The sequence below is a fragment of the Pseudomonas sp. MG-9 genome (assembly GCF_018729515.1).
GTDB classification, from domain to species: domain Bacteria; phylum Pseudomonadota; class Gammaproteobacteria; order Pseudomonadales; family Pseudomonadaceae; genus Aquipseudomonas; species Aquipseudomonas serboccidentalis.
This window is the reverse complement of sequence record NZ_JAHHZH010000014.1, coordinates 1-54,606: the sequence shown is the minus strand read 5'-3', so window position 1 is coordinate 54,606 and position 54,606 is coordinate 1. Positions and strand designations below refer to the sequence as shown.

Annotated in this window: 61 protein-coding genes and 1 tRNA gene (1 of these 62 only partly in view); 30 read left to right on the top strand and 32 right to left on the bottom strand. The window is 59.9% G+C overall.

Annotation, left to right across the window (positions count from 1 at the left end; all coding sequences use genetic code 11):
- From KKQ10_RS27660 to minC, 7 genes are all read right to left on the bottom strand, one after another.
- Positions 1-108: the 5' portion of a hypothetical protein gene (locus tag KKQ10_RS27660; RefSeq protein ID WP_164747902.1), read on the bottom strand. Its footprint begins 69 nt before the window's first position; 108 of the gene's 177 nt are visible here — the first part of the coding sequence; the start codon lies at positions 106-108; its stop codon lies off the left edge, out of view.
- A gap of 199 nt (positions 109-307) precedes the next feature.
- Positions 308-1,597 (bottom strand): M18 family aminopeptidase, encoded by a 1,290-nt coding sequence (locus KKQ10_RS27655; protein WP_127651710.1) that lies wholly within the window; start codon positions 1,595-1,597, stop codon positions 308-310.
- 193 nt (positions 1,598-1,790) lie between these two features.
- Positions 1,791-2,891, bottom strand: a complete 1,101-nt coding sequence (locus tag KKQ10_RS27650) for a hypothetical protein (RefSeq protein ID WP_215502915.1) — start codon at positions 2,889-2,891, stop codon at positions 1,791-1,793.
- 49 nt (positions 2,892-2,940) lie between these two features.
- Positions 2,941-3,576: an RluA family pseudouridine synthase gene (locus KKQ10_RS27645; RefSeq protein WP_007960625.1), complete on the bottom strand. Its 636-nt coding sequence runs from the start codon at positions 3,574-3,576 to the stop codon at positions 2,941-2,943.
- Positions 3,577-3,744: 168 nt separating this feature from the next.
- Positions 3,745-3,999, bottom strand: a complete 255-nt coding sequence (gene minE, locus KKQ10_RS27640; RefSeq protein ID WP_003223146.1) for a cell division topological specificity factor MinE — start codon at positions 3,997-3,999, stop codon at positions 3,745-3,747.
- Positions 3,999-4,811: a septum site-determining protein MinD gene (minD, locus tag KKQ10_RS27635; protein ID WP_007913953.1), complete on the bottom strand. Its 813-nt coding sequence runs from the start codon at positions 4,809-4,811 to the stop codon at positions 3,999-4,001. Before minD ends, minE begins: the two co-directional genes overlap by 1 nt.
- Positions 4,812-5,010: 199 nt before the next feature.
- Positions 5,011-5,748, bottom strand: coding sequence for a septum site-determining protein MinC (minC, locus tag KKQ10_RS27630; RefSeq protein ID WP_127651708.1), 738 nt, complete (start codon positions 5,746-5,748; stop codon positions 5,011-5,013).
- Positions 5,749-5,865: 117 nt separating this feature from the next.
- Between minC and KKQ10_RS27625 the strand changes: the two genes are divergently transcribed.
- Positions 5,866-6,801, top strand: a complete 936-nt coding sequence (locus tag KKQ10_RS27625; protein ID WP_064586700.1) for a lipid A biosynthesis lauroyl acyltransferase — start codon at positions 5,866-5,868, stop codon at positions 6,799-6,801.
- 35 nt (positions 6,802-6,836) lie between these two features.
- Complete coding sequence (locus KKQ10_RS27620; RefSeq protein ID WP_127651707.1) at positions 6,837-8,009, top strand: patatin-like phospholipase family protein; 1,173 nt, start codon at positions 6,837-6,839, stop codon at positions 8,007-8,009.
- A 138-nt stretch (positions 8,010-8,147) separates the two neighbouring features.
- Here the strand turns inward: KKQ10_RS27620 and KKQ10_RS27615 are convergent, their stop codons facing one another.
- The 8 genes from KKQ10_RS27615 to puuE all read right to left on the bottom strand — a co-directional run bounded on the left by KKQ10_RS27615 (position 8,148) and on the right by puuE (position 16,423).
- Complete coding sequence (locus KKQ10_RS27615) at positions 8,148-8,933, bottom strand: outer membrane protein OmpK (RefSeq protein WP_127651706.1); 786 nt, start codon at positions 8,931-8,933, stop codon at positions 8,148-8,150.
- A 374-nt stretch (positions 8,934-9,307) separates the two neighbouring features.
- Positions 9,308-10,093, bottom strand: a complete 786-nt coding sequence (locus tag KKQ10_RS27610; protein ID WP_215502914.1) for an outer membrane protein OmpK — start codon at positions 10,091-10,093, stop codon at positions 9,308-9,310.
- Between the two features lie 179 nt (positions 10,094-10,272).
- Entirely contained in the window at positions 10,273-11,631 is a 1,359-nt protein-coding gene (locus KKQ10_RS27605) for a nucleobase:cation symporter-2 family protein (protein ID WP_215502913.1), read from the bottom strand.
- 280 nt (positions 11,632-11,911) lie between these two features.
- Positions 11,912-13,195: a urate hydroxylase PuuD gene (locus KKQ10_RS27600; protein ID WP_215502912.1), complete on the bottom strand. Its 1,284-nt coding sequence runs from the start codon at positions 13,193-13,195 to the stop codon at positions 11,912-11,914.
- A 51-nt stretch (positions 13,196-13,246) separates the two neighbouring features.
- Entirely contained in the window at positions 13,247-13,750 is a 504-nt protein-coding gene (locus KKQ10_RS27595; protein WP_215502911.1) for an ureidoglycolate lyase, read from the bottom strand.
- A gap of 151 nt (positions 13,751-13,901) precedes the next feature.
- The gene (alc, locus tag KKQ10_RS27590; protein ID WP_007960036.1) at positions 13,902-14,897 is read right to left on the bottom strand and encodes an allantoicase; all 996 of its coding nucleotides are present in this window, start codon (positions 14,895-14,897) and stop codon (positions 13,902-13,904) included.
- 87 nt (positions 14,898-14,984) lie between these two features.
- Positions 14,985-15,500, bottom strand: a complete 516-nt coding sequence (gene uraD, locus KKQ10_RS27585) for a 2-oxo-4-hydroxy-4-carboxy-5-ureidoimidazoline decarboxylase (RefSeq protein ID WP_215502910.1) — start codon at positions 15,498-15,500, stop codon at positions 14,985-14,987.
- Positions 15,497-16,423: an allantoinase PuuE gene (gene puuE, locus KKQ10_RS27580; RefSeq protein WP_096797017.1), complete on the bottom strand. Its 927-nt coding sequence runs from the start codon at positions 16,421-16,423 to the stop codon at positions 15,497-15,499. Before puuE ends, uraD begins: the two co-directional genes overlap by 4 nt.
- 430 nt (positions 16,424-16,853) lie before the next feature.
- Here puuE and uraH point away from each other — a divergent pair, with 430 nt between their 5' ends.
- A complete protein-coding gene (gene uraH / locus KKQ10_RS27575; RefSeq protein ID WP_007913983.1) occupies positions 16,854-17,207 on the top strand; it encodes a hydroxyisourate hydrolase in 354 nt (117 codons plus the stop codon).
- Positions 17,208-17,404: 197 nt separating this feature from the next.
- Here the strand turns inward: uraH and KKQ10_RS27570 are convergent, their stop codons facing one another.
- The 3 genes from KKQ10_RS27570 to KKQ10_RS27560 all read right to left on the bottom strand — a co-directional run bounded on the left by KKQ10_RS27570 (position 17,405) and on the right by KKQ10_RS27560 (position 20,204).
- Entirely contained in the window at positions 17,405-18,031 is a 627-nt protein-coding gene (locus KKQ10_RS27570) for a LysE family translocator (protein ID WP_127651701.1), read from the bottom strand.
- Positions 18,032-18,120: 89 nt separating this feature from the next.
- Positions 18,121-19,470, bottom strand: coding sequence for an NCS2 family permease (locus KKQ10_RS27565; protein WP_215502909.1), 1,350 nt, complete (start codon positions 19,468-19,470; stop codon positions 18,121-18,123).
- 287 nt (positions 19,471-19,757) lie between these two features.
- Positions 19,758-20,204: a MarR family winged helix-turn-helix transcriptional regulator gene (locus KKQ10_RS27560; protein ID WP_215502908.1), complete on the bottom strand. Its 447-nt coding sequence runs from the start codon at positions 20,202-20,204 to the stop codon at positions 19,758-19,760.
- A gap of 82 nt (positions 20,205-20,286) precedes the next feature.
- Between KKQ10_RS27560 and KKQ10_RS27555 the strand changes: the two genes are divergently transcribed.
- Positions 20,287-21,453, top strand: coding sequence for an aminotransferase-like domain-containing protein (locus KKQ10_RS27555; RefSeq protein WP_215502907.1), 1,167 nt, complete (start codon positions 20,287-20,289; stop codon positions 21,451-21,453).
- Positions 21,454-21,598: 145 nt separating this feature from the next.
- On the opposite strand, the gene KKQ10_RS27550 is transcribed toward KKQ10_RS27555, so the two are convergent.
- The 5 genes from KKQ10_RS27550 to KKQ10_RS27530 all read right to left on the bottom strand — a co-directional run bounded on the left by KKQ10_RS27550 (position 21,599) and on the right by KKQ10_RS27530 (position 24,384).
- Positions 21,599-21,970, bottom strand: a complete 372-nt coding sequence (locus KKQ10_RS27550; protein WP_215502906.1) for a glutathione S-transferase N-terminal domain-containing protein — start codon at positions 21,968-21,970, stop codon at positions 21,599-21,601.
- 103 nt (positions 21,971-22,073) lie between these two features.
- Entirely contained in the window at positions 22,074-22,619 is a 546-nt protein-coding gene (folE, locus tag KKQ10_RS27545; protein WP_003442011.1) for a GTP cyclohydrolase I FolE, read from the bottom strand.
- Between the two features lie 77 nt (positions 22,620-22,696).
- On the bottom strand, positions 22,697-23,254 hold the full coding sequence (locus KKQ10_RS27540; RefSeq protein ID WP_127651697.1) for a Smr/MutS family protein: 558 nt from the start codon (positions 23,252-23,254) through the stop codon (positions 22,697-22,699).
- Between the two features lie 74 nt (positions 23,255-23,328).
- Positions 23,329-23,649, bottom strand: a complete 321-nt coding sequence (locus tag KKQ10_RS27535; RefSeq protein WP_064118638.1) for a hypothetical protein — start codon at positions 23,647-23,649, stop codon at positions 23,329-23,331.
- A gap of 144 nt (positions 23,650-23,793) precedes the next feature.
- Complete coding sequence (locus KKQ10_RS27530) at positions 23,794-24,384, bottom strand: cysteine hydrolase family protein (protein WP_003223193.1); 591 nt, start codon at positions 24,382-24,384, stop codon at positions 23,794-23,796.
- 239 nt (positions 24,385-24,623) lie between these two features.
- On the opposite strand from KKQ10_RS27530, the gene prmB reads away from it, so the two are divergent.
- Positions 24,624-25,532, top strand: coding sequence for a 50S ribosomal protein L3 N(5)-glutamine methyltransferase (gene prmB / locus KKQ10_RS27525; protein WP_097087565.1), 909 nt, complete (start codon positions 24,624-24,626; stop codon positions 25,530-25,532).
- 93 nt (positions 25,533-25,625) lie between these two features.
- On the opposite strand, the gene KKQ10_RS27520 is transcribed toward prmB, so the two are convergent.
- Positions 25,626-26,417, bottom strand: a complete 792-nt coding sequence (locus KKQ10_RS27520) for a hypothetical protein (protein WP_127651695.1) — start codon at positions 26,415-26,417, stop codon at positions 25,626-25,628.
- Positions 26,418-26,516: 99 nt separating this feature from the next.
- Positions 26,517-27,470, bottom strand: coding sequence for an alpha/beta hydrolase (locus KKQ10_RS27515; RefSeq protein WP_215502905.1), 954 nt, complete (start codon positions 27,468-27,470; stop codon positions 26,517-26,519).
- A gap of 130 nt (positions 27,471-27,600) precedes the next feature.
- On the opposite strand from KKQ10_RS27515, the gene aroC reads away from it, so the two are divergent.
- From aroC to mtnC, 5 genes are all read left to right on the top strand, one after another.
- Positions 27,601-28,692: a chorismate synthase gene (gene aroC, locus KKQ10_RS27510; protein ID WP_003223202.1), complete on the top strand. Its 1,092-nt coding sequence runs from the start codon at positions 27,601-27,603 to the stop codon at positions 28,690-28,692.
- 34 nt (positions 28,693-28,726) lie between these two features.
- On the top strand, positions 28,727-29,872 hold the full coding sequence (locus KKQ10_RS27505) for an MFS transporter (RefSeq protein ID WP_215502904.1): 1,146 nt from the start codon (positions 28,727-28,729) through the stop codon (positions 29,870-29,872).
- The gene (locus tag KKQ10_RS27500) at positions 29,869-30,495 is read left to right on the top strand and encodes a methylthioribulose 1-phosphate dehydratase (protein WP_215502903.1); all 627 of its coding nucleotides are present in this window, start codon (positions 29,869-29,871) and stop codon (positions 30,493-30,495) included. The genes KKQ10_RS27505 and KKQ10_RS27500 overlap by 4 nt, the downstream gene beginning before the upstream one ends.
- Positions 30,496-30,587: 92 nt before the next feature.
- A complete protein-coding gene (locus tag KKQ10_RS27495) occupies positions 30,588-31,133 on the top strand; it encodes a 1,2-dihydroxy-3-keto-5-methylthiopentene dioxygenase (RefSeq protein ID WP_127651691.1) in 546 nt (181 codons plus the stop codon).
- Between the two features lie 4 nt (positions 31,134-31,137).
- Positions 31,138-31,821, top strand: a complete 684-nt coding sequence (gene mtnC, locus KKQ10_RS27490; protein WP_127651690.1) for an acireductone synthase — start codon at positions 31,138-31,140, stop codon at positions 31,819-31,821.
- A 177-nt stretch (positions 31,822-31,998) separates the two neighbouring features.
- On the opposite strand, the gene KKQ10_RS27485 is transcribed toward mtnC, so the two are convergent.
- The gene (locus KKQ10_RS27485; RefSeq protein ID WP_027613327.1) at positions 31,999-32,277 is read right to left on the bottom strand and encodes a DUF3509 domain-containing protein; all 279 of its coding nucleotides are present in this window, start codon (positions 32,275-32,277) and stop codon (positions 31,999-32,001) included.
- Positions 32,278-32,657: 380 nt separating this feature from the next.
- On the opposite strand from KKQ10_RS27485, the gene KKQ10_RS27480 reads away from it, so the two are divergent.
- The 10 genes from KKQ10_RS27480 to KKQ10_RS27435 all read left to right on the top strand — a co-directional run bounded on the left by KKQ10_RS27480 (position 32,658) and on the right by KKQ10_RS27435 (position 41,867).
- Entirely contained in the window at positions 32,658-34,496 is a 1,839-nt protein-coding gene (locus tag KKQ10_RS27480; RefSeq protein ID WP_215502902.1) for a long-chain-acyl-CoA synthetase, read from the top strand.
- Positions 34,497-34,592: 96 nt separating this feature from the next.
- The gene (locus tag KKQ10_RS27475; protein WP_127651688.1) at positions 34,593-35,111 is read left to right on the top strand and encodes an ankyrin repeat domain-containing protein; all 519 of its coding nucleotides are present in this window, start codon (positions 34,593-34,595) and stop codon (positions 35,109-35,111) included.
- Between the two features lie 163 nt (positions 35,112-35,274).
- Positions 35,275-35,805: a hypothetical protein gene (locus tag KKQ10_RS27470; protein ID WP_003223219.1), complete on the top strand. Its 531-nt coding sequence runs from the start codon at positions 35,275-35,277 to the stop codon at positions 35,803-35,805.
- Between the two features lie 71 nt (positions 35,806-35,876).
- Complete coding sequence (locus KKQ10_RS27465) at positions 35,877-36,068, top strand: PLDc N-terminal domain-containing protein (protein WP_003223221.1); 192 nt, start codon at positions 35,877-35,879, stop codon at positions 36,066-36,068.
- A gap of 210 nt (positions 36,069-36,278) precedes the next feature.
- Positions 36,279-37,154: a polyamine aminopropyltransferase gene (gene speE, locus KKQ10_RS27460; RefSeq protein WP_041068886.1), complete on the top strand. Its 876-nt coding sequence runs from the start codon at positions 36,279-36,281 to the stop codon at positions 37,152-37,154.
- Positions 37,155-37,366: 212 nt separating this feature from the next.
- Positions 37,367-37,600, top strand: a complete 234-nt coding sequence (locus tag KKQ10_RS27455) for a hypothetical protein (protein WP_127651687.1) — start codon at positions 37,367-37,369, stop codon at positions 37,598-37,600.
- Positions 37,601-37,812: 212 nt separating this feature from the next.
- Positions 37,813-38,160, top strand: a complete 348-nt coding sequence (locus KKQ10_RS27450) for a ribonuclease E inhibitor RraB (RefSeq protein WP_042558460.1) — start codon at positions 37,813-37,815, stop codon at positions 38,158-38,160.
- Between the two features lie 534 nt (positions 38,161-38,694).
- Complete coding sequence (locus KKQ10_RS27445; protein ID WP_127651686.1) at positions 38,695-40,104, top strand: circularly permuted type 2 ATP-grasp protein; 1,410 nt, start codon at positions 38,695-38,697, stop codon at positions 40,102-40,104.
- Positions 40,105-40,116: 12 nt separating this feature from the next.
- A complete protein-coding gene (locus KKQ10_RS27440) occupies positions 40,117-41,067 on the top strand; it encodes an alpha-E domain-containing protein (RefSeq protein WP_007960702.1) in 951 nt (316 codons plus the stop codon).
- On the top strand, positions 41,064-41,867 hold the full coding sequence (locus KKQ10_RS27435) for a transglutaminase family protein (RefSeq protein WP_025113341.1): 804 nt from the start codon (positions 41,064-41,066) through the stop codon (positions 41,865-41,867). The genes KKQ10_RS27440 and KKQ10_RS27435 overlap by 4 nt, the downstream gene beginning before the upstream one ends.
- A gap of 130 nt (positions 41,868-41,997) precedes the next feature.
- Here KKQ10_RS27435 and KKQ10_RS27430 read toward each other — a convergent pair whose 3' ends face one another.
- Positions 41,998-42,819 (bottom strand): c-type cytochrome, encoded by an 822-nt coding sequence (locus KKQ10_RS27430; RefSeq protein WP_127651719.1) that lies wholly within the window; start codon positions 42,817-42,819, stop codon positions 41,998-42,000.
- Between KKQ10_RS27430 and KKQ10_RS27425 the strand changes: the two genes are divergently transcribed.
- The 4 genes from KKQ10_RS27425 to KKQ10_RS27410 all read left to right on the top strand — a co-directional run bounded on the left by KKQ10_RS27425 (position 42,805) and on the right by KKQ10_RS27410 (position 47,597).
- Positions 42,805-43,041, top strand: a complete 237-nt coding sequence (locus tag KKQ10_RS27425) for a hypothetical protein (protein WP_164747897.1) — start codon at positions 42,805-42,807, stop codon at positions 43,039-43,041. The two genes, KKQ10_RS27430 and KKQ10_RS27425, sit on opposite strands and share 15 nt — an antisense overlap.
- Positions 43,042-43,404: 363 nt before the next feature.
- Positions 43,405-44,610, top strand: coding sequence for an acetyl-CoA C-acetyltransferase (locus tag KKQ10_RS27420; protein ID WP_215502901.1), 1,206 nt, complete (start codon positions 43,405-43,407; stop codon positions 44,608-44,610).
- A 24-nt stretch (positions 44,611-44,634) separates the two neighbouring features.
- Positions 44,635-46,779, top strand: a complete 2,145-nt coding sequence (locus KKQ10_RS27415) for a 3-hydroxyacyl-CoA dehydrogenase NAD-binding domain-containing protein (protein ID WP_215502900.1) — start codon at positions 44,635-44,637, stop codon at positions 46,777-46,779.
- 95 nt (positions 46,780-46,874) lie between these two features.
- The gene (locus KKQ10_RS27410; protein WP_095139972.1) at positions 46,875-47,597 is read left to right on the top strand and encodes an amidotransferase; all 723 of its coding nucleotides are present in this window, start codon (positions 46,875-46,877) and stop codon (positions 47,595-47,597) included.
- Between the two features lie 110 nt (positions 47,598-47,707).
- On the opposite strand, the gene KKQ10_RS27405 is transcribed toward KKQ10_RS27410, so the two are convergent.
- The 3 genes from KKQ10_RS27405 to KKQ10_RS27395 all read right to left on the bottom strand — a co-directional run bounded on the left by KKQ10_RS27405 (position 47,708) and on the right by KKQ10_RS27395 (position 50,444).
- Entirely contained in the window at positions 47,708-48,679 is a 972-nt protein-coding gene (locus tag KKQ10_RS27405) for a magnesium and cobalt transport protein CorA (RefSeq protein WP_127651683.1), read from the bottom strand.
- Between the two features lie 135 nt (positions 48,680-48,814).
- Entirely contained in the window at positions 48,815-49,537 is a 723-nt protein-coding gene (locus KKQ10_RS27400; protein ID WP_215502899.1) for a 1-acylglycerol-3-phosphate O-acyltransferase, read from the bottom strand.
- Positions 49,538-49,754: 217 nt separating this feature from the next.
- Positions 49,755-50,444 carry a crotonase/enoyl-CoA hydratase family protein gene (locus tag KKQ10_RS27395; RefSeq protein ID WP_007960722.1) on the bottom strand — a complete coding sequence of 230 codons (690 nt, stop codon included), beginning with the start codon at positions 50,442-50,444 and terminating at the stop codon, positions 49,755-49,757.
- 295 nt (positions 50,445-50,739) lie between these two features.
- Between KKQ10_RS27395 and KKQ10_RS27390 the strand changes: the two genes are divergently transcribed.
- From KKQ10_RS27390 to KKQ10_RS27365, 6 genes are all read left to right on the top strand, one after another.
- Positions 50,740-50,829: transfer RNA gene (locus tag KKQ10_RS27390), tRNA-Ser, on the top strand.
- A gap of 164 nt (positions 50,830-50,993) precedes the next feature.
- Complete coding sequence (locus KKQ10_RS27385; RefSeq protein WP_027613311.1) at positions 50,994-51,314, top strand: YbjQ family protein; 321 nt, start codon at positions 50,994-50,996, stop codon at positions 51,312-51,314.
- Positions 51,315-51,582: 268 nt separating this feature from the next.
- The gene (locus KKQ10_RS27380; protein ID WP_127652673.1) at positions 51,583-51,771 is read left to right on the top strand and encodes a hypothetical protein; all 189 of its coding nucleotides are present in this window, start codon (positions 51,583-51,585) and stop codon (positions 51,769-51,771) included.
- 326 nt (positions 51,772-52,097) lie between these two features.
- Positions 52,098-52,466: a bacteriocin gene (locus KKQ10_RS27375; protein ID WP_127652674.1), complete on the top strand. Its 369-nt coding sequence runs from the start codon at positions 52,098-52,100 to the stop codon at positions 52,464-52,466.
- Positions 52,467-52,600: 134 nt separating this feature from the next.
- Positions 52,601-53,026 carry a glycine zipper domain-containing protein gene (locus KKQ10_RS27370; RefSeq protein WP_215502898.1) on the top strand — a complete coding sequence of 142 codons (426 nt, stop codon included), beginning with the start codon at positions 52,601-52,603 and terminating at the stop codon, positions 53,024-53,026.
- A 122-nt stretch (positions 53,027-53,148) separates the two neighbouring features.
- Complete coding sequence (locus KKQ10_RS27365; RefSeq protein ID WP_215502897.1) at positions 53,149-53,319, top strand: hypothetical protein; 171 nt, start codon at positions 53,149-53,151, stop codon at positions 53,317-53,319.
- A gap of 221 nt (positions 53,320-53,540) precedes the next feature.
- Here the strand turns inward: KKQ10_RS27365 and KKQ10_RS27360 are convergent, their stop codons facing one another.
- Both KKQ10_RS27360 and KKQ10_RS27355 read right to left on the bottom strand, forming a co-directional pair.
- On the bottom strand, positions 53,541-53,852 hold the full coding sequence (locus tag KKQ10_RS27360) for a contact-dependent growth inhibition system immunity protein (RefSeq protein WP_215502896.1): 312 nt from the start codon (positions 53,850-53,852) through the stop codon (positions 53,541-53,543).
- Positions 53,849-54,606: RHS repeat-associated core domain-containing protein (locus tag KKQ10_RS27355; protein ID WP_215502895.1), on the bottom strand; the 758-nt coding region annotated here is incomplete at its 5' end. The genes KKQ10_RS27355 and KKQ10_RS27360, both read right to left, overlap by 4 nt.

Sequence of the window (54,606 nt, the reverse complement as noted above, 5' to 3'; positions counted from 1 at the left end):
GGCGAACACTCCGGCGTTCTTGTCGCGGAAGTTGAAGCCGATGGCCAGCAGGATCATCCCGGTGAGGATGGGCACGAGCATGGCGTGGAATGAAGACATCGAGATCATGGTGACTGCCTTGTCGAAGGGAATGATTTGAGTCTAGGTCGGTTTTCGCTGACGGGTATTGATCTGTGTAGGCGTTGCCGAAGGCTGCGATCTTTTGATCTTGTGTTTTTGCAGTTCAAAAGCAAGATCAAAAGATCGCAGCCTGCGGCAGCTCCTACAGTGATTTGCGATCACCCCGAAAGAGATGATCGTTTAGAACTTACGGTAGTTCGCGGGAGGCGTAGAACGCGCTCAGCACTTTGACCAGGTGCGCCAGGTCGTGGCTGCCACACAGTTCGCGGATCGAGTGCATGGCGAAGGTCGGCAGGCCGATGTCGACGGTGCGCACGCCCAGATGGCTGGCGGTGATCGGGCCGATGGTCGAGCCGCAACCCATATCACTGCGGACTACGAAGCTCTGCACCGGTACTTCTTCGGCCATGCACAGGTGGCGGAAGAACCCGGCGGTTTCGCTGTTGGTGGCGTAGCGCTGGTTGCTGTTGACCTTGATCACCGGGCCGGCGTTGAGTTTCGGGCCGTGGTTGGCGTCGTGCTTCTCCGCATAGTTGGGGTGTACGCCGTGGGCGTTGTCGGCCGAGACCAGCAGCGATTTCTGGATGGTACGGACGAATTCATCACCTTCGGGCAGCAGGCGGCGCAGGGTCTGTTCGAGCATCGGGCCGTCGGCACCGCAGGCCGAGCAGGAACCGACTTCTTCGTGGTCGTTGCACACCAGCACGCAGGTTTCGTCGGTCTCGGCGGTGAGCAAGGCTTGCAGGCCGGCGTAGCACGACAGCAGGTTGTCCAGGCGCGCACCGGCAATGAAGTCGCCATTAAGGCCAATCACCGCAGCGCTTTGGGTGTCGTAGAAGCTCAGTTCGTAATCCAGCACCACGTCGGCGTTCAGACCGTGTTCGCGGGCCAGTTGATCGGTGAGCACGGCGCGGAAGTCGACGCGCTCGTCACCGGCGAATTGCGCGAGGATCGGCGGCAGCTCGGTCTGCGCGTTGATCGCCCAGCCCTGGTTGGCTTCCCGGTTGAGGTGAATCGCCAGGTTGGGAATGATCGCGATCGGTGCCTTGAAGTCGATCAACTGGCTTTCGACCTTGCCGTCGCGGCGGAAGGTGACGCGGCCGGCCAGCGACAGGTCGCGGTCGAACCACGGTGCGAGCAGTGCGCCGCCGTAGACTTCGACGCCCAGTTGCCAGAAGCCCTGGCGTTGCAGTTCCGGTTGCGGCTTGACCCGCAGGCACGGGCTGTCGGTGTGGGCGCCGACCAGACGGATACCGTCGTGCAGCGGCGAGTTGCGGCCCATTTTGATCGCGACAATCGAGGAGTCGTTGCGGGTGACGTAGTAGCGGCCGTTGGCCTCGGTGTTCCACGGCTCGCGCTCGTCGAGGCGCACGTAACCGGCGGCCTCCAGACGCTGAACGAGGCTGGCGGTGGCGTGGAACGGGGTAGGGGAGGCCTTGAGGAAGTCGATCAGGCCTTGGTTCAACTCTTCGCGCATAAGAAGCTCCAGACAGCAATGGGCGGGAGTTTAACGCATCGGCTTGGGGCTTGGGGCATGACAATGCGCAGTTCATTGTCTGCACAAAAACTGTAGGCGTGAGCCTGCTCGCGATTACGTCGTATCAGTAGCAGATTTGTTGACTGACATGACGTAATCGCGAGCAGGCTCACTCCTACAGGGGATGTGTGGCTTAGCGGGCGGCGGTCACGCGTTTTTTCAGGTAGCTCATGATGATTTTTTCATCTTCCGGCTTGTCCGGGCGCGGCAACTGTTGTGGCCAGGGCTTCTGGCTCAGCAGTTTTTTCTGCCGGCTCTCGTCCCAGCGGAGTATTTCCCGTGAGGCACATTCCCACCATTCGTGCCGGCAGGCGCTGTAGTACGGATCCTCCGGCGCAGCGCTGCCGTACAGCAGGTCGCGACCGACCTTGCGCAGCGCGCCGTTCTGGTGGCGCAGCTTCCATTTGATTTTCAGTCGGTGCCAGGCGGAGGGGAACGGTTTGACCCGCGGTACGTCGGTGCACAGGTCCACCAGGCGTTGACTGAACTGCTCGCCGTGCTGGGAGAAGAAGTACGTCTGCATTGCGTGGAAGAAGCGTTTTTCCGCGAAGTAGTGGTAGACGTGTTTGCGCGCCTCCACCACCTGACGCTCGCGCATGGCGTACGACAGGGCGATCTGTTCGATGGTGTGGATTTCGAAGCCGCCGAGTGTCCACTCATCGATCAGGCGGATCGACTCTTCGAACAGTGCCGAATCACGCTCGGTCACGCCACACAGGCCGCTGTTGTAGAGCTTGAAGCCGTTATCCGGGGTCACGCCGTGGCTGCGCAGGTCGCGGCCCAGTTTTTGATACTCGGCGCGCAGGTGCACGTCTTTCCAGTCGTACTCGAAGCGATCCATCACCGAGCGGTTCGGCTCAATGAATTTGAACAGTTGGCTCGGGTGGCGGGTGAACAGGGTGTCGGTGTCGACGAACAGGGTCTTTTCCGCCCACTGCATGCCGGCGGCAATGGCGCAGGCCTTGCGCCGGTGGTGATAGCCGTGAGTGCCTTGCCAGCGGGTCTGGGTTGCTTCGTCCAGCAACACCGTGTCGACCGGCCAGCCGGCATAGTCGTCGGGGCGGTCGGTGAGAATGCGGATGGCCGGACGCTCGCCGTTTTTGGCGTGGGACAACGCCGTCAGGATGCTGAACTTGGCTTCGCGCCGGTACACATCCTGATTGCCGTAAATCAGGTAAAGCAGTTGGTGACGAACTTTTTTGAGGGGGGGTACCAGGGAATCAATACAACTCATCCGAAAACAAAATCCTTGTCTGAAAACAGCGCTGCCTCTCAGGTAGCGCTTAAAACGGTGCCGGGCATTCGAAGCGCAGGCGCTCGCCGGTTTGCGGGTGGGTAAAGCTCAGCATGCTCGCGTGCAGGCACAGGCGCGGCCAGGCTGCCAGAGCTTGCTCGTGGGCGTAGAGCCCGTCACCCAGCAGCGGGTGGCCGATGGACAACATGTGTACGCGCAACTGGTGCGAGCGACCGGTGATCGGCGTCAGTTCGACACGGCACCAGTCGCCGCAACGCTCCAGTACGCGCCAGAAGGTCAGGGCATGCTTGCCGAATTCGTGGTCGACCACGTGCCGCGGTTTGGTCGGCGGATCGTAGCGCAGGGGCAGGTCGATGCTGCCGCTGTCCAGTTCCGGCTGACCCCAGGCCAGGGCGGTGTAGGCCTTTTCGGTTTCGCGGTCGTGAAACTGCCGCGACAGTTCGCGGTGGGTGTCGGCGTCACGGGCCAGCAGAATGATGCCGGAGGTTTCCCAGTCCAGGCGATGGACGATGCGCGCTTCCGGGTAGCCGTTTTCCTGCAGGCGGGTGATCAGGCAGTCCTTGTTGTCGTCGGCGCGACCGGGCACCGAGAGCAACAACGTCGGTTTGTCGACCACCAGTACGGCGGCGTCCTGATGGATGATGCGGATGTTGGACAACGGCATTAAAACAGCCTCGTAACAAATGCCAACGGCGGCTCAGACTGCCGATAACTCTGCAGGAGCCGCCGAAGGCTGCGATCTTTTGACGTTGGAGATCAAAAGATCGCAGCCTTCGGCAGCGCCTGCACGAGCATCAACAGCCCGAGCCGCCGTCGTTCCTGCCGGATCGACTCAGCGATCTGGCAGGGTGATGTTGAGTTCCAGAATCGAGCAACTGCCCTGGCTTTCCAGTGCAACATGTACGTCGTCGTTGCCGATGTTGACGTACTTGCGGATCACGTCGACCAGTTCCTTTTGCAAGGCTGGCAAGTAATCCGGCGTGCTGCGCTGGCCGCGCTCATGCGCCACGATGATCTGTAGACGCTCTTTCGCTACCGAGGCGGTACTTGGCTTTTTGTTGGCACGAAAGAAGTCAAAAAGGTTCATTACCTACCTCCAAACAGGCGCTCGAAGAATCCCTTCTTCTCGACATCGAGGAAACGGTGGGCTTTTTCTTTGCCCAGCAAACGGTCGACGGTATCGCTGTATGCCTGACCGGCGTCGCTCTGGTCGTCGAGAATCACCGGTACGCCCTGGTTGGATGCCTTGAGCACCGCCTGGGATTCCGGGATCACGCCGAGCAGGGTTACCGAGAGAATTTCCTTGACGTCTTCCACGCCAAGCATCTCGCCCTTTTCAACACGCTCCGGGTGGTAGCGGGTGATGAGCAGGTGTTCCTTGATTGGGTCTTCGCCACGTTCGGCACGACGCGACTTGCTCGCCAGCAGGCCGAGCATGCGGTCCGAATCTCGTACGGAAGACACTTCCGGGTTGGTCACGACGATCGCTTCGTCAGCGAAGTACATGGCCAGGTGTGCGCCTTTCTCGATGCCCGCCGGAGAGTCGCAGACGACGAACTCAAATTGTTCCTTGAGCTCCATCAGAACTTTTTCCACGCCTTCGACAGTCAGCGCGTCTTTGTCGCGGGTCTGGCTGGCGGCCAGCACGTAGAGGTTTTCCAGGCGCTTGTCTTTGATCAGGGCCTGCTGCAGGTTGGCTTCGCCGTTGACCACGTTGACGAAGTCATACACCACGCGACGCTCGCAACCCATGATCAGGTCGAGGTTACGCAGGCCCACGTCGAAGTCGACGATCACTGTTTTGTGGCCGCGCAGAGCGAGGCCGGTACCGATAGCGGCGCTGGTGGTGGTCTTACCCACACCACCCTTGCCGGATGTAACCACGAGAATCTTGGCCAAGGTGTTTCACCCCTAAGGAAGAAGGACTTTTTAGCCCCTGAAAAACATCTCTTGAAAACTACTGCAGTCGGACAGCCTTGGCTGGAATTCGGCGCAAGTCGCACTTGCCGGGGGCAAACACTCCTTGATCCTTTTTCCTACTTCGTTTGAGCCGTTTTCGCTACGTTTTAGAGATGCTTGGAAAATGCGGCAGTATCCGTTAAAGCCGAATGATGTTCAACACGTCGGCCGACAGGCTGACCTGTACGCCGGAGCCCCACAGCGGATCGCGACGCAAATCCTCGGAAACCTTGTAATGCCCGGCGATGGAGATTAGTTCAGCGCTCAATTGCTGACAGAAAATCCGGGCCTTGGTGTCGCCTTTGACGCCGGCCAGCGCGCGACCGCGCATCGGGCCGTATACATGGATGTTGCCATCGGCAAGAAGTTCCGCCCCCGGACTGACCGAAGAAACCACGACCAAATCGCCACCTTGGGCGTATATCTGTTGGCCACCACGTACTGGCGAAGTGATGACGCGGGTCGGCTTGATGGTCGGCTCTGGTGGTTTTTCCGGCTTCTTTTTGACTTCCGGTTCCGGGGTTTCCAGCGGCCGCTCACGGGCGCCGGAGGGCGGTAGCACCGGGATGTCGATGGCGATGGCGGCAGCGATGTCTTCGATACGGCTGGCGCGGATCGCCAGGGTGCGCAGGCCATGCTGGCGGCACACGCGCATCAGCCCGGGCAGGTCGACCGCGCCTTCACCCGGCGGCAGTTTGTCCAGCGCCAGGACCAACGGTGCATTGCTGAAGAAATTCGGCGCCTGGGCGACTTTGGCGGCCAGTTGCCGATCAAGGCTGTCGAGGTCGTTGCGGGACAACTCCAGCACCGTAATGGCCAGCATGCTGCCCTTCAACTGGAACACGGGATCTTGGTCTGGCGATTCGTTTTGGCTCATATCGGCATACAACGGCTTGTCACTAAAAGTGCCGAGACTTATAACGAGAACGCCCGCGAGCCGCAAGCCGGGTCGAACGATGTAGAATGCGCGGCCACTGTATTTACGGAAGCTTTAATGGATCGCCCGCGTTTTCGAAAAGCCTATCTTTCTCCCCGCTTCTGGCCGCTCTGGTGCGGTCTGGGGCTGTTGTGGCTGGTCGTGCAGTTGCCGTATCCGGTTTTACTGACGATCGGTCGTGTTCTGGGCGCGTTGATGTATCGCGTGGCCGGCGACCGGCGGCGCATTGCCAAGCGCAATCTTGAGCTGTGCTTCCCGGAAAAATCCGCCGCCGAACGCAAACGCCTGCTCAAGGAAAACTTCGCCTCCACCGGTATCGCCTTCTTTGAAATGGCGATGAGCTGGTGGTGGTCCCGTGAGCGCCTGGCGAAACTGGCCCACGTCGAAGGGCTGGAGCATTTGCAAAAAGCTCAGCGCGAAGGCAAGGGCGTGATCCTCATGGCCGCGCACTTCACCACGCTGGAAATCGGCGCAGCGCTGCTCGGCCAGCAACACACCATCGACGGCATGTACCGCGAGCACAAGAATGCGTTGTTCGACTTTGTTCAGCGTCGTGGTCGCGAGCGGCACAACCTCGACTCGCTGGCGGTGGAGCGTGACGACGTGCGCGGCATGCTCAAGTTGCTGCGTTCGGGCCGGGCGATCTGGTACGCACCGGATCAGGATTATGGCGCCAAGCAAAGCATCTTCGTGCCGCTGTTCGGCATTCAGGCGGCGACGGTGACCGCGACCACCAAGTTTGCCCGGTTGGGTAAAGCGTTGGTGGTGCCGTTCACTCAGGAGCGTCTGGCGGACGGCAGCGGTTACCGGTTGGTGATCCATCCGCCGCTGGAAGACTTCCCCGGTGAAACCGAAGAGGCCGACTGCATCCGCATCAACCAGTGGGTGGAAAGTGCGTTGCGCGCCTGCCCTGAGCAATACTTGTGGGCGCATCGCCGCTTCAAGAGCCGGCCACCGGGCGAGCCCAAGTTGTACGCCAAACGGCGCCGTTGATCGACCTATCCCTTTAAGCACCATGGAGCGTTGCGATGAGCCCAGCTGAACCGGTCACAGGTTTGATTCTTTCCGGCGGCGGGGCTCGGGCGGCGTATCAGGTGGGGGTGCTGGCGGCGATTGCCGAATTGCTGCCGCTGGGCGCGGACAATCCGTTTCCGGTGATCGTCGGCACCTCGGCCGGAGCGATCAATGCGGTCAGCCTGGCCAGCGGCGCCACCGACTTTCGCGCCGCCATCGAACGTTTGACGCTGTTCTGGCAGGGCTTTCGCAGTCACCGGGTGTTGCGCAGCGACTGGCCCGGGGTGATCCGTCAGGCCAGCCGTTTTGTCAGTCACAGCCTGCTCGGCATCGGCCGCCAACTGCCGGTGGCTCTGCTCAACAGCTCGCCGCTGCGCGATCTGCTCAATGAAAAACTGCACATGCCCGGCATCGCCGAATCCATCGCGCGCAAGCAATTGCATGCGGTGGCGGTGACCGCGTTCGGCTATGAGTCGGGGCAGGCGGTGACGTTCTATCAGGGCGGCGGCAAGATCGATGCGTGGTTGCGCCACCGGCGGATCGGCGTGCCGGCGCAGTTGTCGGTGGACCATCTGCTGGCCAGTTCGGCGATCCCGTTGCTGTTTGCGCCAGTGAAAATCGGCGAGGAATATTTCGGTGACGGCGCGGTGCGCCAATCAGCGCCGATCAGCCCGGCACTGCATCTGGGCGCGAGCCGGGTGCTGGTGGTGGGCGTGAGTGGCAACCCGCGCGGTTTCGATCCGCAGCAGCCGCTGGAGCGCGCCTACACCGGGCAACAGCCGACGCTGGCGCAGATCGGCGGGCACCTGCTCAACAGCACGTTCATTGACAGCCTGGAGAGCGACATCGAGTTGCTGCAGCGTCTGAACCAGTTCAGTCACCTGATGCCCGAGGGCATTCCGACTCGCGAGCTGGGGGTGGCGCCGGTGGAGGTGTTGGTGATTGCGCCGAGTCAGCCGATCGATGAAATCGCGGCGCGGCATCGCCAGGAGTTGCCGGCGGCGTTGCGCCTGTTTTTGCGCGGACCGGGGGCGACCAAGACCAGTGGGGCAGGGGTGTTGAGTTATCTGCTGTTCGAGGCGGGGTATTGCAGCGAGCTGATCGACCTGGGACGGCGCGATGCGTTGGCCAAGCGTGAGGAACTGTGCCGGTTTCTGGGGATTACCGAGGCGGTGGTTCCGGCCTGAAATCTGTGGTGTTGCCATCGCGAGCAGGCTCACTCCTACAAGGATTTATGTCGGGCGCGCAAATGGCGTCAACAATGAACCCCTGTAGGAGTGAGCCTGCTCGCGATGGCGTCCTTGCAGACGCCACCTACATCAGCATCAGAAGTGGAACTTCACCAGGAAGCTGGTCACGTTCTGATTGGTGGTGAACGCACGGGTGTCGTCGATCCCGTACTTGTCTTTCCAGTAGTCGTATTCAACACCAACGTACAGCTGCTTCTCGCCGAAATTCAGCGCCTTGCCCAGGTCGTATTTGACCTGTGGGTTGAAGTGCAGGTTGGCGTGGTATTCGCCTTTGCTGTTGACGTCGTTGTCGACCACCCAGTCCATGAAGCCGTCGATCAGGATGTTCGAGTCGCCGACCGGAATGGTGTAGGACCACACAGGGGTAATCTGCCAGACGTTGTCGCCAGCGCGCGAGCCTTCGGTGTGGCGCTGGTAGAAGTTCAGCTGGAAGTAGTCGAAACCGGGAATCGCCAGGTCGAAACCAGGGCCGATCAGGTACGACTCGACGTCGCCCTCACCGAATTCGTAGGTCATCGCCAGCAGCACGTCCTTGACCGGGCCGAATTCGATCTTCTGGTCGAGGATCTTGCCGAGCGACAGGCGCGGGCTGAATTCGCCGTAGTAAGTGTTGTTGCCGACGCCGCCGTCAGGCTTGCCGTTGTAGAAGATCTTGTCGACGAACAGGAAGTTATCCCCGTACTTCCAGGCATCGGCGTGCTCGAAGGTGACGGTCTGCTGGATCGCCGGGTTGACCTTGAAGTCTTTGCCGTAAAGGTAGGTCAGGCTGTTGTTCTGCCATTGCAGCAGGCCGTCGGCCATGGCCTGGCCGCCGGCCAGCATCGATCCCGCGAGCATCAGGCTGGTGCACATACGTTTCATTCGGTTGCTCCCAAAGTAGGTGTTCCACGTTTATTTTTTTAAGATCGGCGCTCTGGTGTGGCGCCTTTTTTCGTTGCTGCAAAAGTCATCCGACTGGTCAGCTTTGATGCTGTTAGCAAGAGCTGAGCCAAGGCTTTCGAAAAGCCAAAAAACGCCCGTTCGGCTGCTGAAAAACAGTCGATTGAGCGTGTTTTCGGGATGCCTCGGTACTGACCGGGGCCGGGATAAGTTGGCCTGCTGGTCAGGAATTAAATTCGGGCTTTTTTTTAGACCGAATTCAAGAGGCCGCGGAGAATACTGACTCCTCGGCCAGGTCTCAAGTGCCCCGCAACAGAGCACCGACGACAGGTATGGGGCACGGTTGCGGGCCATCTTCAGAAGTGCACCTTCACCAGCAGGCTGGCGGTGTTCTGGTTGGTGTCGAGGTTGTGGCTGCTTTCGACGCCATATTTGTTCTTCCAGTAGCTGTATTCGGTGCCGACATACAGCTGCTTGTGGCTCCAGCCCAAGGCTTTGCCCAAGTCGTATTTGATCTGCGGATTGATGTGCAGGTTGGCGTGGTAGGTGCCGCGCGAGTTCTGGTCGTTGTCGACGACCCAGTCCAGATAGCCGTCGATCAGCAGGTCGGAATTGCCCACAGGAACGCTGTACGACCAGCCCGGGGTGATCTGCCACACGCCGTCGCCGGGGCGCGGGCCCTCGGTCTGGCGGCGGAAGATGTTCAGGGTCACGTAGTTGAAACCGGGTACTTTCAGGTCGAAGCCGGGGCCGATCAGGTAGGCCTCGCTGTCGCCTTCGCCGTACTCGTAGGTCATCGCCAGCAGCACGTCCTTGATCGGGCCGAACTCGATCTTGCGGTCGAAGATCTTGCCGAACGAGAAGCGTGGGGTGAATTCGCCGTAGAAGGCGTGCGGGCCTTTGTTGCGGTCTTCCTGACCGTTGTAGAAGATCTTGTCGACGAACAGGAAGTTGTCGCCGTACTTCCACTTGTCGGCGTGCTCGAACGTCACCGTCTGCTGGATCGACGGGTTGATCGCGAAGTTCTTGCCGTACAGATAGCTCAGGCTGTTGGTCTGCCACAGCAGCAAATCGCCGGCCATGGCCTGACTCGCGGCCAGCAGGCCGCCACTCAACAGAACGTTGGTTTGCGTGCGAATCATCGGGTGCTCCCTCTTGTTTTTATTTTTCTGTGGCGAGGGGGATTGCCCCCGTTGGGTCGCGAAGCGGCCCCCTGCATTTTTATGGGTCAAATCGAGCTGGCAGGTTTACGACTGCTTCGCAGCCGAACGGGGGCAAGCCCCCTCGCCACAGGGGATTGCCTTGACTTTAGGCGTTGCTGTTAATGCGGGTGTGCGTGGCAGTCGTTGATCGCTGCGCGTTCGGCGCCGCCGAGGATGTTGAACAGCAGGTTCAGCGTCAGTGCGCTGAGCGTGGCCATGGCGATGCCGCTGTGGGTGATCGGGCTCATCCACAGCGGCAGATGGGCGAAGAACTCCGGACGCACCACCGGGATCAGGCCCATGCCGATGCTTACCGCCACCAGCAACTGGTTGCGCCGGTCACCGATGTCGGCTTCCTGAAGGATCTTGATTCCGGTCGCGGCAACCATGCCGAACATCGCGATCGCCGCACCGCCCAGCACTGCTGGTGGAATCGACGCGACAAGGAATGCGGCTTTCGGCAGCAGACTCAGCACGATCAGCAGCCCGCCGGCGACGATGGTCACCGAGCGGCAGCGCACGCCAGTCATTTGCACCAGGCCGATGTTCTGCGCGAACGAGGAGTGGGTGAAGGTGTTGAAGAAACCGGCGACGAACGAGGCGCCGGCATCGCACAACAGGCCGCGACGCAGCATGCGCGGGCAGACTTCCTGGCCGGTGATCTTGCCCAGCGCCAGGAACATCCCGGTGGACTCGACGAAGATGATCACCACCACCAGGCACATCGACAGGATCGGCGCGAGTTCGAATTTCGGCATGCCGAAGTGCAGCGGAGTGACGAACTGAATCCATGGCGCGTTGGCCATGCCGCTCAGATCGACCATGCCGATCGCGCCGCACAGCACGTAGCCGATGCACATGCCGATCAGTACGGAAATATTGACCCAGAAACCGCGCATGAAACGGTGGATCAGCAGAATGGTCGCCAGCACCAGAGCGGCGATGGCCAGATAAATTGGTGAACCGAATTGCGCAGCGGCGGCACCGCCACCGGCCCAATTCACGGCCACGGGGAACAGCGACAGACCGATCGAGGTGATGACCGTGCCGGTCACCAGCGGCGGGAAGAAGCGCACGACCTTGGACATGAACGGCGCGATGAGCATGCCGAAGAACCCGGCGGCAATCGTCGCCCCGAAGATCCCCTGCAGGCCGATGCCAGGCATGCCGGCCATGGCGACCATGCTGCCGACCGCGGCAAAACTGGCGCCCATCATCACCGGCATGCGGATGCCCATGGGGCCGATGCCGAGCGACTGGACGATGGTGGCGATACCGGCGACCAGCAGGTCGGCGTTGATCAGGAAGGCAATTTCTTCACGACTCAGGCCAGCGGCCTGTCCAATGATCAGCGGCACCGCGATGGCACCGCCGTACATCAGCAGAACATGTTGCAAACCGACCAGGATCAGTTGCAAAAGGGGCAAACGCTGAATGGCGGGTGCGTCGGGGATGCGCGCTTTGGACAGCTCGGACATGCAACACCTCGGATCTTTTTATTCTTGTGATTGAACAGCTGCCGGGTGGCTCACAGCTGTCCTTGTGCATCATTCGTATGCTTGGCTGGAGGCATTTTGTGGCAAGGGGGCTTGCCCCCGTTGGGCTGCGAAGTAGCCCCAAAACCTTTAACCGCGTACATCAGGCAGATTGCGATTGCCGGTTTGCGACTGCTGCGCAGTCGAACGGGGGCAAGCCCCCCTCACCACAGGTAAATCCCTTCATCCCAAAAGCCTGCTTTTACACAGGCTTTGGTGTGGCTCAGTTGGTCTGGGCTCCCTGGGCGATCCATGCACCAATCAGGTCACGTTCCTGCTGGGTCATCTGGGTGATGTTGCCCAGTGGCATGATCTGCGTGGTGATGGCTTGCGCCTGGATGCGCGCCGCGTTCTGACGGATCTGCTCCGGGGTGTCGAACATCACACCGGCGGGCGCCGCGCTGAACAACGGGCTGGTCGGTTTGGCCGAATGGCAGACCGCGCAGCGTTCCTGGATCACGTTGTGCACCTTGTCGAACGCAGGCCCTGCGTTGGACGCTTGCGCCGGTGCCGCAGCTTCAGCCGGTTTCGCGCCACCGCCCAGTGCCGTTTCCGGCAGGGGTTGGTAGTCGATTTTCGCTGGCGCCTTGGCCACGTCCGGCGCGGTTGGCATCGGCGCAGGGCCGGTGACGTACGCCAGGGTGATCATGCCCACCGCTGCCACGGGCAGGGTCCAGGCAAACTTGTGGCTGTCGTGACGGGTGTTGAAGTAGTGACGCACCAACACCGCCAACACGGCGATCCCGGCCAGGATCAACCAGTTGTACTGGCTGCCGTAGGTGCTCGGGAAGTGGTTGCTGATCATGATGAACAGCACCGGCAGGGTGAAGTAGTTGTTGTGACGCGAACGCAGCAGGCCCTTGGCGGGCAGCGCCGGGTCCGGCGTGCGGTTCTCGGCGATGGCAGCGACCAGTGCGCGCTGCGCCGGCATGATGATGCGGAACACGTTGCCGACCATGATGGTGCCGATGATCGCGCCGACGTGCAGGTACGCGCCACGACCGCTGAACACTTTGCTGAAGCCGTACGCCGCGCCGATGATCAGCACGAACAGAATGAAGCCCAGCAGAGCAGGGCGTTTGCCCAGCGCCGAGTCGCACAGGAAGGAGTAGATGAACCAGCCGAGGAACAGCGAGCCGATACCGATGGCCACGCCTTCAGGGCCGCTCAGTGTGCTGCCCGGAGCCAGCAGGTATAGCGTTGGATTGGAGTAGAACACCACGCACAGCAGCGCGATCCCCGACATCCAGGTGAAGTAGGCTTCCCATTTGAACCAGTGCAGGTTCTCCGGCATCGACGGCGGGGCCAGTTTGTATTTTTCCAGGTGATAGATACCGCCGCCGTGAATCGCCCACAGATCACCGGCCAGACCGGTTTTCGGGTTGACGCGGTTGAGGTTGTTCTCCAGCCAGACGAAGTAGAACGACGCGCCGATCCAGGCCACGCCAGTGATCATGTGAACCCAGCGCACGCTCAGGTTCAGCCATTCCAACAGATGTGCTTCCACAGTCTTTACCTCTCGCCTGTCACTCTTGTTGTCGAGTGATCAGACCTTCTCTTATTGGTGGGGGGCGAGGATCAAACGCTCATCCTCTTTGAAAAAATGCTCATCGCAGTTATTGCCTGTGCCACTGCGATCAACCACCAGGAAGTCATCCCGCTTTTCGATCGTCAGCACCGGGTGGTGCCAGACGCCGCGATGGTAATTGATGCCCTGCCTGCCGTTGGTGACGAAGGCGCGGACCAAGCCTGATACAGGTACATCGCCAAGTGGCGCGACCACGATCAGAAAGGGGTTGCCGAGCAGCGGAATGAAAGCCTGGCTGCCCAGCGGATGGCGTTCCAGCATGCAAACGGTCAGCGGCATGTCCTGCGCGTCGGCGCGGAAGATGCTGATGATCGCGTTGTCCTCAGGCGTAGCGGTTTCGACCGTCGCCAGTTTATGGAAGCGCATGGTCGAACCGTTGTTGATCATGAAGTGATCGCTGCCGTCGGTTTCGATCACGTCACCGAAGGGGGCGAAGGCTTCTTTGGTCAGCGGTTCAATCTGTAGTGTGCGCATGCTGTTCTTATCCGAATTCTGTGTTGTTCAACTTGTCAGTGCGTCTTGCGCGATCCCTGTAGGAGCTGGCGAAGCCTGCGATCTTTTGACTTTGTTTTTTAAGATCAAGATCAAAAGATCGCAGCCTGCGGCAGCTCCTGCAGACTCAGCCTTACTTCGCGACCTTGCCCAATACACGCAGGCGACTCACGCCACCGTCCGGGAACACGTTCAGGCGGATGTGGGTGATCGGGCCCAGTGCCTTGATCTGCTCGACGAAGGTGTGTTCGGCGTGCATTTCCAGCTTCTGGCTTGGTAGCAGTTCGCGCCAGAACAGCGATTGGGTTTCGATCTGGCTGTCGGTACCGCCCTTGACGAACGCGCCCTGGATCGAGCAGGTGTCCGGGTAGTTGCCCTTGAAGTGCAGGGTGTCGACGATGATTTTTTCGATCTCGCCCGGGTGACCCAGCGCGACGATCACCCAGTCATTGCCCGGGGTACGACGACGTGCAGTTTCCCAGCCGTCGCCCATGTTGATGCCACGGCCCGGGTTGAGGATGTTGCTCATGCGACCGAAGTGTTCGTCGGAGCAGGCGAGGGCGCGGCCACCGTTCAGGGCTGCAGCCAGATCGACTTGCTCGTTGTCGCCAACCGCGGACCAGTCGCGGAACGGAATGCCGTACACGCGCAGACGGGCCACGCCGCCGTCCGGGTAGATGTTGAAGCGCAAGTGGCTGAACGCTTTGTCGTTGCTGATTTCGTGGTAGTGGTGGCTGTTGCCCTGCAGCTCGACGGCCGACAGCACTTCAGTCCACTGGGTGTTTTCGTCCGGCTCGCCCGAGGCCAGGAAGCACGCTTCCAGCGAGGCCGATGGCGGGAAGTTGCCGGTGAAGAATGAAGTGTCGATGTCTACGCCTTTGATCGAACCCGGTACGCCCAGGCGGATCACGGCGCTGTCGTAGCCTTCAAAGCGCTTGCGACGCGATTCCCAGCCGTCCATCCACTTGCCGTTGTCGTCGAACACACCCTCTTTCCACACGGCCGGGGTCGGCTGAAACAGACGATTGGCGTCTGCGAACCAGTCATCGGTGACCGAGATGATTTTGGTGCCCAGACGGGCATCGGCCAGGTTGACGAACTTCTCGAAAGGTACGGCGTAAGCTTTCATTCTTCTTGTCTGCCTTTAAATAAGTGGCTGGGGATGCTTGCGAGGCCCTGGGCATTCTCCGCGTCTGACATGCTCGGGCCAGGCTTGCTAAAGAGTCAGTAAACGGAACAGGGCGATCTTGTTGATCTGCGCCAGCGCGCATTTGAACTCGGTGTCTTGCGAGTTGTGAATGCGCGTTTCGAACGCCGCGAGGATCTGATGCCGGTTGCTGCCTTTTACCGCCATGATGAAGGGAAACTTGAACTTGGCCTTGTAGGCGTCGTTCAGCTCGGTGAAGCGCTGGAACTCTTCGGCCGTGCATTGGTGAATACCGGCGCCAGCCTGTTCATGAGTGCTGGCTTCGGTCAGTTGACCCTGGACGGCCGCTTTGCCGGCCAGGTCCGGGTGAGCGTTGATCAACGCAAGCTGGCTTGCGTGATCGGCGCTCAACAGGATGTCGCTCATGCGCTGGTGCAGGGTTTCGATCTCGTCGATCGAGGCATCTGCGCCCAGGTCGTAGGCCTTCTCGGCCACCCATGGCGAATGTTCGTAGATGTCGGCGAAGGCTTTGACGAAGGCGTCGCGGCTCAGGGTCGACGGTTGCAGGGTTTGAAAGCGGCTCATTGGGCGGCCCCTTGATACGGGTGGGTTTCGTGCCAGTGGCGCGCGATGTCGACACGGCGGCTGAACCACACCTGTTCATGACTTTTGGCGTATTCGATGAAGCGCTTGAGCGAAGCCAGGCGCGCCGGACGGCCGATCAGTCGGCAGTGCAGGCCGATCGAAAGCATCTTCGGCGCTTCGGCACCTTCGGCGTAGAGCACGTCGAACGCGTCTTTGAGGTATTCGAAGAAATCGTCGCCCTTGTTGAAACCCTGCACCTGGGTGAAGCGCATGTCGTTGGTGTCGAGGGTGTACGGAATCACCAGGTGCGGCTTGCCGGTCGGGTTGTTCGGTTCCCAGTAGGGCAGGTCGTCGTCGTAGGTGTCGCAGTCGTAGAGAAAACCGCCTTCTTCCATCACCAGGCGACGGGTGTTCGGGCCGGTGCGGCCGGTGTACCAGCCCAGTGGGCGTTCGCCGGTGAGTTCGGTGAGGATGCGGATCGCTTCGAGCATGTGCTCGCGCTCCTGCGCCTCATCCATGTACTGGTAGTCGATCCAGCGGTAGCCGTGGCTGCAGATCTCGTGACCGGCCTCGACCATCGCGCGGATCACGTCCGGGTGGCGCTGGGCGGCCATGGCCACGGCGAAGATGGTCAGCGGAATGTCGAATTCCTTGAACAGTTTCAGGATCCGCCAGACGCCGGCACGGCTGCCATACTCGTAAAGCGATTCCATGCTCATGTTGCGCGCGCCTTGCAGCGGCTGGGCGGCAACCATCTCGGAGAGGAAGGCTTCGGATTCTTTGTCGCCGTGCAGAATGTTGCGCTCGCCGCCTTCTTCGTAGTTGAGCACGAACGACAGGGCGATGCGGGCATTGCCCGGCCAGTGTGGGTGAGGAGGGTTACTGCCGTAACCGATCAGGTCGCGTGGGTAGTCAGCGCTCACTGCAGTCTTCCTTCTTATTCGTTGACAGAGGGTGTGGCGGCCTGGCGGTGAGTAAGCAGGCTGGCGTCACAGCGATGGGCTGATTGTATACAACTTTAATCTCACTTTGTAAGCCTGAATTTTCGCATTTTTCACCGACTGTCCTCTTTTGCTGTTAATGGCGTGAGCCTGCAAGAAACCTGCCTGATCAGTCAGCTAATGGATCGCAGGTTCAATAGATAGGCGCTGACTGCGCAGATCAGCGGTAAACGCCCGAATGGCGGGGGTGACGCGAAAAATGTCGTTTTTATTGTGTACAATTTTCATGGAAAGTGTCTTAATCAATCGCTCGCCGCAGCCTTTCGTGCTCCGAATCGGTGCGGTCTCCTTTTTACCTGACTTCGGGAGGCGCGAAGTCTGACTGCTCTTTGCGGCCAGGCGCGCAGAATCAATGGGACGTTTGACAACACACGTTTTGGACGCTGCACACGGTTGCCCGGGCAGCTCGATCAAGGTCGAGCTGTACCGCGTTGAAGGATCGCACCTGGAATTGGTCGCCAGTGCGGTTACCAACAGCGATGGCCGGGTCGATGCGCCGCTGCTGCAAGGCGATGACTACCGCACCGGGGTCTATCAGGTGCAGTTCCACGCCGGCGATTACTACCGCGCCCGTGGCGTGCAGTTGCCGGAGCCGGCGTTTCTGGACGTGGTAGTGCTGCGTTTCGGCATCTCTGCCGAACAGGATCACTACCACGTGCCACTGCTGATCTCGCCTTACAGCTATTCCACCTACCGGGGCAGCTGACCCCCAAGCAGCTGCCCCCACCGGGAAGCGACTGCGCATATAGCTTCTTTGGTCTTTCGCCCGCTCACACTGCGGGCTTTTTTTCGTCTGCCTTAAAGTCAAAAGATCGTCCGAACGCGGCCCGAGCCTTCGGCAGCTCCTACAGGGGACTGTATTTCAAACTGTAGGAGCTGCCGAAGGCTGCGATCTTTTGCTCTTTAGCGGCTCAACAAAGAAGCAGCCCCCGCACCACTGAACAACCCGGCACTCACCCGGTTGAACCAGCTCTGCCCCTTGCCGCTGCGCAGATAGCGTGCCGCGCCATGCGCACCCAGTCCGTAAGCCAGTTTGCAGCCCAGGTCGAGCACCACCCAGGTCACAATCATGATCAGCAACTGCGGCAGGAACGGCTGTTGCGCGCTGAGGAACTGCGGCAGAAATGCGGCGAAGAACAGGATGTCTTTCGGGTTGCTGGCGCCCAATACAAAGGCCCGCCCGAACAGTGTACGAAAGCGCGGTACCGGCGCAGCTTGCGGCACTTCGGCGCCTACCGACGGCTGACGCGATTGCTGCCAGCTCTGCCAGGCGAGATAGAACAGGTACAGCGCACCGACGATTTTCAGCGCGCTGAACAGCTGTTCCGACGCCAGCAGCAGGGCGCCAAGCCCCAGCGCCGAGGCACTGAGCAGGCAGATCGAGGCGATCACGCCGCCGAGAAACGCCGGGTACGAACGGCGCAAGCCGTAGTTCAGGCTGTTGCTGATCATCAGCAATGACAGCGGCCCCGGGATCAGGATCACCACCAACGCAGCGCCGCTGAACAGCAGCCAGGTTTCCAGACTCATCACTTTGCTCCTTTTTTGTTGTACTCAAGAATGTGCAAAAGCCCCACCCGCGAGGGTGAGGCTGTGTCGAAGCTTGAACCGCGTGACGCTTACAAGAAGATGAACTTGGCGATGAAGATCGCGCAGAGCACCCACAGGCTGACGGAAATTTCCTTGTACTTGCCGGTACCGGCCTTCAACGCCACGTAGGTGATGAAGCCCAGCGCGATGCCGTCGGCGACCGAAAAGGTCAGCGGCATCATGATCGCGGTGACGATCGCCGGAATGGCATCAGTGGCTTCGTCCCACTCGATGTGGGCCATGCCACCCATCATCAGCATTGCGACGTAGATCAGTGCACCGGCGGTGGCATAGGCGGGAATCATGCCGGCCAGCGGTGCGAAAAACATCGCGGCTATAAATAGCACACCTACGGTGACTGCGGTAAGACCAGTCCGACCACCAGCGGCCACACCGGCGGCACTTTCCACGTAGCTTGTCACCGGAGGAACACCGACCACGGCGCCGAACACGCTGGACGCACTGTCGGCTTTCATGGCGCGGGAGAGGTTTTCGATACGCCCGTCAGCGTTGACCAGATTGGCGCGCTGGGCAACGCCCATCAGGGTGCCAGCGGTGTCGAACATGTGCACAAAGAGGAAAGCCAGGACCACGCTGATCATGCTGACGTTGAACACGCCGGCCACGTTCATCGCCATGAAGGTCGGCGCCAGGCTTGGCGGGGTCGACATGATTCCCGAGTAGTGCACGATGCCCAAGCCCCAACCGGCCAGGGTCACGGTGATGATACTGATGAGGATCGCGCCGAAGACTTTGTGGTAGCTGAGGATTGCGATCATCAGGAAGCAGATCGCCGCCAGCAATGGGCCCGGTTCACGCAGGGAACCGAGCTTGATCAGTGTGGCCGGGCTGTCGACGACGATGCCGGCGGTTTTCAGGCCGATCAGACCGAGGAACAGGCCGACACCGGCGCCCATCGCAAAGCGCAGGCTGACTGGAATACTGTTGAGCAGCCACTCGCGGATACGCGAGAAGGTCAGGATCATGAACAGTACACCGGAGACGAACACCGCACCGAGCGCGGTTTCCCAGTTGTAGCCCATGGTGCCGACCACGGTGTAGGTGAAGAACGCATTGAGGCCCATGCCCGGTGCCAGACCCACTGGCCAGTTGGCGTACAGGCCCATCAGCAGGCAGCCGAGTGCGGCGGCAATGCAGGTGGCGACGAAGGCTGCACCGTGATCGATCCCGGCATCGGCCATGATGTTCGGGTTGACGAAGATGATGTAAGCCATGGTGATGAAGGTTGTCAGACCGGCAATCAGCTCGGTCTTCACCGTGGTGCCATGCAAGCTGAGTTTGAAGATGCGCTCCAGCACACCGGTGCGTAAGGGCGGTGAGAGGTCCAGCGTCGATGCTTCGGATTTGCGGCTTTCCACAGCGAGTACTCCTCAAGAGTTTTATTGTTATTTCCAGGGCTGGACCCATGAGGGGTGGCAGCAGCCCTTTGAGGCATACGCGAATTTGTTGACCATGCGGTCAGGAACTCGCACGCAGTGGATTATGCTTTTGTGTACAAATAAAGCAAATATTGTTTTTGATTTTGTTTGAGAAAGTTCCGACTTTAGGGGTATATCGTTTGTTCGGACGCCTTCGCGAACGAGCCCGCACATTTGAAATGCGTTCCCCTGTGGGAGTGGGCTTGCTCGCGAAGAGGCCGGCCCATTCAATCGAGGTGTGACTGACTATTCCCCAACGCTAAATTCACCGCCAGCCAGCCATTCACCGCTGCCTCCCCAGCCTCGGCAAACACCCGCTCGAGCAACTTCACCTGCTCACGGCGCAACGCCTGCTCGAACTTCGCACCCTCAGCGGTCAGCTCGAGCAGGCGCTTACGCTTGTCCGCCTCTGACGCCACGCTTTCCACCAGATGCATTTCCTGCAACTGGCGCAACGGCATATTCAGTGCCTGTTTGCTTACGCCGAGCAATCCCAGCAATTGCTTCACACTGAGATTCGGATAACGCGCGATGAAAAACACAATCCGCTGATGCACCCGGGACAGGCCGCGCCGCTCGAGCATTTCATCGGCCTTGGCGGTGAACGCCTGATAGCCGAAGAAAAACGCTTCCATCGCCTGTTGCTGGCTAACCGGGTTTTTAAGGTCAAGCATGTTGACGTACTCGCTCAAGCTGTCGTAGTTTCAGTCAACCAGTTTGACTCATTTTTCCCAAGCCTCGCTACCGGTGACTCCCATGGCTTTTTCCGAACGTGTCTCGCGCCTTAAAAGTTCTCTGATCCGTGAAATCCTCGCCGCCGCCCAGCGCCCGGAGGTGATGTCGTTTGCCGGTGGCTTGCCGGCCGAAGCCATGCTGCCGAAAGTCGAATGGGCCGACATGCCGCTGTCTCTCGGCCAGTACGGCATGAGCGAAGGCGAACCGGCGCTGCGTGAAGCGTTGGCGGCGCAGGCGAGGGCGCTGGGGCTGGCCTGTGAAGCGAGTCAGGTGCTGGTGGTCAGCGGCTCCCAGCAAACCCTCGATCTGGCGGCCAAGTTGTACATCGACAAGGGCACTGAAATTCTCCTGGAAGCACCGACCTATCTCGCCGCATTGCAGATCTTCCAGCTGTTCGGCGCCGATTGCCTGACCGTGCTGCAAGAGGCCGACGGCCCGAACCTGGCCCAACTGCGCACTCGTCTTGAGCAGCATCGCCCAGCGTTCATCTACCTGATCCCGACGTTCCAGAATCCGTCCGCCGTGCGCTACAGCGAAGCCAAGCGCGCTGCCGTCGCCGCGCTGCTGGATGAATTCGGCGTGACGCTGATCGAAGACGAACCGTACCGCGAACTGACCTTCGATGGCGGCAGCGCCAAACCGATTGCCGGGCGCCTGAAAAAAGCCAGCTGGATCTACACTGGCACCGTGTCGAAAACCCTGTTGCCAGGGTTGCGCGTCGGCTACCTGATCGCCAGCCCGAACCTGTTTCCGCACTTGCTCAAACTCAAGCAATCGGCGGATCTGCACACCAACCGCATCGGCCAGTGGCAGGCGCTGCAATGGATCGGCAGTGAAAAATATCAGCAGCACTTGAGTGAGTTGCGCGGCTTCTACCGGCAGCGCCGCGATGCGTTCCAGTCAGCGCTGGAAACGCATTTTTCTGATCTGGCAGACTGGAACATGCCACAGGGCGGGCTGTTTTTCTGGCTGACGCTCAAGCAACCGCTGGATACGCGCACCTTGCTCAACGAGGCGCTGGCCAACGACGTGGCGTTCATGCCGGGCGAACCGTTCTTTCCCGAACCGGATAAAAATCTTGGGCATCTGCGTTTGAATTTCAGCCACATCGAACCGGCGCGGCTGGATGAAGGGCTGAAGCGATTGGCGGCGGTGGTGCGTCAGGCTCAGGCGGTGCAGGCGGCCTGAAAACAAATAAACCGGCTGAGGGCCGGTTTATTTTTGTCTGGACTTTATGGCGACTGGTCGGGCCTCTTCGCGAGCAGGGGGAACGCATTCCAATTGTAGGCGTGAGCCTGCTCGCGATAGGGCCATCAGCCCCGGCACAAATCCATCAGACTGCAGCGAAACGCTTGTCCAGATAATCAATGATCACCTTGGATTCATACATCCAGGTCGTCTGTCCATTCTCTTCAATACGCAGGCACGGCACCTTGATCTTGCCGCCCTGGTCCAGCAGCGTCTGGCGATCCTGTTCGTTGTTTTTCGCGTCCTTCAGCACCACCGGCACGTTCAGGCGGCGCAGGGTGCGGCGGGTCTTCACGCAGAACGGGCAGGCGTGGAACTGATACAGAGTCAGGCCTTTGGCGGCCGCGTTGACCTGGGCCTGGGTTTCGGCCGGGCGCTGTTTCTTGCCCGGGCGAGTGATGAAGTCGATGAAGATGATCAGTTGGCCAAGGCCGACACGAAGCGCTTTTACGAACACGTTGAAAGCCTCACGGTGCAAATGGAGAAAGGCGCGCAGCTTACCCGATTTTTCACGGACGAAAAAAAACCGGCGATCAACGCCGGTTTTTTTCTGCAGCCGATTACTTGATCAGGCTGAGGAACTCACTGCGGGTGGCCGCGTTTTCGCGGAACTCACCGAGCATCACCGAGGTGATCATCGACGAGTTCTGCTTCTCGACACCGCGCATCATCATGCACATGTGCTTGGCCTCGATCACCACGGCGACGCCCAGCGCGCCGGTGACTTGCATCACCGCATCGGCGATCTGGCGGCTGAGGTTTTCCTGGATCTGCAGGCGACGGGCGTACATGTCGACGATCCGCGCAACCTTCGACAGGCCCAGCACCTTGCCGCTAGGGATGTACGCGACGTGCGCCTTGCCGATGAACGGCAGCAGGTGGTGTTCGCACAACGAGTACAGCTCGATGTCCTTGACCAGCACCATTTCGCTGTTGTCGGAGCTGAACAGGGCACCGTTGGTGACCTCTTCGAGCGTCTGTTCATAACCGCGGCAGAGATACTGCATGGCTTTGGCGGCACGCTTTGGCGTGTCGAGCAGGCCCTCGCGGGACACGTCCTCGCCCAGTTGGCCGAGAATCGCGGTGTAATTCTGTTCCAGGGACATGAAACTACCTGTGGGGATTTTCGCAAAGGGCAAGGGTACGGTGGCGGACACAACCCTGCAAGTTCGGTGTAACGCGATTATTCGTCGCGGCCTTCCATCATGGTGCGTTTGAGCATCACGTAAACCGCACCGGCACCGCCATGCCTGGCCTGACAGGAGCAGAAGCCGAGCACTTGCGGATGCTGGCGCAGCCAGGTGTTGACGTGGCTTTTGATCATCGGCCGCTTGCCGTCCAGGCGTACAGCCTTGCCGTGGGTGACGCGCACGCAGCGGATTTCGAATCGGGTCGCTTCCGCCAGAAATGCCCAGAGGGTCTCACGGGCTTTTTCGACGTTCATGCCGTGCAGGTCGAGGCTGCCTTCGAACGGAATCTGGCCGATCTTGAGCTTGCGCATCTGACTTTCCTGCACCCCGTCGCGGGCCCACATCAGTTCGTCTTCGGGGCCGACGTCGATCACGAACTGATCGGACAGGCCATCCACGGTAGTGGTGTCGGTGCGCACGGTGGCGGACTGGCGCAGTTTGGCGATCTGGGCGCGGTCAGCTTTGGGTTTGCCGGTGTCGGCGCGGTCGTGCTTGATCGGCTTGACGCCTTGGATCGCACTTTTGAACAGGGAAAAATCGTCGTCTTGCATGTCAGCCTCCGCGAAGGGCGGCCAGTTTACCCAAGTCGAAACAAAACGGCCCGGCAAAAAGCCAGGCCATCACCTCAGTCGTGTTTTTTCATCAGGTGCGGGGACATGTTCAGTTCCCGCGATTGCCGGGCGCGACGCCGGCAACGACGCCACAGCGCCACGCCGAAGTACAGAAACAACAAACCGACCGCCAGAATGATCGCCGAACCCATCGGCGTGGCATTCAAGTCGCCGAGCGCCGGTGGGCGCCCCAGCAGGCTGGCGGCACCGGCCATCGCCAGCAGCACACCGAACATCGCCAGAATGGCGGCGATCGCTGCGCCAAATCGAAAACGCCAGTTGCTTTGGCCTTTGGGCCGCAAGCGGCGTGCGTCAAATCCATCGGATAACTTCATTCCGACCTTCCTCAATGGGTATCGGCCCTTCGACCGGGAGTTGACCGGGTTGTTCCTGAGGCTAAGGCAATTGAAGCCAATGCGAGGCTTTTGCGGATGAGCGGCGCTGTGAGCCGCTCACCGGAGTTTGAAGCAGGCCCGCGATCAGATCAGATCCTGAGTCAAGGCGAGGGTGGCGAAGTTGTCGGCCATGATCGCCATTTCCGCTTCCTGCACCACGGCGGCGCTGAGCACACGGCCCTTAAATGGCAGGTCGCGGGTGGCGCAGGCGTCTTCGACCAGGGTGCAACGGAAACCCAGGTTCTTCGCCGCGCGCACGGTGGTGCTGACGCTGGAGTGGCTCATGAAGCCGCAGACGATCAGGTCCAGCGAGCCCAGATTCTGCAAACGGTCCAGCAGTTCGGTGCCGTGGAAGGCGCTCGGCAGCAGTTTGCCGATGATGGTTTCATCACCCTGTGGCTCAAGGCCGGGGATGAATTCGCCGCGCTCGCCCTGTGGGTCGAACAGGCCACCGACGGTGCCGAGATGACGCACGTGCACGATCGGCCGACCGGCTGCACGGGCTGCGGCGACCAGTTGTTTGATGTTCGCGACGGCCGCGTCCATGCCGCTCAGGGCCAGCGGGCCACTGAGGTACTCCTTCTGGGCATCGATGATGACCACGGTGGCATGGCTCAGCGTGGCCGCTGCGTAACCGCGGCCGCTGAGTTGAAACATCGTTTTTGGAACGGACATTCTGGGGCTCCTTGGGGTGGGGCTTTTGCGGCATTGTCCTCTGGCTGAGCGGTTCTGTGAACCGCTACCATCGCAAGCGCCGTCGTTACTGGCCTGCAGCCTTGTCAAGTTACACGTTCCGTTCAATAGCTGATGCAAAAATCAGAAAAGTCCTACTGTCGCCCCCGTATGTTTCCCGCGTCGTCGTGACGCGTTTTGGCTGCTAGAATCGCCAGTCGTTTTTTCTGGAGTTCTGCCCCGTGATCACTTCCCGACTTCGTACCCTGCGCGACCACATCCGTTGGGCCGTCAGCCGCTTCCATGGGGAGGATCTGTTTTTCGGCCATGGCACCGACAACGCCTGGGACGAAGCCCGGCAGTTGGTGCTCGGTGCGTTGCACCTGCCATGGGAAATCGCCGACAGCTACCTCGATTGCGCGCTGGAGGATGATGAACTGGTCAACCTCCAGCGTCTGCTCAAGCGCCGCATCGAAGAGCGCATCCCGACCGCTTACCTGCTGGGTGAGGCGTGGTTCTGCGGCATGTCGTTCATCGTCGATGAGCGCGTGCTGATCCCGCGTTCGCCGATTGGCGAGCTGATCGAAAACCGCTTCGCACCGTGGATCGGCGACGAGCCTGCACGCATTCTCGACCTGTGCACCGGCTCCGGCTGCATCGGTATCGCCTGCGCCTACGAGTTCCAGAACGCTGAAGTGGTGCTGGCGGACCTGTCGTTCGAAGCGCTGGAAGTCGCCAACCAGAACATTGAGCGCCACGGCGTCGATGAGCGCGTGTATACCGTGCAGGGCGATGGTTTCGATGGGCTGCCGGGGCAGCGTTTTGACTTGATCGTGTCGAACCCGCCGTATGTCGACGCAGAGGATTTCGCCGACATGCCGGACGAATACCAGCACGAACCGGAGCTGGGCCTGGCCTGCGGTGATGACGGTCTGAACCTGGTACGACGGATGCTCGCCGAAGCGGCGGATCACCTGACCGAGAAGGGGTTGCTGATCGTTGAAGTGGGCAACAGCCAGGTGCACGTCGAAGCGCTGTACCCGGAAGTCGACTTCGCCTGGCTCGATTTCGAGCGCGGCGGGCATGGCGTGTTCATGCTGACAGCGGAGCAGTGCCGCGATCACCAGGCCCTGTTCGCCTCCCGCGTCTAAAGCCTAAAAGCAAAAGATCGCAGCCTTCGGCAGCTCCTACAGGGTGTACACCAATCCCAATGTAGGAGCTGCCGAAGGCTGCGATCTTTTGATCTACCGGTGCGTAGCAATCCAGATCAACAACCCCGCCTGAAACACCGCAAACGCCACCAGACAGGTAATGGTGAAGCGCAAACCCGCGTCTTCACGCTTGAACTTGCTGACTTTCTCTTCCTGCTTCTTCAGCTTCACTTCCTGCTCGGCCAGGTTCTGCTCGGCCTGTTGCAGCATCTGCGCCGCTTCGAGAATCTCGACGATCTGCAGCTTCTCGCTGTTCCAGTCGCCCAGCAAGTCACCGACCTGCACCTCTTTGACGCTGCCCTTCAAATGCTGGGCGTCGGCATACACCACGTCGAAACCATGTACGCGCAAGAAGTGATCGCGACGCAGGCGGGTGTCTTCGTTCAGCGCGTCCTTGTTGTTCAAGTCCATGCCGTCGATGGTGTAGGTCGGCCAGCGCTTTTTCGCCCAGTTGATGCCTTGCGCAGCCATGAAGCGGCCGATGCCGCGGTTCAGCGGTTCGATCTGCAAGCCGCTGTCGGGGCCGAAATGCACGCGCTTGGTGGTGTGATTGACCCACACGTCGAGCTGGTTCTGCTCTTTGCGTACGCGCTGGGCGGGGAGTTTGATCGCCATGCGCATCAGGCTGTGTTCTTTGCTGTTACGCTCGGCATAGCCGAATTCGACAAAGCGCAACGGCCGGCCACCGGTGTGACGGTCAGTCTGCAGCGGGGCCAGGCGGAGCATCTTGTGGTGCTCGACGCTGACGTCCGCCCATGGCAGCTCGACCGCTGGCGGTGCGTCTTTTTCAGCGGTGGTGTCGGGTGAAGTCTGGGTATCAGTCATAGCGGCGAGATCCTGTCCAAGCTCTGCTTGTCGCCAGCCAGTACGCTGGCGACAAAGGCTTATCGGCCGTTTCTGACAAGACTAGAGGGCAAACTACGGTTAACGGGTGCGAAGTCCGTCAATAAACTCGATGAGTTTGCCGCCCAGTTCCGCCGCCAGTGGCAAATTCGGGTCCTTGTAGGAGGCCAATTGCCGCTTCACATCGGCGGGGACGATGCGCATCACGTGGTTCATGCCCTCGATCACCACCAGTTCGGCGTCGGGCTTGGCGGCTTTCAGCGCCCGCGCATCGCCAACGCCGACTTGCATGTCGTTGCTGCCCTGAACGATCAGCGCCGGCATCTTCAGTTGCGCAAAGGCCTTGGCCGGCTCCTGGCGGAACAGCGAAATCAGGTACGGCTGCACGCTTGGCCGGAAAATCGGCTGCAGCGGCGCCGGCACGTTGGCATCGGTGTGGCCGGCCTTGAGGCTGTCGAGCAGTTCGTTACTGCGCAGCATCAACGGTGGCGGCAGGCTGCGCGCCAGTTGTTCGCGAACCACTTGATCGACCGGCCGGGCGCTGCCGGACAGGGAAATCAGCGCCGCGGCGTCGGCGCGCGGGGCGGCGAGGGTGGCGATGAGGGCGCCTTCACTGTGACCGAGCAGAATCAACGGACCGAACCGTGGATCGCTTTTCAGCTTCTGGCTCCAGGCCACGGCATCGTTGACGTAGGCCTCCACCGACAGATTGCGCTCGTCGGGTGTGGCCGCAAAGCTCGCGGCCACACCACGCTTGTCGTAACGCACGCTGGCGATGTTGTGTTTGGCCAGCACCCAGGCCAGCCGCTTGAGGCTGTCATTGCGCCCGCCATCGGAGTTATTGCCGTCACGATCCGTAGGACCGGAGCCTGCAAGGATCAGGACAACCGGCACCGGGTTGTCGGATTTTGGCAGCAACAGGGAGCCGAAAAGTTCACCGTTGCCGGTGTCCAGAGAGATCGGGCGCTGCAGGACAGTTGCGTGGGCAAAGCCGGTAAACAGGGTAAGACTCAAGATCAGAACTCGCAGCATCATCACGCCATCATTCGCCAAGGTGCCGGTTGGACTCACCAACACCACTAAGGTTCGAGGATGAACTAGTCGGTTAGCCTGCGTATACTGGCGCGCATCACGAATTTGGGTTTGATTCCACGGAGCGTCCTGCATGTCCGGCAATACCTACGGCAAGTTGTTCACTGTCACCACCGCTGGCGAAAGCCATGGTCCGGCGTTGGTCGCCATTGTCGACGGCTGCCCGCCGGGCCTGGAGATCTCCCTCGAAGACCTGCAGCGCGATCTCGATCGCCGCAAGCCGGGCACCAGCCGCCACACCACCCAGCGTCAGGAAGCCGACGAAGTCGAAATCCTCTCCGGCGTGTTCGAAGGCCGCACCACTGGCTGCTCCATCGGCTTGTTGATCCGCAACACCGACCAGAAGTCCAAGGACTACTCGGCGATCAAGGACCTGTTCCGCCCGGCCCATGCCGATTACACCTACCACCACAAATACGGTGAGCGCGATTACCGTGGTGGCGGTCGCAGCTCGGCGCGGGAAACCGCGATGCGCGTGGCGGCCGGTGCGATCGCCAAGAAGTTTCTCGCGACCCAGGGCATCGTCATCCGTGGCTACATGAGCCAGCTCGGCCCGATCGAAATCCCGTTCAAGACCTGGGATTCGGTGGAAGAGAACGCCTTCTTCAGCCCGGATCCGGACAAGGTGCCGGAGCTGGAAGCCTACATGGACCAGTTGCGCCGCGATCAGGACTCGGTCGGGGCGAAGATCACCGTGGTCGCCGAAGGCGTGATGCCGGGCCTTGGCGAACCGATTTTCGACCGTCTGGACGCCGAACTGGCGCACGCGCTGATGAGCATCAACGCGGTCAAAGGTGTGGAAATCGGCGCCGGTTTCGCCTGCGTCGCACAACGCGGCACCGAGCATCGCGATGAACTGACCCCGGAAGGTTTCCTCAGCAACAACGCCGGCGGCATTCTGGGTGGCATCTCCTCGGGTCAGCCGATCGTCGCGCATCTGGCGCTCAAGCCAACGTCGAGCATCACCACCCCGGGCCGTTCGATCGACATCCATGGCAACCCGGTGGACGTGATCACCAAGGGCCGTCATGACCCCTGCGTCGGCATCCGCGCCACGCCGATTGCCGAAGCGATGATGGCCATCGTGCTGATGGACCACCTGCTGCGTCACCGTGGGCAGAACGCCGATGTGCGTGTCAGCACCCCGGTGCTGGGTCAGCTTTGATGGGTGATCTCAAGGCCGCTGCGGCATAACCCCCGTGGCGGCGCTCCCGTACTGGCGGCTGTCCAGTTTCTATCTGTTCTATTTCGCCTTGCTCGGTTCGACAGCGCCGTTTCTGGCGCTGTACTTCGATCACCTCGGGTTCAGCGCTGCGCGCATCGGCGAACTGGTGGCGATCCCGATGCTGATGCGCTGCGTGGCGCCGAACATCTGGGGCTGGCTCGGCGACTACACCGGCAAACGGCTGGCCATCGTGCGCTTCGGCGCGGTGTGCACGCTGCTGACGTTCTCGCTGATTTTCGTCAGCAAGACCTACGCCTGGCTGGCGATGGTCATGGCGTTGCATGCGTTCTTCTGGCACGCGGTGCTGCCGCAGTTCGAAGTCATCACCCTTGCGCACTTGCAGGGACAAACCTCGCGCTACAGCCAGATTCGCCTGTGGGGCTCGATCGGTTTCATCATCACCGTGGTCGCGCTGGGGCGCTTGTTCGAATGGCTGAGCCTCGACATCTACCCGGCAGCGCTGGTGCTGATCATGGCCGGTATCGTCCTCAGCAGTTTGTGGGTGCCGAATGCGCAACCGCCTCAAGGTAACCGGCCTAGCGGGGAGGGCTTTCTCAAGCAGTTGCGCAGCCCCGGTGTGCTGGCGTTCTACGGCTGCGTCGCGCTGATGCAGATGAGCCACGGCCCGTATTACACGTTTTTGACCTTGCACCTTGAACGACTCGGTTACAGCCGGGGCGTGATCGGCATGCTCTGGGCCGTGGGCGTGGTCGCCGAAGTACTGATGTTCATGTTCATGAGCCGGATTCTCGCGCGGTTTTCGTTGCGTCGGGTACTGATGGCGAGTTTTCTGCTGGCGGCGCTGCGCTGGTTGCTGCTAGGTTCGTTCGCCGAATTCCTGTGGGTGCTGTTGTTCGCTCAGGTGCTGCATGCGGCGACCTTCGGCAGCTTTCATGCCGCTGCCATCGCGTTCGTGCAACGTAGCTTCGGTGCGCGCCAGCAAGGCCAGGGCCAGGCGCTGTATGCAGCGCTGGCCGGCACTGGCGGTGCGTTGGGCGCGTTGTATTCCGGTTACAGCTGGAATGCCCTCGGCGCGACATTGACCTTTAGTATTGCCAGTCTCGCGGCGCTCGCTGCTGCCGTTATCATTGCCACACGTATGCAAGAGGACAGGCCATGAGCCTTACGCGTGAACAGCTCGCCCAGCAGATCGTCGACGCCGGGCGTTTTCTTTATGGTCGCGGCTGGTCGCCGGCCACCAGCAGCAATTATTCGACGCGCCTGTCGGCCAGCGAAGCGCTGCTGACCGTGTCCGGCAAGCACAAGGGCCAGTTGGGTCTGGACGACGTGCTCGCCACCGACTTGTCCGGCAACAGCCTGGAACCGGGCAAAAAGCCGTCCGCCGAAACCCTGCTGCACACCCAGCTCTACAGCTGGCGCGCGGAGATCGGCGCGGTGCTGCACACCCATTCGGTGAACGCCACGGTGCTGTCGCGCCTGACGCCGGAAGACTTCATCGAGTTCGAAGACTACGAACTGCAAAAAGCCTTCAGTGGCATCTCCACTCACGAATCCCGGGTGCGTGTGCCGATTTTCGACAACGATCAGGACATTGCGCGCCTCGCTGCCAAGGTGCAGCCTTGGCTCGACGCCCATCCCGATTGCGTCGGTTATCTGATTCGCGGCCACGGCCTCTACACCTGGGGCGCGCAGATGAGCGACGCCCTGCGGCAGATCGAGGCCTTCGAATTCCTGTTTGAATGCGAGTTGAAAACCCGCAGCGTCATGAACCGCCAAGGCTGACTTCACCAGAAGCAGCCCATTTGCCTGATGAAATGCACTGCCCGACCGGTCAGCAAGAACCGGACGGCAAGGCCGATACCGAGGAATTGCCCATGAGCAGCCTGTCCGTTTATCACGTTTCCAGCCCTGACCTTCCGAACAAGGTGCTGACCCATTTCGAAGACATCGCCTCGACACTCGCCGAGCAAGGCGTGCGCTTCGACCGCTGGCAAGCCGCGGCGAAGATCCAGCCCGGTGCCACCCAGGAAGAAGTGATCAGCGCCTATCAGCAGCAGATCGACAAGCTGATGACCGAACGCGGCTACATCACCGTCGATGTGATCAGCCTCAACAGCGATCACCCGCAAAAAGCCGAGCTGCGCGCCAAGTTCCTCGAAGAACACCGCCATGGCGAAGACGAAGTCCGCTTCTTCGTCGCCGGGCGTGGCCTGTTCACCTTGCACATCGACGATTATGTCTACGCGGTGCTGTGTGAGAAGAACGACCTGATCTCGGTACCGGCTGGCACTAAACACTGGTTCGATATGGGCGAGAACCCGCACTTCGTGGCGATTCGCCTGTTCAACAACCCGCAAGGCTGGGTCGCCAACTTCACCGGTGAAGACATCGCCGGGCGCTTCCCGCGTCTGGAGGACTGAGCCGATGTCGATCAAAGTCATCCTCACCGACATCGAAGGCACCACCAGCGCGGTGAGTTTCGTGTTCGACGTGCTGTTCCCGTATGCCGCCAAACATCTGCCGGACTTTGTGCGCCAGAACGCCGAGCGCGCCGATGTGGCCGAGCAGATCGCCGCCGTGCGCCGCGACAGCAACGAGCCGCAGGCTGACGTTGAACGGGTGGTTGAAATTCTCCTGAGCTGGATCGCCGAAGACCGCAAGGCCACGCCGCTCAAAGCACTGCAAGGCATGGTCTGGGAGCAGGGCTATCAGGCCGGGCAGTTGAAGGGTCACGTTTACCCGGACGCCGTTGAAGCGCTCAAGCGCTGGCATCAGGCCGGTTATCAACTGTTTGTGTATTCATCGGGGTCGATCCAGGCGCAGAAGCTGATCTTCGGTTGTTCCGAGGCGGGGGACCTGACGCCGCTGTTCAGCGGTTATTTCGATACCACGTCGGGGCCAAAGCGTGAGGCGCAGTCTTACACCAATATCCAGCAGGCCATTGGCGTTAAATCGGAGGAAATTTTGTTCCTCTCAGACATCGTGCAGGAACTCGACGCCGCTCAATCGGCAGGCCTGCAAACCTGCGGCCTGGCTCGCGACGGTGGCGAGCTGCAAGGGCATGTCACCGTCGACAGCTTTACCGGCATCGAACCGGAAGCCTTCTAAACCCACAAGTCCCTGTAGGAGCTGCGGAACGCTGCGATCTTTTGATCTTGATTTTGGTTTTAAAGATCAAGATCAAAAGATCGCAGCGTTCCGCAGCTCCTACATAAAAACCGCGTACAAAAAACAGGCCGGGCAGTGAAAGCTGCCAGGCCTGTTTTGTTTAAAGCTTCGAATCAGTTACAGCGAATGATATGTCGGCAGTGCAAAGCGCTGCTGGCTCTGCAGCATCGCAATTTGCGGCAGCTCGCTGGCTTCTTCCGCGAGGTCACGACGAATCGCGCTGATCGCCCACGACAGTTGGTCGGCGTTGTGCATTTGCTGGTACGTCAGGGCGCGCTTGAACACTTTGCCTTCGCTGCTGCGCAGGGTCAGCAGGATCCCGCCATCGGGACGTGGCGCAGTGGTGACGTTGAAGTTGGAGAACAGCGAGGTAAATTTTTCTTGGATCAGGCTCATGTCTATCAGCTCCTTATGCACTTGAATGGCAAGCATGCAGAGGAGGTTGCAGCGATTGTGCCAGCATTTCGAAAATTATAATTCGTTATAAATCAGTAGCTTATGATTCGTGAATTTTGCAAGGGTCGTGCAATCTGCATGAATGGCCATCGTGCATCCTGCATTTTGCGGGATCGTCGTCGACACGATGGAACCTATTCGCTGGGCCATGATCCCCGCTGTCGTCCCTGCGGCTGCGGATACAAAACATTGCAAAAACCGCGTGTACAGGCCGAGAAGCGCTGACGTATTTTCGGTCTCGACCTTTGCCCACAACGCAGGGTCATGCCCACAGCCCGAACAATAAAAAAACGGCCAGCAAGGTCGAACGGGGAGCCTTCATGAGTCACGCGCCAAGCGACACGATTACCTGGGGCATGATGCTCCGCAAGCTGCCGATGATCGCCAGGGCCCTCCCGCGAGTGGTCAAGGGCATGAAGGTGGCTAACGTCAAGGACCCGACCCAGGCCTGTGGTCTTGGCTGGACCTTCGAACAAGCGACCCTGCGCAATCCCGAAGGCCTGGCGTTATTGCAGGGCGATGTCCTGTTGACCTATGCGCAGGTCAACCAGTGGGCCAATCGCATCGCCCACTATCTGAGCGTGCAGGGCATCGGCAAGGGTGACGTGGTTGCGGTGTTCATCGAAAACCGCCCGGAACTGCTGGTGACCATTCTGGCGCTGGCCAAGCTCGGCGCCGTCAGCGCGCTGCTCAATACCTCGCAGACCCGCGATACGCTGATTCACAGCGTGAACCTGGTGGCGCCAGTGGCGATCGTGCTTGGTGAGGAATTGCAGCCGGCGTTCGCCACGATTCGCGAGCACGTGTCGATCGCCGCGCAGCGCACCTGGTTTATCGCCGACGGCGACACCCACAGCCACCCGGGCATTGCGCCCGAAGGCTATATCAACCTGATCAGCGCCAGTGCCGATGCCTGCGCTGACAACCCGCCCAGCAGCCGCGAAGTGTTCTTCGACGATCCGTGCTTTTACATCTACACCTCCGGCACCACCGGCCTGCCCAAGGCCGGCGTGTTCAAGCACGGCCGCTGGATGCGCAGCTCCGCCAGCTTCGGCACGATCGCCTTGAACATGCACCCCGACGACGTCGTCTATTGCACCTTGCCGCTGTACCACGCCACCGGCCTTTGCGTGTGCTGGGGCTCGGCGATCAACGGTGCTTCGGGGTTCGCGATCCGCCGCAAGTTCAGCGCCAGCCAGTTCTGGAACGACGTACGCCGCTATCGCGCGACCACCATCGGTTACGTCGGCGAACTGTGCCGCTATCTGGTCGATCAACCGGCCAGCGCCGACGACAGTCGTCACGAGGTGCGCAAGATGATCGGCAACGGCTTGCGCCCCGGCGCCTGGGCCGAGTTCAAGACCCGGTTTGCCGTCGAGCACATCTGTGAGTTGTACGCAGCGAGCGACGGCAACATCGGCTTCAGCAACATCCTCAACTTCGACAACACCATCGGTTTCTCGCTGATGGCCTGGGAACTGGTGGCGTACGACCACGACAGCGGTCAGCCGTTGCGCAGCGCCGACGGCTTCATGCGCAAGGTCGGCAAGGGCGAGCAGGGCTTGCTGCTGGCGCGGATCGACGAAAAAGCCCCGCTGGACGGCTACACCGACCCGCAGAAAACCGCCAAGGTGGTGCTGCACGACGTGTTCAGCAAGGGCGACCGCTTCTTCAACACCGGTGACCTGCTGCGCAATATCGGCTTCGGCCATGCGCAGTTCGTCGATCGCCTCGGCGACACCTACCGCTGGAAGGGCGAAAACGTCTCGACCACTGAAGTGGAAAACCTGCTGCTGCAGCATCCACACATCTCCGAGGCAGTGGCCTACGGTGTGGAAGTGCGCAACACCAACGGCCGCGCCGGAATGGCCGCGATTACCCCGGCCGAGTCCCTGGCGACCCTGGACTTCGCCGAACTGCTGGCGTTTGCCCGTCAGCGCATGCCGGCCTATGCGGTGCCGCTCTTTCTGCGGGTGAAGGTGAAGATGGAGACCACCGGCACTTTCAAATACCAGAAGACCCGCTTGAAAAACGAAGGCTTCGACCCCGCTCAGACGGGCGATGACCCGATCTATGCGTGGTTGCCCGGCACGCAGACTTACGTGCAGGTGACGGACGACGTGTTGGCCGATATTCATCAGGGCAAGTACCGCTATTGATATTGGCTATGGCATGACTTGAGAAAAAGGGGGTGACAGCTATCGTCGCGCTCGGGAAACTGTCGGCTTTGCGAATAACCGAAAGTGGAGTTGCCCATGTCTGACCAAAGCCGCCAGATGACCCCTGAAGAAGCTGCCGAATTCACCGAGCAGGTTTTCAACAAGGCACGCGACGGTGATGCGCTGATGCTCGATCGGCTGATCAGCGCCGGTTTGCCGGTGAACCTGAAAAACAGCAAGGGCGACACGCTGCTGATGCTTGCCAGTTACTACGGCCACGTCGACGCGGTGCAAGTGCTGCTCAAGCACAAGGCCGACCCGGAACTGCGTAACGGCAACGGCCAGAGCCCGATTGCCGGCGCGGCGTTCAAGGGCGATCTGGCCGTGGTCAAGGCGCTGGTGGAGGCGGGCGCCGAAATCGAAGGTTCGTCGTTCGATGGCCGCACTGCGCTGATGATGGCGGCGATGTTCAACCGGGTTGAAATCGTCGATTACCTGATCGGCAAAGGCGCCGACCCGAAAGCCAAGGATGCCAACGGCATCACCGCGCTGGATGCGGCCCGGACCATGGGCGCGGTCGACACCACGGCGCAGCTGGAAAAACTGCTGGCCTGATAAAGTCAAAAGATCGCAGCCTGCGGCAGCTCCTACATGAATGCGTTCGCCATCCATTTGGTGAACGAACGCTAAACCTGTAGGAGCTGCCGCAGGCTGCGATCTTTTGCTTTGTGCGCTATCCTCCGCGCCCTCATATTTACCTTCCACAGGATCCGCTCTCATGAAAGCCGCACTCGTCGAACTCATCAGCAAAATCAGCTCCGGCTGCATGGGCGAGGACGAGATCCTGAACGTGGCCGATGAAGCCGCACAGGCCTACGCCGATGCCGAGGCTTTCCTGGCGGCCAACCCCGATATCAACTACGACGACACCTTCCCGATTCCGCTGGGCGAGTGGGTCGTGGTCGGCAGCCTGCCGGAGACCGTGCTGTTCCAGGCCGACACCTACGTTGACCTGTTCGCGCAGATCGTCGCGTCGTTCGGCCCGGGCGTCGATTTCAACCTCAAGCCAAAACAACTGGCCAAGACCGAAGCACTGACCGCACTCAACCGTATTCAGGTGCAGATGAGCAGCCTGAACAAGGAAAACGGCGGTTACACGCTGATGAACTTCAGCCAGTTGCTCGACGACGAGCTGCAAGTGGTGCTGGTCTACGGCAACGACGTGCCACGGGTGCTGGAACTGTGCGCCGAAGTCGGCATCGCTGCGGCGCCGTCGCTGGAAGCCCTGAAGGTCGCCGTTCACGTCTGAACGCAATAAAAGGGAACCCTGCGCGCGACCGTCTATCCTAAAAGTGCATGCCACTATTCTGGAGTGACACCATGGGTTCCACGTTCAACGGTCTGATTGGCCTGATCATTCTTGCCCTCGACATCTGGGCCATCATCAACGTGCTGAAAAGCGGCGCAGAGACCGGGATGAAAATCCTCTGGGTCCTGCTGATCATCCTCCTGCCAGTGCTGGGCCTGATCATCTGGGCGATCGCCGGGCCACGGGGCAACGTGCGGATCTGAGCCTGAGAACAGCGCAATACCCTTTGCAGGAGTGAGCCTGCTCGCGATAGCTATTTCCCAGTCAACGAATCTGTGACTGAAAAACCGCTATCGCGAGCAGGCTCACTCCTACAGGGTTCGACCTGTCATCTTCGGCGACGTAGAATGCGCGCCTTTCCCGGGCAATCGTCCCCACGATCGACGCCCGCGCATTCATCGGAGCACTTGACCATGACCGTCACCAAGACCAGCGAATACCTGGAAACCCTTTACGAAGGCTACGGCCAGCGTTTTCGCATGGAAAAACTGCTGCACGAAGTGCGCACCGAGCACCAGCACCTGGTGATTTTCCAGAACCCGCGCATGGGCCGGGTGATGGCGCTGGACGGCGTGATCCAGACCACCGAAGCGGATGAGTTCATCTACCACGAAATGCTCACCCACGTGCCGATCCTCGCCCACGGCACCGCCAAGCGCGTGCTGATCATCGGCGGCGGCGACGGTGGTATGCTGCGCGAAGTGACCAAACACGCCAGCGTCGAGCACATCACCATGGTCGAGATCGATGGCACCGTGGTCGACATGTGCAAGGAATTCCTGCCGAACCACTCCAAGGGCGCCTACGACGATCCACGGCTGAACCTGGTGATCGACGACGGCATGCGTTTCGTCGCCACCACCACTGAAAAATTCGACGTGATCATCTCCGACTCCACCGACCCGATCGGCCCGGGCGAAGTGCTGTTCTCGGAAAACTTCTACCAGGCCTGCCATCGCTGCCTGAACGAGGGCGGCATCCTCGTGACCCAGAATGGCACGCCGTTCATGCAAATCGACGAAGTCAAAACCACCGCCGGTCGCTTGCGCAGCCTGTTCCCGGACTGGCACTTCTATCAAGCAGCCGTGCCGACCTACATCGGCGGTTCGATGACGTTCGCCTGGGGCTCGACCAACCCGGCCTACCGCAAGCTGAGCCGCGAAACCCTGCAGCAGCGCTTCATCGGCAGCGGCATCGTCACCCGCTACTACAACCCGGAAATTCACATCGGCGCGTTCGCGTTGCCACAGTACGTGCTGCAGGCGATCAACAAGCCAAGCAACGACTAAAAGCACTGCAAAACCCCTGTAGGAGCTGCCGCAAGCTGCGATCTTTTGATCTTGTTTTTAAAAATCAAAGTCAAAAGATCGCAGCCTGCGGCAGTTCCTACGGTCGATGTCTTTTTTTCATGGTCGCCCGCTGCAATCCTTTTGAACGATCAATCTCGCCAAAAGTCGAGATAGTAGTAAGCCCATTTGCGGGTTTGTTCGAGGAGGCACCGATGCAAAAGTGGAAAGTCACTTTCGTGGACGATCATGGTGAAATTGTCGATGAGGTGTTCGAGCGCGCGGAATGCCCCAGTGATGACGAGGCCGCACGCCTGATCAAGGAACGGCTCCTGCCCGTCGCCGCCGAACTGGACATGAACGATCTGGAAGGTCGTACCGCCGATGCCGGGGTGAAAAGCCTGAAAACCCAGAACAGCATCGAAATCCGCAGCATCACGCCTATCTGAAATTCTTCTTGTCACCTGCTGTGCCAGGCCTTGGCAGCGCCTCTATCTTGGGGCTACTCTGCAAGTGAGATCAGCGAACCAATCGCTAAGGTCTGGTCTTGTCAGCTACATGCTTGTTTCCCGCCGGCAACCCGGTTGCCGATGTACTTTGGCCTGTAAGGCCCGGGGCGGGAATACGGAAAGTCTATCCATCTATCCGAGGGGGACGATTCATGAGCACAGCCTATCAAGAAGACATCAGCAGCAATGTGCTGCGCCGCATGAAAGAAGGCGGTTTCGACTTTTCCCGATTCCATCCCATCGAGTTCTACGCCATTTTCCCGGACGAGGAGCGGGCGCGCAGGGCGGCAGGCAAATTTCGCGGTGAGTCCATCAATGCCCAGGTCAGTGCGCGCGACGATGGTGCCTGGTCGCTGGAATTGAGCAAAGTGATGTACGCAACCTATGACGACATTGGCGATTTCGAGCAGGGTTTCTCTGCCGTGGTCGAGCCGCTGGGCGGCATCATCGAAGGCTGGGGCGTGAAGCAGGAGGTGCGCAGTCGCTACCGTCTGAACTGATCTCTTGCATGAACGTAAGCAACGGCTGGCCCTTGGGTCGGCCGTTGTTGTTTTTGAAAATCAAAAGATCGCAGCCTTCGGCAGCTCCTACAACCCATCACCTGTAGGAGCTGCCGAAGGCTGCGATCTTTGGCTTTTGCTTTCAAAACGTTTCAAACAGGCAAAAAAAAGCCACCGGAGAGGGTGGCTAAAGGGAAGACCGATAAGGAGAGGAAACCGGTCAGGGTTAAGGCTTTGCGGGCTGCGTTGGCAGTGCGGATCAGTGGGGCTGAAGACTTCTGCGTAGAGGTTCGTTCAGCGAATGCACGGATTATCCGTAGCTGACGCCGAGCAGTGAAATCAACTCTGACTATGCTGGTGATAGGCGACCGCACTGCGTCGCAATGAGGCGGGGGCGATCAGGTCGGGGCATTTGCCGCACAGGAATGGTGCGGTGTTGCTGACGTGAATATCCAACCGATTGAAATCAAAGCGTTTATGCCGATGGCACGGGCCTTGCGAAGGCCTGTAGGTCCGGGTGACAAGGAGTACGGCATGATCCGCACCTATTTTGATGAAATGTACGATGCCGGCGGCCAGGTCCGCCCGCATTACCGGGAGTTCGCCCGCTGGCTGGCCGATACGCCTGACGAGTTGCTGGCACAACGGCGACGCGAGGCCGATCTGCTGTTCCACCGGGCCGGGATCACCTTCACGCTCTATGGGGACGAGCAGGGCACCGAGCGCCTGATTCCTTTCGACACCATTCCGCGCAGCATTCCCGCCAGCGAGTGGCGGATCGTCGAGCGCGGCTGTATCCAGCGGGTCAAGGCGTTGAACATGTTCCTCGCCGACCTCTATCACGAGCAGCGCATCATCAAGGCCGGGATCATCCCCGCCGAACAGGTGCTGGCCAACGAGCAGTACCAGTTGGCGATGCAGGGTCTGGACCTGCACCGCGACATCTATTCGCACATCTCCGGCGTTGATCTGGTGCGCGATGGCGACGGCACTTACTACGTGCTCGAAGACAACCTGCGCACTCCGAGCGGCGTGAGCTACATGCTCGAAGACCGCAAAATGATGATGCGTCTGTTCCCCGAACTGTTCGCCGCCCAGCGCATCGCGCCCATTGACCACTACCCCAACCTGTTGCTCGATACCCTGAAGAGCTCCAGCCCGATCGATAATCCGAGCGTGGTGGTGCTGACGCCCGGGCGCTTCAACAGTGCGTTCTTCGAACACGCCTTTCTGGCGCGGGAAATGGGCGTCGAACTGGTGGAGGGCGCGGACCTGTTCGTGCGTGACGACAAGGTTTTCATGCGCACCACCGACGGGCCGAAAGCGGTGGACGTGATCTATCGGCGTCTCGACGACGCGTTCCTCGACCCGCTGGCGTTCCGCCCGGACTCGATGCTTGGCGTGCCGGGGCTGTTGTCGTCCTATCGCTCCGGCAACGTGGTGCTGGCCAATGCCATCGGCACCGGCGTGGCGGACGACAAATCGGTGTACCCGTTTGTCACCGAGATGATCCGTTTCTACCTCGACGAAGAACCGATCCTGAAAAACGTGCCGACCTGGCAGTGTCGCAACCCCTCGGAGCTTTCCCACGTGCTGGCCAATCTGCCGGATCTGGTGGTCAAGGAAACCCAGGGCTCCGGCGGTTACGGAATGCTCGTGGGGCCGGCGGCGACAACGGCGGAAATCGATGCGTTCCGCGAGCGAATCAAAGCCAAGCCCCACGCGTACATCGCACAGCCAACGCTGTCACTGTCGACCTGTCCGACCTTTGTCGAAAACGGCATTGCGCCGCGCCATATCGACCTGCGCCCGTTCGTCTTGTCCGGGCGTGAAACCCGGGTTGTGCCCGGCGGTTTGACCCGTGTCGCCCTGCGTGAAGGCTCCCTGGTGGTGAATTCCTCCCAGGGTGGCGGAACCAAGGACACCTGGGTGGTCGAGGATTGAAGGAAGCTTGCCATGTTAAGTAGAACTGCCTCGGATCTGTACTGGATGTCGCGTTACCTGGAGCGAGCGGAAAACCTCGCGCGGATGCTCGATGTCAGCTATTCGCTGTCGCTGATGCCGCAGGACGGTCGCGGCGACGGTCTGCACGAACTGGCCATGCCGCTGTTGATCACCGGCACCCTCGACGATTACCTGGAGCGTCACGGCGAGCTGCACGCCGAACGCCTGCTGCACTTTTTCGCCCTCGATGCGGCCAACCCGGCGAGCATCTACAGCTGCCTCGGCGCGGCGCGGGCGAGTGCGCATGCGGTGCGCGGGCGGATCACCGCGGACATGTGGGAAAACATCAACGCCACCTGGCTGGAGATTCGCGGGATCGCCGAGCAGGGCCTCAGTCGTTACGGCATGAGCCGTTTCTGCGAGTGGATCAAGGAGCGTTCGCACCTGTTCCGGGGCGCGTCCTACGGCACGATCATGCGTAACGATGCGTTCCGCTTCATTCGCCTCGGCACCTTCATCGAGCGCGCGGACAACACGCTACGACTGCTCGATGCGCGCTACGAAATGGCCGGCGATCAGGCCGAAGCCGTCAGTGACGGCACCGCCCACGCCTATTACCAGTGGAGTGCGTTGCTGCGGGCCCTGTCGTCGTTCGAGGCCTACACCGAGATCTACCGCGATGCCCCCGGTGCCCGGCATGTCGCCGAACTGCTGCTGTTGCGCGCCGATGTGCCGCGCTCGCTGCGCGCCTGCACCGAAGAAATCGACCAGATCCTCGCGCAACTGCCAGGGGCCAACGGTCGTCCGGCACAGCGCCTGGCCGCCGAAATGGACGCGCGCCTGCGCTACACCGGCATCAACGAAATCCTCGCCGAAGGCCTGCACGCCTGGCTCACCGAATTCATCCCGCTGGTGCGCCAGTTGGGCAATGCCATTCACAGTTCATACCTGGAGGCTGCATGAGACTTTCCATTAGCCACGAGACCACCTATCACTATGAAGATCAGGTGCGGGCGAGCATCCAGTATCTGCGCCTGACCCCGCACGACAGCGAGCGTCAGCACGTGTTGAGCTGGCAGCTCGACTTGCCGCGCCCGGTGCGCGCCCAGCTCGATCCGTTCGGCAACATCCTGCATGTGCTGACCATGGACGAGCCGCACGAAGCGATCATCATTGGCGCCCGGGGCCAGGTCGATATCGACGAATTGCGCGAGGCCGAGCATGAAAGTCAGTCGGCGCTGCCGTTCCTGCGTTTTACTCGCCTGACCGAGGCCGACGAAGCGTTGCGGGCGTTTGCCGACAAATCCTGCAAGCAGCGACGTGATCGCACCGCGCTGATCGACTTGATGCACGGCTTGAACCAGCACATGACCTACACCCCGGGTTCCACCGAAGTCGACACCAGTGCGGCCGAAGCCTTCGCCGGGCGCGCCGGGGTTTGCCAGGACCACACCCATGCCTTTCTGGCGTGCGCGCGCAGCCTGGGGATCCCTTCACGCTATGTCTCGGGTTATCTCTACAGCGAGGATTGCGAGCACCTGGCCAGCCATGCCTGGGCCGAAGCGTGGCTGGATGACGCCTGGTACAGCTTCGACGTGACCAACGAACTGGCCCGGCCCGAACGCCATCTGAAACTGGCGGTGGGCCTGGATTACCTGGATGCCTGCCCGGTACGCGGCATGCGCCGGGGCGGGGGGAGCGAGCAGATGCATGCGAAGGTGTTTGTCTCGCCAACGCCGGTCATCTCCGTGCAACAGCAGTAAACACCATCCCCCTGTAGGAGCTGCGGCACGCTGCGATCTTTTGATTCTGTTTTTTACAATCAAGGTCAAAAGATCGCAGCGTGCCGCAGCTCCTACAGGAAGTGGTGTTGCAAAGAGTTTTTGAACAAGCTCAGGGCTTAACCTTGCGCCCGGCCATGTGCTGCAAATAGCCAATCAACTTCTGCAAATCCCCATCCGGCAACACCTGCGGGGAAAATCCCGGCATCTTCGCCTGTGGCCATTGGCGCAGACTCTGCGGATCGCGAATATAGCGTTTGAGGAAGTCCGCACCGAAATACTCGGTCGGGTTATACGGAATATTCAGATCCGGCCCGAACTGCGCATCCCCCGCACCGTTCAAGCGGTGACAGGCCAGGCAGTTTTTTTGAAACAGCGCAAAACCCTGATTCACCGGGTCATCGGCTTTCAGCGCAGGATCCGGCAACAGGGCAGGGAAACGCGCCGCCACTGGCGCGATACGCTGGATGCTGGCCACTTCGAACGGCCACTGCTCCGGGCTGATATTGCCGGCCTGCGGATCGGTCCACACCAGATAGAACGGCCCTGCACTGTGCTTGCCTTCCGACAGCGGCGGCCATGGCTGCGCCGGGTCTTCGATCGCCAGCCAGGCCCGCGCGCCCTTACTGTTGAGCAGCGGTGCAGCGCTCAATTCTGCGGCAAACCCGTCCAGCGCCACCGCTTGCAAGTGGTCGTCCGGCTTGATGCCGGTGAGCAGCGCCGCCACGGGGATGGCGCGATAAGTCATGTCCTTCTTGTAGGACACATCGTTCTTGATGGTGAGGGTTTGCACCTGCGGATGCTTGAGCAATTCCTCGGTCTGCCAGGTGCGACTGTTGGCGCCCAGCTGCAGATTCAGCTGGGCGGCAGACAAGGGCATGCTCAGCAGCAAGGCCCAGAACACAATGAGCGTTTTCAAATGATCGCCGTCCATGTCGTGGAAGTGCGCAAAGGTTGGCACAGCCACGCTGGCCCGGGTAGCGGGGCCAGTCACATTTTTTGTGGCGATGACGAGCGCCTGCCGCTTGAGTCAGCCGAGCACCTTGGTCAGGTTCGGCAAAATCAACAACAGCGTCGTGGCGAAAAGAATGAGCCCTGCTTGACGAACTTTCGGTTGTTTGAACATGGCTTGACCGCCTTTATTGTTATTTCCTGATGTCTGCCTGCATATCCATGACGGCAAACGCTGCACTTCCTGTTGAAGAACGTCGGCCCCGGCAAAACCCGACGACTCTGACGTACATGTACTACCTTAGAGCCCGCGTCACGCGCGGCTTAGATCCATTTCGTATGTATTTGCTGCCGATAGCGATAAAAAAGGCATGAGGCGTATTGCCAGCTTCTTTGCCGCCCGCTTGCTAGACAACTCGCCGACCTGAACCGGTTCACCCAATGGTGGATGACCGTCCGTCTGAGCGTGCGCGTCAACGTCATTGAGCGCTGTGGTCATTGAATCCTCGACCACGCGGGACAACAGTGACACCACGAATTTCACTCACCGCACAGGTTCGAGGACGTCATGACCCAAGCTTTGATTTTCGATGCGTTACGCACGCCCCGTGGCAAAGGCAAGGCCGATGGCGCGCTGCACAGCGTCAAACCGGTGAATCTGGTGGCGGGGCTGTTGACCGCGCTGCAAAGCCGCACCGCGCTGGACACCAGCCAGGTCGATGACGTGGTGCTCGGTTGCGTCACGCCAATCGGCGATCAGGGCTCGGACATCGCCAAGACTGCGGTGCAAGTGGCGGATTGGGACGTCAGCGTGGCGGGCGTACAAATCAACCGCTTCTGCGCTTCGGGTCTGGAAGCGGTGAACCTCGGTGCGATGAAAGTCCGTTCCGGCTTCGAAGACCTGGTGGTGGTCGGCGGCGTCGAGTCGATGTCGCGGGTGCCGATGGGCAGCGACGGTGGTGCCTGGGCGCTGGACCCGCAAACCAACCTGCACAGCCACTTCACCCCGCAGGGCGTTGGCGCGGACCTGATCGCCACCCTTGAAGGCTTCAGCCGTGAGGATGTTGATGCCTACGCGCTGCACTCGCAGCGCAAAGCGGCGCGGGCACGGGCCGACGGTTCGTTCAACAAGTCGCTGGTGCCGGTGCAGGATCAGAACGGCATCATCCTGCTCGACCACGACGAATTCATTCGGGCCGAATCGACGATGGAAGGCCTCGGCAAACTCAAGCCGAGTTTCGAAATGATCGGCCAGATGGGTTTTGATGCCACGGCGTTGCGGGTCTACAGCCACGTCGAGCGGATCAACCATGTGCATACGCCGGGCAACAGCTCCGGGATCGTCGACGGTGCGGCGCTGATGTTGATCGGCTCTGAAGCCAAGGGCCGTGCACTCGGCCTGCAACCACGGGCGCGAATCGTCGCCACGGCGGTGACCAGCACTGACCCGACCATCATGCTCACCGGTCCGGCACCGGCTACGCGCAAGGCGTTGGCCAAGGCCGGTTTGCGCGTGGAAGACATCGACCTGTTCGAGGTTAACGAGGCGTTTGCTTCGGTGGTGCTCAAGTTCATCAAAGACATGGCAGTGGACCCGGACAAGGTCAACGTCAACGGCGGCTCCATCGCCATGGGCCACCCGTTGGGCGCCACCGGTTGCGCGATCCTCGGCACCCTGCTCGATGAACTGGAAACCCGACGCCTGCGTTACGGCCTGGCGACGCTGTGCGTCGGCGGCGGCATGGGCATTGCCACCATCATCGAACGCCTCTGAGCCCCGAATTCAAGGAACCTTGTTATGAGCGAAGCCATTCGTTACGAAAAAGGCCAGGACGGCATCGTCGTGCTGACCATCGACCTGCCGGGCCAGAGCGCCAACACCATGAACGCCGTGTACCGCCAGGCCATGGGCGCCTGCGTTGCGCGTCTGCTGGCGGATAAAGACAGCATCACCGGAGTCATCATCACCTCGGCCAAGAAGACCTTCTTTGCCGGCGGCGACCTCAACGAGCTGATCAAGGTCGGCAAGCCCGAGGCCAAAGCCTTTTACGACCGGGTGCTGAGCCTCAAAGCTCAGTTGCGCACCCTGGAAACCCTCGGCAAACCCGTGGTCGCCGCCATTAACGGTGCGGCGCTCGGCGGTGGCTGGGAAATCTGTCTGGCCTGCCATCACCGGGTGGCGCTGGACGATGACTCGGTGCAGCTCGGTCTGCCGGAAGTGACCCTCGGCCTGCTGCCAGGTGGCGGCGGGGTGGTGCGCATGGTGCGCATGCTCGGCATCGAAAAAGCCCTGCCTTATCTGCTCGAAGGCAAGAAGGTACGCCCGCAACAGGCGTTGCAGGCCGGTTTGATCGATGAACTGGCGGCGGATCGTGACGAGCTGCTGAGCAAGGCTCGCGCATGGATTGTCGCCAACCCGACGGCTGTGCAGCGTTGGGACGTGAAGGGCTATCAGATCCCCGGCGGCACACCGTCGAATCCGAAGGTCGCGCAGATGCTGGCGATTGCGCCGTCGATCCTGCGGGCGAAAACCCAGGGCACGCTGCCGGCGCCAGAGAAGATTCTGTGCGCGGCGGTGGAAGGCGCGCAGGTGGACTTCGACACCGCGCACCTGATCGAAACCCGTTATTTCACCGAACTGACCACCGGGCAGATCTCGAAAAACCTGATCGGCACCTTCTGGTTTCAGCTCAACGAGATCAATGCCGGTGGTTCGCGCCCGCAGGGTTTTGAGCCATATGTCACGCGCAAGGTCGGCGTGCTGGGCGCAGGGATGATGGGTGCCGGAATTGCCTTCGTCAGCGCCTCGGCCGGTATTGACGTGGTGCTCAAGGACATCAACCTGGCGGCGGCCGAGAAGGGCAAGGCGCATTCGGCTGCGTTGCTCGACAAGAAAGTCGCCCGGGGCCAGATGACCGCCGAAAAACGCGACGCGGTGCTGGCGCGGATCCAGCCCAGCGAGAACGATGCCGATCTGGCCGGCTGCGACTTGATTATCGAAGCCGTGTTCGAGGATCGCGAGCTGAAAGCTAAGGTCTCGGCGGCGGCGCAAAAAGTGGTCGGTAGCGATGCGGTGATTGCCTCCAACACCTCGACCTTGCCGATCACCGGGCTGGCGACGGCAGTGCCGGACCAGCGCAAGTTCATCGGCCTGCATTTCTTCAGTCCGGTGGAAAAAATGCCGCTGGTGGAAATCATCAAAGGTGCGCAGACCAGCGATGAAACCCTGGCGCGGGGTTTCGACTTCGTTCTGCAAATCAAGAAAACCCCGATCGTGGTCAACGACAGTCGTGGCTTCTTTACCTCGCGGGTGTTTGGCACCTTTACCAACGAAGGCATCGCCATGCTCGGCGAGGGTGTGAGCGCGCCGATGATCGAGACCGAAGCGCGCAAGGCCGGGATGCCGGTCGGGCCGCTGGCGATCTCCGACGAAGTTTCCCTCAGCCTGATGAGCCATATCCGCCAGCAAACGGCCAAAGACCTGCAAGCAGAAGGGAAACCGCTGATAGAGCATCCGGCGTTCGCCGTGATTGACTTGCTGCTCAACGAATACAAACGTCCGGGCAAAGCCGCCGGTGGTGGTTTCTACGATTACCCGGCCAGCGCTCAGAAACATCTGTGGCCGGAGTTGAAGACGCGCTTCGAGAAGGCGGACGGGCAGATTTCGCCGAAGGATGTGCGTGATCGTCTGCTGTTTGTGCAGGCCCTGGAAACCGTGCGCTGCGTGGAGGAGGGCGTGCTGACCTCGACGGCGGATGCCAACGTCGGCTCGATCTTCGGCATCGGTTTTGCGCCGTGGACCGGCGGTGCGCTGCAGTTCATCAATCAGTACGGCGTGCAGGACTTCGTTGCGCGCGCGCAATACCTGGCCGAGCAGTATGGCGAGCGCTTTGCGCCACCGGCACTGCTGCTGGAGAAAGCGGCGAAAGGCGAGTTGTTTTAAGTGATCGGATGAACGCTGCGGGGCTTGCCTTGCCTGGGTGTTTCAAGGCAGGCTCTGGGGTGTTCATTATTCCCATCACGTGTCAGGTATTTTTTATGTCGCTACGCATCTGCATTCTGGAAACCGACATCCTGCGTCCGGAACTGGTCGATCAATATCAGGGTTACGGGCAGATGTTCCAGCGCCTGTTCTCGCAGCAACCGATTGCCGCCGAGTTCACCGTGTACAACGTGATGCAGGGCGAATATCCGAGCGATGATCTGACCTTCGACGCGTACCTGATCACCGGCAGCAAGGCCGATTCGTTCGGCACCGACCCGTGGATCCAGACCCTCAAACAATACCTGCTGACGCGCTATGAGCGCGGCGACAAGCTGCTCGGCGTGTGCTTCGGCCACCAACTGCTGGCGCTGCTGCTGGGCGGCAAGAGCGAGCGTGCCAGCCAGGGCTGGGGTGTCGGCACCCACAACTACAAACTGGCGGCCAAGGCGCCGTGGATGAGCCCGGTGCGTGAAGAACTGACGCTGCTGATCAGCCACCAGGATCAGGTCACCGCGCTGCCGGAAAACGCTACAGTCATCGCCTCCAGCGATTTCTGCCCGTTTGCCGCGTATCACATCAACGATCAGGTGCTGTGCTTCCAGGGCCACCCGGAATTCATTCACGACTATTCGCGGGCGCTGTTGGATCTGCGCCAGGAAGCGCTGGGCTCTCAGATCTACTCCAAAGGCGTCGCCAGTCTGGAGCAGGAGCACCATGGCACGACCGTGGCGGAATGGATGATGCGCTTTGTGGCGCACAAACCAGAAGCGGCTTAACAGCAGATCAAAAGATCGCAGCCTGCACCTCCTACAGGGTGTACACCATCCCAATGTAGGAGCTGCCGAAGGTTCGGGCCGCGTTCGGACGATCTTTTGCTTTTGCCTCTCTATAACCATCCCGATTTCTTGAAACTCGCCCACAAACTCACACACCCCACCGTGATAAACCCCAGCACGCCGAAGTAGCCGTAGTGCCAGCTCAGCTCCGGCATGTTCTGGAAGTTCATCCCGTAAATTCCCGCCACCGCCGTCGGGAACGCCAGAATCGCTGCCCACGCGGCAAACTTGCGCTGCACCACACTTTGCCTTGAGGCCTCAAGCAACACGCCGACCTCGATGGTCTGGCTGGCAATGTCCGCCAGGGTGGTCAAGTCTTCCATTTGCCGCGTGACGTGGATCTGCACATCGCGGAAGTACGGACGCATGTTCTTGTCGATGAACGGGAAGCTCAGCTTCTGCAGCTCCTCACCGATCTCCACCATCGGTGCCGCATAACGGCGCAGGCGCAGGACATCGCGGCGCAGGCCGTGAAGTTTCTGGATGTCATGCTCGTTCAACGCACTGCACAGCACGTTGCGCTCCAGCTCATCGATCTCGGCATGAATCGCTTCGCCCACCGGCTGGTAGTTTTCGATCACGAAATCCAGGATCGCATAGAGTACGAAATCTTCCCCGTGCTCCAACAACAGCGGACGCGCCTCACAGCGTTGACGGACATGCGCGTAGGACGCCGAGTGGCCATTGCGGGCGGTGATGATGTAGCCCTTGCCGGCGAAGATATGCGTTTCGATGAACTGCAAAATCCCGTGCTCGCGAATCGGCGAGTAGATGACGATAAACAAAGCGTCGCCAAAGGTTTCCAGCTTCGGCCGACTGTGTTTTTCCAGGGCGTCTTCGATGGCCAGTTCGTGCAGGTTGAACTGGCGTTGCAGGTTGGCCAGTTCCTGAGCGTCCGGCTCTTCGAGGCCGATCCAGACAAAGTGCCCGGTTTTGGCGGCCCAGGCGGCGCCCTCATCGAGGGTAATATTGGTGACTTTCTTACCGGCGCTGTAAACCGCAGCAGCAACAACTCGACCCATGGTGGTGATTCACTTCTTCTTGGCAGATGGCAGGGAGTACAAGGCTTCAGCTTAGCTGCGTCGCTGCTTGAGAGTCAGGTGAAATCTGCACAGTTCACCCGGCAAAAGAAAACCCGCACGAGGCGGGTTTGTTTTTCACGCAGCCTGTAGCTGCTGATCCATCGCGGCGATGCATTCGCGCATCTGTTCGCGGCACTGGGTCATGAGCATGGGCATGTCATCCATGGTCAGCCCGGCTGTAGGAATGGCCGGCAGCGAGCGTATGAGAATTTCCCCGCTGCGCCAGCGATTCAGGCGCATGTGTTTGATGTAGCTGCTGACGCACACCGGCACGATCGGCACGCCGGCGGCAATCGCCATCTGGAACGCGCCCTTTTTAAACGGCAGCAGCTCTTCACCGAGGTTGCGCGTGCCTTCCGGGAACACCCAGATCGAGGTGTCTTCGTGCTGCAAGGTGTGGGTCGTGGTGAGCATCGACTTGCGCGCCTTCTGCGCATTGCCACGATCGATCAACACATTGCCGGCCAGCCAGAACAATTGCCCGAACAGCGGCACCCATTTCAGGCTTTTCTTGCCGATGCACACGGTACGCCGGGGCACCACGTTGCCGAACACAAACAGGTCGTAGTTGGACTGATGGTTGGCGATGATTACGCAACTGTCGGGCTTGTTCATCAACGGGCCGACATCGGCCTTTACCCGCAGGCGCAGAATGCACATGGCCGGAAGCGCGTAGAGGCGGGCGCACAGACGGCTGTTGTCCGGGTTGAACGGACGGCACAGGCCGAGGATCACTCCCAGTACACCGGCCAGAATAAAGTGCAGGCCCATCAACAACATACGAAACACAAACAGCATTTTCAGGCCCCACCGGGACAAAAGGTGGCGCAGTGTACGGATGTGCACTGTTTTCGGCAATTGCTGCTATAGAGTCCGGAGATAGGCGATGTTTAAGCGCATGTTTCCGGAGTGTGCGTCAGACGCGTCCTAGAGCCGTTGACGATTCATCAACTGAACGCGCAAGAAAAAGCCCGACACGACGGTCGGGCTTTTCTTCGGCTCGGGCAACGAGGGATTAGCCCAGGTGCTCCTGGTCCTGGATGATCGCGTTGTCGAGGGCCTCAAGCAGCGCCTTGCGCACCTTGAGCTTGGTGTTCTTGTGCGCGTTCATGTTGATCTTCTTCAACTGACGCGCGGCGGCCAGGGCAGCGCCTTGCAGTTCTTCGGCAGCGACCACCTTGTCGAGGAAACCGGCATCCACAGCGCTCTTCGGATCAAACATCTCACCGTTGATCACCGAACGGTGGAACGCCGAACGACGCAAGCGATCACGCGCCAGCTCAATGCCGGCGTGGTGCATGGTCATGCCGATCTGCACCTCGTTCAGGCCGATGCTGAACGGACCGTCGACGCCAATGCGGTAGTCGGCAGACAACAACAGGAACGCGCCCTTGGCCACCGCGTGCCCAGGGCACGCAACGATCACCGGGAACGGGTGAGAGAGCAGGCGACGCGCCAGGGTCGACCCCGCAGTCACCAGCGCCACGGCTTCTTTAGGGCCGGCGGTCATCACCTTCAGGTCGTAGCCACCGGACAGAATCCCCGGCTGACCGGTAATGATCACGATGGCACGATCAGTCACCGCCTGATCCAGCGCCGCGTTGAACGCCGCAATCACGTCAGGGGAAATGGCATTGACCTTGCCGTTGTTCAAGGTCAGGGTCGCGATGCCGTCTTCGAGGTGGTAGGCAATCAACTCACTCATGACGCAATTCCTTGTAAGAAAGATGGGCAGACGTTACTCACCACCGTAGGCCAGGTAAAGCGCCGTGACTGACTCGCCGGTCACCGTTTCCCGGCTCGCCCGGCGTAGCGCGCCGTTCTGCTTCTATATAGAAGGGGTGCCGTTACCAGAGAATGGCCGGTTTGCCATCGGCCGCCGGTGGGTGAAACGCCTTTTTGTCTTAAGCGCATGAAAATTCTGAAAAAAAGTTTGCCATCAGAAAAGCTTTCGACTACATTAGCGCGCCTCGACAGACAGAACATGTTTGAAGAGATACGGTGAAGTGTCCGAGTGGCTTAAGGAGCACGCCTGGAAAGTGTGTATACAGGAAACTGTATCGAGAGTTCGAATCTCTCCTTCACCGCCAAATTAAGTACACAAAACCCCTGATTTCGAAAGAGATCAGGGGTTTTGTGGTTTCTGGCATCTGGATTTCAATCCGCTAAGGAAGTCATGCACGCAAGTGCTCAGCCTGATTTGCCATAGCGCATTACAATCGTCGTTTTATCAGTAGAAAAAAGGACTGTTCCCATGATCATCTCCACCACTCACGCCATCGAAGGCCGACAGATCACCGCGTACCTGGACATTGTCAGCGCGGAGTCGGTGCAGGGCGTCAATGTGATCCGTGACATGTTTGCCGGCATGCGCGACTTTTTCGGTGGGCGCTCGCAGACGCTGGAGCGTGCATTGAAAGAGGCGCGGGTTCAGGCGACTGACGAGATCAAGGAGCGGGCGCGGGCGTTGCAGGCGGATGCGGTGGTCGGGCTGGATTTCGAGATCAGCATGCCGGCGGGCAAGGGCGGCATGGTTGTCGTGTTCGCGACGGGTACGGCGGTCAAGTTGCGTTGATGCAGTTGCCGGTTCAAACGAGCCCATTCAGACGATGAATGGGCTTTTTGCTTTTATTGCTTAAGTTCAGCCCCGTGGTTTGAGTGCGCGGGCCACAGGGCGTTTTAGGTGAGTGGTGTGTTGAATTGGCGTAGGCCATTCGTCGGCCATCAGCGGATCTGAACCACAAGTCCAGGAATGACCGGCTAGTCTCAAAAGTCTTGGAGGTCGGTATTTTTTCAGGCAATAGGGTTTTGCCGGTATCGATCCATTGGAAAAGGGCGAAGGTATGACTGATCCGTATATCGAAGACGATGGAGCCGAATTTTCATTCAACAACTGCGTCCGCTGCGGCCAGACGGAGTACCAGGCGGGCTTTGGCGAGGATCCGGTACTGACCGGCAAGATCAAGTCCACCGCGCCCAAGGGGCCGAAAGCCAAGTTTCTTCCGAAGGTCTCGACTCGGTCGAGAAAGTAATCGGCGACCTCACAACCCCGTCTATAAACGGGGTTTTTTATGCCTGAAGTTTATGAAGGGAAATCTCCTACAAGCGGTAGGGCATGTTTTGTTTTTTTTCACAAACTTTTCACGTCCACGGACGTAGGGTGAAGCCATCCGTTAGAAAGCAAGTCTCCAGCCCGTCTCCCCAGCGGGCTTTTTTTTGTCTGCGATAAAACCTTTTGCACAATCGCTGTCCAATCGGCGCCAAGTGCGTGATGGCAGGTGATTTTGTCTGGACTTTAGCGCGCCGGCAGCATTCAATCTCGGCCCCTTTTGATCTCCCTATTTTTGAGGTTTTTGTCATGCGTCTAACATTGCCTGCTCTGGTTCTGGGGCTTCTGGTTGCTCAAGGTGCGGTGGCCGGCGAAGGCACTGCTGCACTCGGCGGTGGTCTGGGTGGTGCGCTGGGTAATGTCGTCGGCCAGAAAATGGGCGGTAGCACCGGCGCAGCGATTGGTGCCGGTGTCGCAGGCGCGGCGGGCAGTGCGATGGCTGCCGGCAAGGGCAGCCGGACCAAAGCGGCCATCGGTGGTGGTGTCGGCGCGGCCGGTGGTTCGGTGATCGGCAACAGCCTGGGCGGCAAGAACGGCGCGACCATTGGCGCCGGTCTCGGCGGTGCGGCCGGTGGTGCCGTTGGCGCCAACCTGTCCAAAGGTCACAAGCGTCACTGATAGCGAACGCTTGTCAGAAAAAGCCCGGCTCGATGCCGGGCTTTTTCATGGCTGAACGTTTTCCCGAAAAATGTCTCCAATTTGACATAGGCCCTATGGGCATAACGTCCCGATTCGGGAACTGTGAGGTTCAAATGCGTTTGTCATTGTCTGCACTGTTTTTCGGATTATTGATCGCTCAAGGCGCGATGGCCGCCGGAGATGGCAGCGCCGCCGTGGGTGGCGGACTGGGCGGTGTGCTCGGTAATGTGGTCGGTGGCCAGCTCGGCGGCAGCACCGGTGCGGCGGTCGGCGCGGGCGTCGGTGGCGCGGCGGGTAGCGCGGTCGGCGCGAATAAACACAATCGCACGGAAGCCGCCATTGGTGGTGGTCTCGGCGCAGCCGGTGGTTCAGTGATCGGCAACAGCCTGGGCGGCTCTACCGGCTCAGCCATCGGTGCAGGATTGGGCGGCGCAGCCGGTGGTGCGGTGGGCAACAACCTGGGTGATGACGGCGGGAAGGGGCATTCCGGCGGTGGTTACAAGCACAACAAGTACAAACATAAAAACCGCCATCATTGATTGAATACCGAAAAGAAACCCGGCCTGGTGCCGGGTTTTTCGCATCTGGCGGCCGGACGCTGGAACGATTGGCCGTGGAGCTTTTCGAACGTTATACAACCCACCAGACGCAGAGGTTTGCCATGACCCCCGAAACTGAAGGCAAGGAAGAAAAAGGCCCGAGTGGTCTGCCGTATATCAATGATCCGGGGAATGAGGATCCGGGGTCGCTGATGGATGATGCGACGGTGCCGTTAAATGATGCGGATGAGGCTTTGGATGAGGATTATGAAGAGGATGAGGATGAGCAGTGATTGTTTGTTCTTTTGATCCTGCTTCGTAGTGATGCTTTTCGAGTCTTCAGGGCCTGCGGTTCTTTCAGGCCCTTTGGGAGGTGCGAGATGGGATGTGAGCAGAAGGACCACGATGTCTGTGATATGCCTGAGTACTACTTAAATAGCTGTGGAAGTTCCTCATTTGTCATTTGCAAACCTCGATTTCAATTCCCGGTTTTCGTAGAGTTTAAATATTCGCATTAATCTATTTCCTCTAACCCTCCATTCAGAGCCGCTAGCACGTGCATTAACCAAGCTCGGCCTGACTCCCACTCATTCCAGTAGCAGTAGTAGCAACTGAGCTCTTTCAATAAATACTCCCTCAGAACAAGCTCTTCCTTATTCTGCTTAAGCAAGAAGCGTAATTCTTTATTAATCGAAAGCAATGTCTCCGTATCCGAAGCTTGCAAGAAATCAGCTATGACTTGATCGGGAGTATCATGCTCTACCATCCAATCTTGATGGAAGTAAGATCCGAAAAAATCTTGAATTTCTGGGAATTCGTAATTCATAGTTCTGGAAATCCGGTTAATAAATAATATCCCAAAGGCAATGTTGGGTCTTTTTTTAGTACTAAAAGAATCTTCGACGCCGTTTGTGAATGGGGAGAGCCATTTAGCATACTTACTCCCACCGGTTGATTGAAATGATGGGTGATAGTGGTTTTGCTTCTACTGCTTGTTAAAAGTCTTCTCACTTTTTGCATGTTCAAACTTAATGCTTCCGATACCGCAGCCTCAGCTGCGGCACGATCTGAAAATGTAGACGCTGCTGGAATATTGGGTTCTGCTTTTAGTCTTTGGGCCAACTGCGAGTCAGTTCTTCCAATATGTTTGGCAATCAGGTGGCCGCCTTGAGCTTCATGCGTGGCCAATCCACCCCCAGGAACGATCTCACTATATGGCCCATCAGCCTGTATTGCTCCCGGACACGGGGTGCATGCCAACCCCAACGGATCCACCCACCCCGTCGGATTCGGCGTGTACTGGTATTGGTTTAGTCCTCCAGCCAGCTTCACCGGATCCGGCGTCAGATACCTTCCCAGCCTCGGGTCGTAATACCGGTGCCGGTTGTAATGCAGCCCGCTCTCCGCATCGAAATACTGACCCTGAAAGCGCAGTGGCTGGTCCAGGTAGTCCTCGCCCGCCAGGGTGATCGCCGAGACCTTGCCGTAGGCGTCGTATTGCGCCGACCAGACGATTTCGCCGCTGTAGTCGGTGAGTTCCTGCGGGGTGCCGAGGTGGTCGAGCTGGTAGTAGAACGGGC

Excerpts from the sequence above, each read along its gene's own strand:
- KKQ10_RS27655 (WP_127651710.1), bottom strand. The coding sequence starts at position 1,597 with ATGCGCGAAGAGTTGAACCAAGGCCTGATCGACTTCCTCAAGGCCTCC.
- KKQ10_RS27650 (WP_215502915.1), bottom strand. The coding sequence starts at position 2,891 with ATGAGTTGTATTGATTCCCTGGTACCCCCCCTCAAAAAAGTTCGTCAC.
- KKQ10_RS27645 (WP_007960625.1), bottom strand. The coding sequence starts at position 3,576 with ATGCCGTTGTCCAACATCCGCATCATCCATCAGGACGCCGCCGTACTG.
- minE (WP_003223146.1), bottom strand. The coding sequence starts at position 3,999 with ATGAACCTTTTTGACTTCTTTCGTGCCAACAAAAAGCCAAGTACCGCC.
- minC (WP_127651708.1), bottom strand. The coding sequence starts at position 5,748 with ATGAGCCAAAACGAATCGCCAGACCAAGATCCCGTGTTCCAGTTGAAG.
- KKQ10_RS27625 (WP_064586700.1), top strand. The coding sequence starts at position 5,866 with ATGGATCGCCCGCGTTTTCGAAAAGCCTATCTTTCTCCCCGCTTCTGG.
- KKQ10_RS27620 (WP_127651707.1), top strand. The coding sequence starts at position 6,837 with ATGAGCCCAGCTGAACCGGTCACAGGTTTGATTCTTTCCGGCGGCGGG.
- KKQ10_RS27615 (WP_127651706.1), bottom strand. The coding sequence starts at position 8,933 with ATGAAACGTATGTGCACCAGCCTGATGCTCGCGGGATCGATGCTGGCC.
- KKQ10_RS27610 (WP_215502914.1), bottom strand. The coding sequence starts at position 10,093 with ATGATTCGCACGCAAACCAACGTTCTGTTGAGTGGCGGCCTGCTGGCC.
- KKQ10_RS27605 (WP_215502913.1), bottom strand. The coding sequence starts at position 11,631 with ATGTCCGAGCTGTCCAAAGCGCGCATCCCCGACGCACCCGCCATTCAG.
- KKQ10_RS27595 (WP_215502911.1), bottom strand. The coding sequence starts at position 13,750 with ATGCGCACACTACAGATTGAACCGCTGACCAAAGAAGCCTTCGCCCCC.
- alc (WP_007960036.1), bottom strand. The coding sequence starts at position 14,897 with ATGAAAGCTTACGCCGTACCTTTCGAGAAGTTCGTCAACCTGGCCGAT.
- uraD (WP_215502910.1), bottom strand. The coding sequence starts at position 15,500 with ATGAGCCGCTTTCAAACCCTGCAACCGTCGACCCTGAGCCGCGACGCC.
- uraH (WP_007913983.1), top strand. The coding sequence starts at position 16,854 with ATGGGACGTTTGACAACACACGTTTTGGACGCTGCACACGGTTGCCCG.
- KKQ10_RS27570 (WP_127651701.1), bottom strand. The coding sequence starts at position 18,031 with ATGAGTCTGGAAACCTGGCTGCTGTTCAGCGGCGCTGCGTTGGTGGTG.
- KKQ10_RS27560 (WP_215502908.1), bottom strand. The coding sequence starts at position 20,204 with ATGCTTGACCTTAAAAACCCGGTTAGCCAGCAACAGGCGATGGAAGCG.
- KKQ10_RS27555 (WP_215502907.1), top strand. The coding sequence starts at position 20,287 with ATGGCTTTTTCCGAACGTGTCTCGCGCCTTAAAAGTTCTCTGATCCGT.
- folE (WP_003442011.1), bottom strand. The coding sequence starts at position 22,619 with ATGTCCCTGGAACAGAATTACACCGCGATTCTCGGCCAACTGGGCGAG.
- KKQ10_RS27540 (WP_127651697.1), bottom strand. The coding sequence starts at position 23,254 with ATGCAAGACGACGATTTTTCCCTGTTCAAAAGTGCGATCCAAGGCGTC.
- KKQ10_RS27535 (WP_064118638.1), bottom strand. The coding sequence starts at position 23,649 with ATGAAGTTATCCGATGGATTTGACGCACGCCGCTTGCGGCCCAAAGGC.
- KKQ10_RS27530 (WP_003223193.1), bottom strand. The coding sequence starts at position 24,384 with ATGTCCGTTCCAAAAACGATGTTTCAACTCAGCGGCCGCGGTTACGCA.
- KKQ10_RS27520 (WP_127651695.1), bottom strand. The coding sequence starts at position 26,417 with ATGACTGATACCCAGACTTCACCCGACACCACCGCTGAAAAAGACGCA.
- KKQ10_RS27515 (WP_215502905.1), bottom strand. The coding sequence starts at position 27,470 with ATGATGCTGCGAGTTCTGATCTTGAGTCTTACCCTGTTTACCGGCTTT.
- aroC (WP_003223202.1), top strand. The coding sequence starts at position 27,601 with ATGTCCGGCAATACCTACGGCAAGTTGTTCACTGTCACCACCGCTGGC.
- KKQ10_RS27500 (WP_215502903.1), top strand. The coding sequence starts at position 29,869 with ATGAGCCTTACGCGTGAACAGCTCGCCCAGCAGATCGTCGACGCCGGG.
- KKQ10_RS27495 (WP_127651691.1), top strand. The coding sequence starts at position 30,588 with ATGAGCAGCCTGTCCGTTTATCACGTTTCCAGCCCTGACCTTCCGAAC.
- mtnC (WP_127651690.1), top strand. The coding sequence starts at position 31,138 with ATGTCGATCAAAGTCATCCTCACCGACATCGAAGGCACCACCAGCGCG.
- KKQ10_RS27485 (WP_027613327.1), bottom strand. The coding sequence starts at position 32,277 with ATGAGCCTGATCCAAGAAAAATTTACCTCGCTGTTCTCCAACTTCAAC.
- KKQ10_RS27480 (WP_215502902.1), top strand. The coding sequence starts at position 32,658 with ATGAGTCACGCGCCAAGCGACACGATTACCTGGGGCATGATGCTCCGC.
- KKQ10_RS27475 (WP_127651688.1), top strand. The coding sequence starts at position 34,593 with ATGTCTGACCAAAGCCGCCAGATGACCCCTGAAGAAGCTGCCGAATTC.
- KKQ10_RS27470 (WP_003223219.1), top strand. The coding sequence starts at position 35,275 with ATGAAAGCCGCACTCGTCGAACTCATCAGCAAAATCAGCTCCGGCTGC.
- KKQ10_RS27465 (WP_003223221.1), top strand. The coding sequence starts at position 35,877 with ATGGGTTCCACGTTCAACGGTCTGATTGGCCTGATCATTCTTGCCCTC.
- speE (WP_041068886.1), top strand. The coding sequence starts at position 36,279 with ATGACCGTCACCAAGACCAGCGAATACCTGGAAACCCTTTACGAAGGC.
- KKQ10_RS27455 (WP_127651687.1), top strand. The coding sequence starts at position 37,367 with ATGCAAAAGTGGAAAGTCACTTTCGTGGACGATCATGGTGAAATTGTC.
- KKQ10_RS27450 (WP_042558460.1), top strand. The coding sequence starts at position 37,813 with ATGAGCACAGCCTATCAAGAAGACATCAGCAGCAATGTGCTGCGCCGC.
- KKQ10_RS27445 (WP_127651686.1), top strand. The coding sequence starts at position 38,695 with ATGATCCGCACCTATTTTGATGAAATGTACGATGCCGGCGGCCAGGTC.
- KKQ10_RS27440 (WP_007960702.1), top strand. The coding sequence starts at position 40,117 with ATGTTAAGTAGAACTGCCTCGGATCTGTACTGGATGTCGCGTTACCTG.
- KKQ10_RS27435 (WP_025113341.1), top strand. The coding sequence starts at position 41,064 with ATGAGACTTTCCATTAGCCACGAGACCACCTATCACTATGAAGATCAG.
- KKQ10_RS27425 (WP_164747897.1), top strand. The coding sequence starts at position 42,805 with ATGATCGCCGTCCATGTCGTGGAAGTGCGCAAAGGTTGGCACAGCCAC.
- KKQ10_RS27430 (WP_127651719.1), bottom strand. The coding sequence starts at position 42,819 with ATGGACGGCGATCATTTGAAAACGCTCATTGTGTTCTGGGCCTTGCTG.
- KKQ10_RS27420 (WP_215502901.1), top strand. The coding sequence starts at position 43,405 with ATGACCCAAGCTTTGATTTTCGATGCGTTACGCACGCCCCGTGGCAAA.
- KKQ10_RS27415 (WP_215502900.1), top strand. The coding sequence starts at position 44,635 with ATGAGCGAAGCCATTCGTTACGAAAAAGGCCAGGACGGCATCGTCGTG.
- KKQ10_RS27410 (WP_095139972.1), top strand. The coding sequence starts at position 46,875 with ATGTCGCTACGCATCTGCATTCTGGAAACCGACATCCTGCGTCCGGAA.
- KKQ10_RS27405 (WP_127651683.1), bottom strand. The coding sequence starts at position 48,679 with ATGGGTCGAGTTGTTGCTGCTGCGGTTTACAGCGCCGGTAAGAAAGTC.
- KKQ10_RS27400 (WP_215502899.1), bottom strand. The coding sequence starts at position 49,537 with ATGCTGTTTGTGTTTCGTATGTTGTTGATGGGCCTGCACTTTATTCTG.
- KKQ10_RS27395 (WP_007960722.1), bottom strand. The coding sequence starts at position 50,444 with ATGAGTGAGTTGATTGCCTACCACCTCGAAGACGGCATCGCGACCCTG.
- KKQ10_RS27385 (WP_027613311.1), top strand. The coding sequence starts at position 50,994 with ATGATCATCTCCACCACTCACGCCATCGAAGGCCGACAGATCACCGCG.
- KKQ10_RS27380 (WP_127652673.1), top strand. The coding sequence starts at position 51,583 with ATGACTGATCCGTATATCGAAGACGATGGAGCCGAATTTTCATTCAAC.
- KKQ10_RS27375 (WP_127652674.1), top strand. The coding sequence starts at position 52,098 with ATGCGTCTAACATTGCCTGCTCTGGTTCTGGGGCTTCTGGTTGCTCAA.
- KKQ10_RS27370 (WP_215502898.1), top strand. The coding sequence starts at position 52,601 with ATGCGTTTGTCATTGTCTGCACTGTTTTTCGGATTATTGATCGCTCAA.
- KKQ10_RS27365 (WP_215502897.1), top strand. The coding sequence starts at position 53,149 with ATGACCCCCGAAACTGAAGGCAAGGAAGAAAAAGGCCCGAGTGGTCTG.
- KKQ10_RS27360 (WP_215502896.1), bottom strand. The coding sequence starts at position 53,852 with ATGAATTACGAATTCCCAGAAATTCAAGATTTTTTCGGATCTTACTTC.